General features: G+C 60.8%; 32 protein-coding genes and 1 pseudogene. 11 read left to right on the forward strand and 22 right to left on the reverse strand.

Annotated features, from left to right (window positions below):
• Positions 1-344: PAS domain-containing protein (locus D0N36_RS16565; protein ID WP_116942972.1), on the reverse strand; the 344-nt coding region annotated here is incomplete at its 3' end.
• Between the two features lie 120 nt (positions 345-464).
• Between D0N36_RS16565 and D0N36_RS16570 the strand changes: the two genes are divergently transcribed.
• Both D0N36_RS16570 and miaA read left to right on the forward strand, forming a co-directional pair.
• Complete coding sequence (locus D0N36_RS16570) at positions 465-1,613, forward strand: glycosyltransferase (RefSeq protein ID WP_116942945.1); 1,149 nt, start codon at positions 465-467, stop codon at positions 1,611-1,613.
• A 41-nt stretch (positions 1,614-1,654) separates the two neighbouring features.
• The gene (gene miaA / locus D0N36_RS16575; protein WP_116942946.1) at positions 1,655-2,566 is read left to right on the forward strand and encodes a tRNA (adenosine(37)-N6)-dimethylallyltransferase MiaA; all 912 of its coding nucleotides are present in this window, start codon (positions 1,655-1,657) and stop codon (positions 2,564-2,566) included.
• Between the two features lie 29 nt (positions 2,567-2,595).
• Here the strand turns inward: miaA and D0N36_RS16580 are convergent, their stop codons facing one another.
• Together D0N36_RS16580 and pfkA are read right to left on the reverse strand one after the other, a co-directional pair.
• A complete protein-coding gene (locus D0N36_RS16580) occupies positions 2,596-3,954 on the reverse strand; it encodes a vanadium-dependent haloperoxidase (RefSeq protein ID WP_242478970.1) in 1,359 nt (452 codons plus the stop codon).
• Between the two features lie 270 nt (positions 3,955-4,224).
• The gene (gene pfkA / locus D0N36_RS16585; protein ID WP_116942974.1) at positions 4,225-5,196 is read right to left on the reverse strand and encodes a 6-phosphofructokinase; all 972 of its coding nucleotides are present in this window, start codon (positions 5,194-5,196) and stop codon (positions 4,225-4,227) included.
• A gap of 273 nt (positions 5,197-5,469) precedes the next feature.
• Between pfkA and D0N36_RS16590 the strand changes: the two genes are divergently transcribed.
• Positions 5,470-5,898 (forward strand): tellurite resistance TerB family protein, encoded by a 429-nt coding sequence (locus D0N36_RS16590; RefSeq protein ID WP_116942947.1) that lies wholly within the window; start codon positions 5,470-5,472, stop codon positions 5,896-5,898.
• Between the two features lie 79 nt (positions 5,899-5,977).
• Here D0N36_RS16590 and D0N36_RS16595 read toward each other — a convergent pair whose 3' ends face one another.
• From D0N36_RS16595 to D0N36_RS16615, 5 genes are all read right to left on the reverse strand, one after another.
• Positions 5,978-7,162, reverse strand: a complete 1,185-nt coding sequence (locus D0N36_RS16595) for an aspartate aminotransferase family protein (RefSeq protein ID WP_116942948.1) — start codon at positions 7,160-7,162, stop codon at positions 5,978-5,980.
• A gap of 105 nt (positions 7,163-7,267) precedes the next feature.
• Positions 7,268-7,756 carry a hypothetical protein gene (locus tag D0N36_RS16600; RefSeq protein ID WP_116942949.1) on the reverse strand — a complete coding sequence of 163 codons (489 nt, stop codon included), beginning with the start codon at positions 7,754-7,756 and terminating at the stop codon, positions 7,268-7,270.
• A gap of 38 nt (positions 7,757-7,794) precedes the next feature.
• On the reverse strand, positions 7,795-8,256 hold the full coding sequence (locus tag D0N36_RS16605; RefSeq protein ID WP_116942950.1) for a hypothetical protein: 462 nt from the start codon (positions 8,254-8,256) through the stop codon (positions 7,795-7,797).
• 209 nt (positions 8,257-8,465) lie between these two features.
• Complete coding sequence (locus tag D0N36_RS16610; RefSeq protein WP_116942951.1) at positions 8,466-9,005, reverse strand: RNA polymerase sigma factor; 540 nt, start codon at positions 9,003-9,005, stop codon at positions 8,466-8,468.
• Positions 9,006-9,122: 117 nt separating this feature from the next.
• Positions 9,123-9,863 carry a DUF481 domain-containing protein gene (locus D0N36_RS16615; protein ID WP_116942952.1) on the reverse strand — a complete coding sequence of 247 codons (741 nt, stop codon included), beginning with the start codon at positions 9,861-9,863 and terminating at the stop codon, positions 9,123-9,125.
• A 241-nt stretch (positions 9,864-10,104) separates the two neighbouring features.
• Here D0N36_RS16615 and D0N36_RS16620 point away from each other — a divergent pair, with 241 nt between their 5' ends.
• From D0N36_RS16620 to D0N36_RS16630, 3 genes are all read left to right on the forward strand, one after another.
• The gene (locus D0N36_RS16620; RefSeq protein WP_242478971.1) at positions 10,105-12,039 is read left to right on the forward strand and encodes a mechanosensitive ion channel family protein; all 1,935 of its coding nucleotides are present in this window, start codon (positions 10,105-10,107) and stop codon (positions 12,037-12,039) included.
• Between the two features lie 56 nt (positions 12,040-12,095).
• Positions 12,096-12,770 (forward strand): hypothetical protein, encoded by a 675-nt coding sequence (locus tag D0N36_RS16625; RefSeq protein WP_116942954.1) that lies wholly within the window; start codon positions 12,096-12,098, stop codon positions 12,768-12,770.
• A 344-nt stretch (positions 12,771-13,114) separates the two neighbouring features.
• The gene (locus D0N36_RS16630) at positions 13,115-13,702 is read left to right on the forward strand and encodes a hypothetical protein (protein ID WP_116942955.1); all 588 of its coding nucleotides are present in this window, start codon (positions 13,115-13,117) and stop codon (positions 13,700-13,702) included.
• Positions 13,703-13,771: 69 nt separating this feature from the next.
• On the opposite strand, the gene D0N36_RS16635 is transcribed toward D0N36_RS16630, so the two are convergent.
• From D0N36_RS16635 to D0N36_RS16665, 7 genes are all read right to left on the reverse strand, one after another.
• Entirely contained in the window at positions 13,772-14,728 is a 957-nt protein-coding gene (locus tag D0N36_RS16635) for a transketolase family protein (protein ID WP_116942956.1), read from the reverse strand.
• A gap of 159 nt (positions 14,729-14,887) precedes the next feature.
• Positions 14,888-16,285 (reverse strand): vWA domain-containing protein, encoded by a 1,398-nt coding sequence (locus D0N36_RS16640; protein WP_116942957.1) that lies wholly within the window; start codon positions 16,283-16,285, stop codon positions 14,888-14,890.
• Positions 16,286-16,450: 165 nt separating this feature from the next.
• The gene (locus tag D0N36_RS16645; RefSeq protein ID WP_116942958.1) at positions 16,451-17,341 is read right to left on the reverse strand and encodes a transketolase; all 891 of its coding nucleotides are present in this window, start codon (positions 17,339-17,341) and stop codon (positions 16,451-16,453) included.
• Between the two features lie 143 nt (positions 17,342-17,484).
• On the reverse strand, positions 17,485-17,934 hold the full coding sequence (bcp, locus tag D0N36_RS16650) for a thioredoxin-dependent thiol peroxidase (protein WP_116942959.1): 450 nt from the start codon (positions 17,932-17,934) through the stop codon (positions 17,485-17,487).
• Positions 17,935-17,998: 64 nt separating this feature from the next.
• Entirely contained in the window at positions 17,999-18,577 is a 579-nt protein-coding gene (locus tag D0N36_RS16655) for a lipocalin family protein (protein ID WP_116942960.1), read from the reverse strand.
• A 151-nt stretch (positions 18,578-18,728) separates the two neighbouring features.
• Entirely contained in the window at positions 18,729-20,777 is a 2,049-nt protein-coding gene (locus D0N36_RS16660; RefSeq protein ID WP_116942961.1) for a M23 family metallopeptidase, read from the reverse strand.
• A 174-nt stretch (positions 20,778-20,951) separates the two neighbouring features.
• Complete coding sequence (locus tag D0N36_RS16665; protein WP_116942962.1) at positions 20,952-21,566, reverse strand: fumarylacetoacetate hydrolase family protein; 615 nt, start codon at positions 21,564-21,566, stop codon at positions 20,952-20,954.
• Between the two features lie 281 nt (positions 21,567-21,847).
• Between D0N36_RS16665 and D0N36_RS16670 the strand changes: the two genes are divergently transcribed.
• From D0N36_RS16670 to ppk1, 4 genes are all read left to right on the forward strand, one after another.
• Entirely contained in the window at positions 21,848-22,642 is a 795-nt protein-coding gene (locus tag D0N36_RS16670; protein WP_116942963.1) for a M48 family metallopeptidase, read from the forward strand.
• A gap of 100 nt (positions 22,643-22,742) precedes the next feature.
• Complete coding sequence (locus tag D0N36_RS16675; protein ID WP_116942964.1) at positions 22,743-23,312, forward strand: hypothetical protein; 570 nt, start codon at positions 22,743-22,745, stop codon at positions 23,310-23,312.
• 2 nt (positions 23,313-23,314) lie between these two features.
• Positions 23,315-23,455 (forward strand): hypothetical protein, encoded by a 141-nt coding sequence (locus D0N36_RS16680; RefSeq protein ID WP_190242728.1) that lies wholly within the window; start codon positions 23,315-23,317, stop codon positions 23,453-23,455.
• 272 nt (positions 23,456-23,727) lie between these two features.
• Positions 23,728-26,046, forward strand: coding sequence for a polyphosphate kinase 1 (gene ppk1 / locus D0N36_RS16685; protein ID WP_116942965.1), 2,319 nt, complete (start codon positions 23,728-23,730; stop codon positions 26,044-26,046).
• A 162-nt stretch (positions 26,047-26,208) separates the two neighbouring features.
• On the opposite strand, the pseudogene D0N36_RS16690 reads toward ppk1, so the two are convergent.
• The 7 genes and pseudogenes from D0N36_RS16690 to topA form a co-directional block, all read right to left on the reverse strand.
• Positions 26,209-27,206: pseudogene (locus D0N36_RS16690) on the reverse strand (Ppx/GppA phosphatase family protein).
• A gap of 186 nt (positions 27,207-27,392) precedes the next feature.
• Positions 27,393-31,169: a BamA/TamA family outer membrane protein gene (locus D0N36_RS16695; protein WP_116942966.1), complete on the reverse strand. Its 3,777-nt coding sequence runs from the start codon at positions 31,167-31,169 to the stop codon at positions 27,393-27,395.
• 85 nt (positions 31,170-31,254) lie between these two features.
• Positions 31,255-31,794 (reverse strand): metal-dependent hydrolase, encoded by a 540-nt coding sequence (locus tag D0N36_RS16700; protein WP_116942967.1) that lies wholly within the window; start codon positions 31,792-31,794, stop codon positions 31,255-31,257.
• Positions 31,795-31,845: 51 nt separating this feature from the next.
• Positions 31,846-33,240 carry a peptidoglycan DD-metalloendopeptidase family protein gene (locus tag D0N36_RS16705; protein ID WP_116942968.1) on the reverse strand — a complete coding sequence of 465 codons (1,395 nt, stop codon included), beginning with the start codon at positions 33,238-33,240 and terminating at the stop codon, positions 31,846-31,848.
• Positions 33,241-33,343: 103 nt separating this feature from the next.
• Complete coding sequence (locus D0N36_RS16710) at positions 33,344-34,063, reverse strand: SIR2 family NAD-dependent protein deacylase (RefSeq protein ID WP_116942969.1); 720 nt, start codon at positions 34,061-34,063, stop codon at positions 33,344-33,346.
• Between the two features lie 145 nt (positions 34,064-34,208).
• Positions 34,209-35,105 carry a DUF4846 domain-containing protein gene (locus D0N36_RS16715; protein WP_199798363.1) on the reverse strand — a complete coding sequence of 299 codons (897 nt, stop codon included), beginning with the start codon at positions 35,103-35,105 and terminating at the stop codon, positions 34,209-34,211.
• Between the two features lie 188 nt (positions 35,106-35,293).
• The gene (gene topA, locus D0N36_RS16720; RefSeq protein WP_116942971.1) at positions 35,294-37,795 is read right to left on the reverse strand and encodes a type I DNA topoisomerase; all 2,502 of its coding nucleotides are present in this window, start codon (positions 37,793-37,795) and stop codon (positions 35,294-35,296) included.
• A gap of 378 nt (positions 37,796-38,173) precedes the next feature.
• On the opposite strand from topA, the gene D0N36_RS16725 reads away from it, so the two are divergent.
• Positions 38,174-41,498, forward strand: a 3,325-nt coding sequence (locus D0N36_RS16725; RefSeq protein WP_242478972.1) for a HAMP domain-containing protein, incomplete at its 3' end; no start/stop codon positions are given.

Raw genomic sequence — 41,498 nt, forward strand, 5'->3', positions numbered from 1 at the left:
AGCCGGTCGCCCCCGCCGGCCTGCTGCCCGTGCCAGCGCCACGAGCGCGCCTCGCCCGACTGAGCACAGGCCACCAGCAGCTCGTGCATTTCGGCTTCGGTCGTAGGCTCGGCTGCTGCTGCTGCGGGCGCGTCAGCTTCCACAAAAGCCATCAGGCCGCTGGCCAGCAGCACGGCGCGGGTCGTATTCAGGTAGTCTACGGCGCGCTGGTTGCAGTCGAGCAGGGCGCCGCGGGTGTTGTAAAGCAGCAGTCCATCGGCCGATTGCTCGAACAGTGCCCGGTAAATATCGGGCGAAAGTGCGGCGGATTTGTTGGCGGCCGAGTTGCTCGGAGAAGGAGGCATGAGGGAGGCAGAGAATGGCAAAATGGCTTCCCCAACAAGCGGGTCCCCGAACGAAGTTCTTAAATTGGGAACAATTCCCGAATAATCCACCTTTTTGCGCCGCTAACCCTTCTGCCTGTTTTGCCGCCCCGTCTGGTTTTCACCGTCACCACCGACCTAAATTACGACCAGCGAATGCAGCGCATCTGCGCTACACTGGCCCGCGCCGGCTATGCTGTGCTGCTGGTAGGCCGGCAGGGGCCGGCTTCGCAGCCATTGGGCCCGCAGCCGTACGCCCAGCACCGGCTGCGCTGTTTTTTTCAGCACGGAAAAATATTCTACGTAGAATACAACCTGCGCCTGCTGCTGTTTCTGACGGGCCAGCGGGCGGCGGCCTGGTGCGCCATCGACCTCGATACGGCCCTGCCCGTGTGGCTGCGGGCCCGGCTGAGCCGCCAGCCCTTCGTGTACGATGCCCATGAGCTGTTTACCGAGGTGCCCGAAGTAGTGGCCCGGCCCCGGGTGCAGCGGCTGTGGCGCTGGATCGAAAACTTTATTGTGCCCCGTGTGGCGCTGGCCTACACCGTGGGTCCGGCGCTGGCCCGGCTGTTCGAGCAGCGCCACGGCCGGGCTTTTGCGGTGGTGCGCAACATCAGCCGCCTCGGCGCCGAAACCCTGCCACCAGCCCCTACCGCTGCGCCGGCCGGCGGGTTTATTCTGTACCAGGGCGCGCTAAATGCCGGCCGGGGCCTGGAGGAGCTGCTCGCCGCTGTGCCGCATATAAATGGCCGGCTGGTGCTCTGTGGCGAGGGCGACCTCTCGCACAGCCTGCGCCGGCAGGCCGGGGAGTTAGGGTTGCTGCAGTCGGGACAGGTGGAGTTCCGGGGCTTTGTGCGGCCCGACGACCTGCGCGAGCTGACGCGCCACGCCACGGTGGGCGTAAACCTGCTGCGCAACGTGGGCCTGAGCTATTATTACTCGCTGGCCAACAAGTTCTTCGACTACCTGCACGCCGGTGTGCCGCAGGTGGGCGTCGATTTTCCGGAGTACCGCGCCCTCAACGAGCAGTACGACGTGGCCGATCTGGTGCCCGACCTGGAACCGGCCACGCTGGCCGCCGCCCTCAACCGGCTGCTGCCCGGCGGCAACGCGGCCCGGTACCACCAGCTGGCCGAAAATGCCCGCCGCGCCCGCCCGTTGCTTAGCTGGCAGCACGAGGAGCAGGAACTGCTGCGGCTGTACGCGACGCTGCTGCCCAATGCCGATTTGGGCGGGGTTGCCGGGGCGTAAGCCCGAATCGGCCGTAGCTTTGCGGCTTCTTACGCGCTCTTATGAACCCGCCCGCCAACCTGACTATTGCTGCTGAACCAACGCTGCTTGTAATTACCGGCCCAACGGCCGTGGGCAAAACGGCACTGTGCGTGGAGCTGGCCCGGCGCCTAAACACCGATATTGTGTCGGCCGATTCGCGGCAGTTCTTCCGGGAGCTGAGCATCGGTACGGCTAAGCCTACGCCGGCCGAAATGGGCGGCGTGCGGCATCATTTCATCGACTCGCACAGCATTGCCGACGAGTACAACGCCGGCCGCTTCGAGCAGGACGCGCTGACGCGGTTGGCCGAGCTTTTTGAGCACCACAAAACCGTTATCCTGACCGGGGGCTCGGGTTTGTACCTGCAGGCCGTAACCGAAGGCCTTGACGATTTGCCACCCGCGCCGCCCGAAATCCGGGCCGGGCTGCACGTTGAACTGGCCGCCCACGGGCTAGAGCCACTGGTAGCCGAACTGGCCCGCCTCGATCCGGTAGCCCACAGCCGCATCGACCTGCAAAACCACCAGCGCGTGTTGCGGGCGCTGGAAATCTGCCGGGCCACGGGGCAGCCGTTCAGCTCGTTCCATGGCCGCAAAACGACTGAGCGACCCTTCCGCATCATCAAAATTGCCCTTACCCGCGAGCGGAACGAGCTGTACCAGCGCATTGATGAACGGATGGACCTGATGCTGGCCGCCGGGCTGGAGGCCGAAGCCCGCGCGCTGTATCCGTATCGCCACCACAATGCCCTGCAAACAGTGGGCTACCAGGAGATGTTCGGCTACTTCGAAGGCCATTACGATTACGCTGAGGCCGTGCGCCTGCTCAAGCGCAACTCGCGCCGCTACGCCAAGCGCCAGTTGGCCTGGCTCCGCCGCGACCCGCAGTACCAGTGGCTACACCCCCACGAGGCGCTGAATATGTTGGGGTGAGCAGGTGAAATAGTGACCGAACGTCCGGCTCACTTCCATTGCAGGCTGTTGATATGCTGGCCGATTTTGCGGCCTTCCCGTAAGCCCACTTCATTGTCCTGGCGAGAGTGGATGCCGCCCAGAAAGCGCGAGAGGGCCGATTCTTCGGCCGTTTCCCAGAACGAGTGATAGGTGCGGGCCTTGAAGTCGGTGGCCCGGGCCACATCGCGCCTACGGCCCACGTGCGAATCGTCGGTGAAGGTGAGGTTGCCGTAGAGCCCCTCCAGCACCACCGCCGTGGCCGCCGACTGCGTGGCGTGCCCCGAGGAGTAGCCCGGAAACGGCGGCGCGGGCCAGAACGGTACCCAGCTGGGGTCGATAAAGCGGCGCACAAAGGTGTAGGGTCGCTCGTTGTTGAAGGTGTATTTGCACTTCCAGCAGATGATGAAGGCATCGGCTACGGCAATGCCCGTGCGGGCGAAGGTCTCAGCCGCCTTCCCCAAGTCGGCGTGCGTGGTGGTTATCACGATGCGGGCCAGATTGTAGGAGTGGCCGGGGGGCGTGAAGGTGTCGCTTGGGTCGTCGGCCCACCACACGGCTATTTCCTTTTCCTCCTGCGTGAGGCTGATGTTTTTAGCGTACACCTCCAGATACTGCGCGTAGTACTGCGAGGTAGGAGAGGGGGAGTACGGGAGCGGCAAAGGCATAGGCATGGCCGCATCAAGGGCCAGAAAGGTGCGGTTGCTGCCCCAGTAGGGCTGCATCGGCCGGAGGCCATTCTCGGTGGGCTGCCAGTCGCCGGGGGCGGTGGTGGGCACGTAGCTGGTAGGGAAGTTGCGCAGGTAGCCTTCGTGGCCGCCATCGGTTTTCGACCACGCAAAAATGGCCTCAGCCACGGCCCGGCCATAGGTTGCCGAACGGTCAGCAGTGGCCGCGTCGGGGCCGGCATACTCGTGGGCCAAGGCACCCTCCAGCGAGTCGATTCGGGCGCGGCTGGCAGCAGGGGCGTTGGCAAACAGGTTTTTCAGAATGAGGGCCTGGGCTGCGTTTGCGCAGAGCGGCCAGCGGTAAGCCCGCCCGGTTTCGGGTTGGGGCAGGCGGCCGAGCTGCTGGAGCTGGCCGGCCAGCGAGCGGCGCCCCGGCATACCAGCCACCACCGACTCGTAAAACGTGAGACCGGCGTAGCCAAGCGCCCGGGCCGCAACGGGCGGCGTGAAGCCGGGGCTCTGGCGCACGAGCTGCAGCGTGAGGGCGCTCCATTTGATAGCCACTGCTGCATCATAGCTGCTGGCCGGCGCTATGGCAGGAGCAACCTCTGGTTCTGGCTGGCAGCTACTCAGCAATACCAGCATTGGCAGCCCCAGGCAGGCAAGTGGCCGCAACAGGAGGGGTAAGTAGATTTTTAGCATATAGTTAGCAAATCAAGCATTCATCAGGATGACTTAATCAGCTAAATATAACTTTTTAAATTGTTATATTTATAAAAATTATTTAATTAATCATTTTTGAAGCTTGCGCGAAAGGGTTGACCAAGTATGTAGCGCTACAGTCTCTTTACATAACTCAATAGCAAACGGAGGTGCGGGGCTTACGATGGCAGGCGGGAACGGCAGGCAAAAAAAACCTGCCAAAACCCGAAGGTGATGGCAGGAAGCTAAACAAAGTGGCTACAGCAGACGCTAAGCGTTCAGGATTTCCACCATTCGCATAAAGCTCTGGTTGATAAGCTTGCGTTTGTGAATGGTGTCGGCAAAAGGCGTGTATACGAGCTTGCGGTCCACGATGCCGGCCATAACATTGTGCATGCCGTTCATCAGGCCTTCCACGGCCGCAATGCCGATTTGCGAGGCCAGCATCCGGTCGGCGGCCGAAGGCGCACCGCCGCGCTGAATGTGCCCGATAACGGTAACGCGGGTATCGAGCTGCGGTATAGCGGCCTTCACCTGCCGCGCTACTTCGTGGGCGTTGCCCTCCTCGTCGCCCTCGGCAATAACTACCAAAAACGAGGTTTTGGAGCGGTTTCGGCCGTTTCTGAGCGTTGCAATTACCGCCTCAGTCGAGAGTTGGGTTTCGGGAATCATCACGATTTCGGCCCCGCCCCCGATAGCGCAGGGAATGGCAATGTAGCCCGAGTCGCGGCCCATTACTTCCACAAAAAAGCACCGGTCGTGCGAGTCAGCCGTGTCGCGGATTTTGTCAATAGCTTCCAAAGCCGTATTCACGGCCGTATCGTAGCCAATGGTGTAGTCGGTGCCATACAGGTCGTTGTCGATGGTACCGGGCGCGCCCACTATCGGAATGCCGAACTCCTGCTCGAAAAGCGTGGCCCCGGTGAAGGTGCCGTTGCCGCCAATGGCCACCAGCCCGTCGATGCCATGGTTGACGAGTTGGTCGAAGGCCATTTGCCGGCCCTCGCGGGTCTGGAACGTTTGGCTGCGGGCCGATTTGAGGATGGTGCCGCCTTTCTGAATCGTATTGGAAACTGAGGCTGAGTCCAGCTTCACAAATTCGCCCTTCACCATGCCGCTGTAGCCCCGCATGATGCCGTACACTTCGATGCCGTGATAAACGGCCGTGCGGACCACGGCCCGGATGCAGGCGTTCATACCGGGCGCGTCGCCTCCGCTGGTGAAAACTGCAATGCGCTTCATCATACTCATCTGGCTCTTATTGTAGGCAAACCGGCCCACCGGACCGCAACCGGTAAAGGTGCGGAATTTGCGCCGAAAGTACGTTGCCTGCCCGGTTAAATGCAAACCGGCCACTAGTGGGGTTAACCGTTTTTCCGGCGCCTGCGTATCGACCTTATTGCGTATTGGTTGCTAAAGCCCTAACTTAACTTTCGTTGCGGCCGTATGGCCCCGCTCCGGGGGCGCCCTGGTACCCTCGCGCATCTCCGTTCTCCCCTGCCAAATACCCGCCCCATGTTCGGTTTTTTTGAAAATGAGCAGACCAGAAAAGTTAAAAGCCACCTAGTAAACCTGGCCGCGCTGGCCAAGGCCGACGGGCATATCGACGAGCGGGAAATGAACTTCATTGTGGCTGTGGGCCGCAAAAGTGGCATGCGTGCCGGCGAAGTGCGCGCTCTGGTAGGCAATGCCAGCGCCCATGATATGCTGCTGCCCGACAACGACTCGGAGCGCTTCGACCAGATTTTCGACCTCGTGGATATGATGCTGGCTGACGGCGTGGTAGACGACACCGAAATGCGCTTCTGCATCGATATGGCCCAGCGCCTGGGCTTTGCCCCCAATATTGTAGCCGGCCTGGTGCGTAGCATCTCGCAGGGCGTGCGCGACGGCCTGCCCCGCGAACGAGTCAAATCCGAAGCCATGGCACTGTTGAGCAATTAAAAATCAAAAGCGAAGAGTAAGAAATGCCGTTGAACGTCCCGTTATGGGCTCGTCCAACGGCATTTTTAATTATTTACTTTCAATTTTTAATTGCCCTAAGTAGCCCCGCGCAGGCCTCGTCAATCTGCTCCAGCGTGATGGTCAGGGGCGGGGCAATGCGCATGGAGTTGTCGCAGAACAGGAACCAGTCGGTGAGCAGGTGCTGCTCCCAGAGGGCGCGGTCGATGAGCGGCTTGAGCACGTCGAACGAGTCAAACTCGACGGCCATCAGCAGCCCGCAGTTGCGCACCTCACGAATTAACGGATGCCGCAACTGCTCGCGAAAACGCGTCGCTTTGGCGGCCACGCCGGCCAGCAGGTTTTCTTCCTGAATAACCTGTAGCGTGGCCAGCGAGGCCGCGCACGATACCGGATGGCCCCCAAACGTGGTGCAGTGGCCCAGAATAGGGTCGGTCTTGAAGCCGGCCATGATATGCTGGGGCGCAATAAAGGCCCCAATAGGCATACCGCCGCCCATGCCCTTAGCCGTGAGCAGAATATCGGGCTCGATGCCGAACTGCTCGAAGGCCCAGAACGTGCCCGTGCGCCCGAAACCGCACTGAATCTCGTCCAGAATGAGCAATGCACCCACTTCGGTGCAGCGTTGGCGCAGGGCCGGCAGGTAGCCGGGGGCCGGCACGCGCACGCCTGCCTCGCCCTGTACGGTTTCAATCACCACGGCCGCCGTGTGCCCGGTTATGAGCTGCAGGTCGTCGAAGTTGTTGTGGCGGATGTGGCGCACGTCGGGCAGCAGGGGCCGGAAGGCGTTCTTGAAGCCCTCGGAGCCGGTGATGCTGAGGGCGCCGTGGGTTGAGCCGTGGTAAGCGTTGTGGCAGCTTACCAAGCCGGTGCGGCCGGTATGGCGCTTGGCCAGCTTCAAAGCTCCCTCCACGGCCTCGGTGCCCGAGTTGGTGAAGTACACGTTGTCGAGATGGGCGGGTAGCGTGGCGGTGAGGGCCTGAGCCAGCCGGGCCGGTGGGGCCTGCACCACTTCGCCGTACACCATCAGGTGCAGGTACTTATCGAGCTGCTCGTGGATGGCGGCCAGCACCCGTGGGTGGCGGTGGCCCACGTTGCTGACGCCGATACCGGCAATCAGGTCGAGGTAGCGCGTGCCGTCGGGGGCGTACATGTACACGCCTTCGGCCCGCTCAATTTCCAGCAGCAGCGGAAAGTCGGAGGTCTGGGCTTGATGGCGCAGGAAAAGCTGGCGAGGAGTAAGCATGGCGCAAAGGTACGCCTAGGCGCCCACGCAAAAGCCAGCCGCTGCGCATGGTGGCGCGAAACGGCTGGCTTTTGCGTGGGCGCCCGAGTGGTTAGGCGTGGGTGGTTAGTCGTCGGTGCCGCCGGCCGGGCCCCGGGGGTTGGTGCGGTCGGCTACGCGCTTGAGCACTTCGCGGGTGAACTGGCGCTCGGCCAGAAACAAGGCCGCCACCTGCCGCACGCTGATAACGCGCTGGAATTTATCGAAGTAGTCTTTTTCGAGTTCGATATCCTGCTGGCGGAGCTTGAACGACTGGTTGAAATTGTCACGTAGCTGCTGGTCGCTTAAGGCGTCGGTCTGGCTGGGGCGTAGTTGGCGCAGGCGCTGGTTGAGGTCGCGGCGCTTGCCCGTGAACTCGTTGTAGACGGGCCAGAACTTCTGGGCTTGATCGGGGGTGAGCGCGACTCTTTGGGTGATATAGGCCACGCGGGCATTTTCGAGCTGGCTCAGCCGCTCCGGCCGCTGGCCCCCGCCGCCGCGTTGGGCAACGGCCTCGGGCAGCAGGCCGGCCATTAGCAGGCTCAGCAGCAACAGGGTGCGAAACAGGTAGTTCATAGGAATAAAGGGAAGGCGAAAAAAAGAAAAAGCGGCGTTTACAAATAGCTCTCGTCGGCGGATTGCTGGTCGAGCAGCTCGCGCAACTCGGTGGGCGAAGCCTGCCAGTAGGTGCTGGCGGGCGTGGCGCTGGCGGTGCCGGGCACCTCGGCTAAATCGAGTAGGGTGATGCGCTGGTCGGTGGTGAGCAGGTAATTGAGCAGCTGCTCCTGCGGCACGCGGGCCAGCGCATCGGGGCTGGTGGCAGTTAGCGGCGCGGCCGGGGTTAGCCAGAACGCGGCCGCAAAACCGCCCAGCACCACCGTAGAGGCCAAAGCGGTGCGTACCGGAGCCGTGAGAGACGCCAGCCAGCGCCAAGCAGGCGCGGTGGCGGCCGGTGCCGGCTGCACCCGCTGCATCACCCGCATCGGCAGCTGCTCGAAGTAACGCTCGGGCGGCGGGGCCAACGTGGGCCGGGGGCGGCTGCGGCGGTGTTCATCCAGATTAAAAGGCGTGTTCATAGTGCTTAGAGGAGGTCGCGGGCAATAGGTTTAAATCACAGATGTTACAGATGGTGCAGATGAAAAGGATTCGTTCTCAATCACAGATGGTGCAGATGAAAAGGATTCGTTCTTAATCACATATGGTGCAGATGTAAAGATTCGTGCTTGAGCTTTTATCCGCCGCCAGAAAGAATCTTTTTCATCTGCACCATCTGTAACATCTGTGATTAAGTCTGCAACATCTGTGCTTCTACTTTTTTTACGGCGTGGTGGTAAGAGGCTTTCAGGGCCCCGACGCTGGTGCCGGTTACTTCGGCCATCTGCTCGTAAGGCATCTCGTCGTAGTAACGCAGGTTGAAGACCAGCCGCTGCTTGTCGGGTAGCGTGAGGATGGCTTTTTGCAGCTTCAGCTCAATTTCGTCGCCGGCCAGGCTCTCATCGGCTTCGAGCTGGGCGCTGAGCTCGGCCGTGACGTCGTTGAGAGGCAGCAGAAACTTGTGGCGCTTGCTTTTGAGCCAGGTCAGGCACTCGTTGGTGGCGATGCGGTAAATCCAGGTGTAGAGCGAAGCATCCTGCCGGAAGCCGTCGAGGTGGTTCCACACCTTGATGAATACGTCCTGGGTCAGGTCGTCGGCATCGTCGTGATTGATGACCATTTTGCGCACGTGCCAATATACCTGGCGCTGGTATTTGCGCACAAGCTGGTTGAAGGCCACATTGCGGGCGGCCGGGTCGCGGAACTTGGCAAGTATCTCCTGGTCTTCCAAAGGGCGCAGAGGAGCGGGTGGGATAAGGGCGAATTCGGCGGGTTAGAGGCCACGACGGCCACAGGGTTTAATATGGTGGCGTAGAAAATGGTAGAACGTAGCCCGCCTCGGCCCCATCTACCGTTTCGTCGAGTAGGAAAAGCCCACCGTAATGCTGGTGTTTTCGGGCACTTTACCCTCGCTGAACTGCGAGTCGTAGGTGTAGTTGTAGGCGAAGGTGACGGCCAGGTTGTTGATGAGCTTGAGGGCGGCCGACGATACGTTGCTGAAGCGGAAGTTGCTGAATTTCTCCAGGGAAGGCTGGTAGAGCGTGGTGGAGTTGAACGTAAGGTTTTTGTAGGAGTACACTATTTTCAGGCGGGTCGAGTTGCGGGCCGTTACCACGCTGCGGCCGTCGAGGAAGTTGGTTTGCTCGCGGATGAGGAGGTTGCTTACGGCCAGTTCGCGGCCCAGCGAATCGGAGTAGAAGGCCCAGCCCGGGCCGGCGCCCAGCTGCACCCGCCGCGTAATGCCGCGCAGGTTGCTGCGCTCGAAACCGCCCAGCGCGTACGCCCGGAAACGGCCCCGCCAGTAGTAGGGCGTGGTGTTGATCAGTAACTCACGCTCCTGCAGCAGCCCGTTTTGCTTGCCGTAGGCGAAGCGGCCGTTGAGCGGCAGGCCGAAATGCTGGCCCCGGCTGATGGTAATATCCTGGGTGGTGGAGAGCAGCGTCCGGTTTACGCCGCCGCTGCTGTAGGCGCCCGTCAACTGGCCTGCGTACACAATGAGCACCGTGTCGGCCGGTGGCTGGCTTTGGGCGCGGCCGGGCAAAATCAGCCCCAGCAGCAAGGCAATTGATAGGAGGTAGGGTTTGAGCATAGGCTTAGAATAGCAGCAGGAGGGCCGTCAGCGCCGGCTTCAGGGCGCATAGCCGGTTTAAGGGCGGCCACGGAACCTCCGGGGGGCAAAGGTAGGGGCCGCTAAGCGGAACGATTGGTCGATGAAAACAATGGGGCGGTTTAAACCGGGCCGCTGGCCGGGCCAAAGCAATGGGCTTTTCCCTATCATTACTTTCCAAACTCAACCTTCCGGCGGCTGGCAGCCGCAAGCTGTTCTTTTTATGACCATTCGCTTCGCGCTTTGTGCGCTGCTTATGTGGGCAAGCGCGCTGCTGCCGGCCAGCGCCCAGGTGATTCCGCTACCCATGAAACAGGCCCCGACGGGCCCGAAGGCCGATATCAGCGCCCCCGCCCCAACCAGGGCCCAGGATTCGACCCGTTCCGAAGACCTGGTGACCGATACCAAGGTACTACGCCGCATCGACTCGATGCGGCGGGCCAACACCAGCCGCCTGGAGGAAATCCAGACGGAGCTGCTGACGCTTAACAGCACCTCGGCCGACAAGCGCCGCGAGCGGGAGCTGGTAGCCGAGCTGGGCACCCTGCGCCAGGTCGATTCGCTGCGCAAGGCCCGCTCGCGCCGCTACATCGACTCGCTGAAGGTGAATGCCAAAGGCTTCCCGGTGGCCCCGCACAACGACACGCTGTTTTACGTGTACACCCGGCTCGGACCGTTCTCGCCCCAGGAGCGGGCCCAGCTCACGGAGGAAAAAATCAAGCGCCTCGAAAAGGCCGTCTTTTTCAGTCCCGACTCGTTGCGCATCTACCCTTCGGAGCAGAGCACCGACCTGATGTACGGCGAGCAGGTGTTGCAGAGCATCAGCGAAAACGACGCGCTCTGGCACAACGTGAGCCGCGATTCGCTGGCCCGCCTGCACCGGCAGCGCATCATCACGGCCGTGCAGGAGTACAAGGAGCAGAACAGCCTGCTCAACATCGCCAAGGAAATTGGCCTGACGCTGCTCGTGCTCATCGTGCTGTACTTCACGGTGCGCTACATCATCAAGTTTTTTAGCTGGGTGCGACTCAAGCTGGTAGCCAAGGAAGGCACCTGGTTTAAGGGAATCAAGTTTGGTAACTACGAGTTTTTCAACGAGCAGCGCCAGCTGAGCGCCGTGCTGCTGCTGGTTACGGTGCTGAAGTGGGTGGTGGTGCTGCTGGCCATCTACCTGGTGCTGCCGGTGGTGTTCAGTATCTTCCCCGGCACCCAGGATATTGCCGATACGCTGCTGGGCTACGTTTTCAACCCGCTCCGGCGCATTGCGCTGGCCTTCTGGAACTACCTGCCCAACCTGTTCACCATCGTCGTGATTGTGACGGTGTTCCGCTACGTGCTCAAGGCAGTTTATTCGATCAAGGAGGAAATCCGGGCCGGCAACCTGACCATCGACGGCTTCTACCCCGACTGGGCCAACCCCACCTACCAGATTGTGCGGGTGCTGGTGTGGGCTTTCGCCCTGATTGTGATTTTCCCCTACCTGCCGGGTTCCGATTCACCGGTGTTTCAGGGCGTGTCGGTGTTTCTGGGCTTCCTGTTCACGTTCGGCTCGGCTGGCTCGCTCTCCAACATCGTGGCCGGATTGGTGCTCACCTACATGCGGGCCTACAAGCTGGGCGACCGGGTGAGAATCGGCGACGTAACGGGCGACATCGTGGAGAAAACCCTGCTCGTTACCCGCATCCGCACCATCAAAAACGAGGAAATCACGATTCCCAATTCCTCGGTGATGAGCTCCTACACCACCAATTACTCCACCGTAGCGCCCACGCTGGGCCTGATTATGCACACCGGCGTCACCATCGGCTACGATGTGCCCTGGCCGCAGGTGCACCAGCTGCTGCTGGCCGCCGTCGTAGATGCCGACGTGCTGACCGACCCCGCCCCGTTCATACTCCAGACCAGCCTCGACAACTGGTATGTGGCCTACGAGCTCAACTTCTGTACCCACGCCGCCAACCGGCAGGCCGGCATCTACTCACGCATCCACCAAAACATCCAAGACCGCTTCAATGAGGCCGGCGTCGAAATCATGTCGCCCCACTACCGCGCCATGCGCGACGGCAGCCAGACCACCATCCCCACCAGCTACCTGCCCAAAGACTACGAGGCCCCCAAGTTTCGGGTCGACAACTCGGACGGGCAGTCGCAGCAATAGCGCCAGCCGCCGGAGTGGCTTACAGCGCCACCAAAACGTCTCACAACTTTACTAACATGGAAACAATCGGCCGAATATTCTTTAAAGACAACCCATATCCGTTGGGCCACAAAGTCAAAGAGTTTGTCTGGAGCGGACACCTCGACCCGGAGAAGGGCCTGCTCTTCGATTTTCACCTGGAAACCGAATATTACGATGCTGAGGACGATTCGGACGACGTTGGAGAACCGGAGTCAGATTGGCAGGCTAAGGGTGTGTGGAACAACTATCACAGGTGCACGCTCTCTTCTACCGAGTGGCATTCCGGCGGCATTGTAGTCGGAACTCCGGATGAGCCATTCTCCTTCGCCGCGCTAACCGAACGGGTGCTGGTAGGCGATGCGCTACCGCTTGACGAAGACTTTGACCGGGAAGAGGCGGCCTGCTACATCTACCTACTGGGGCACGACAGCTGTGCCGACCACCGGATAGCTTTTACCAAAGGACAAGCGGCCGGTACTTACGATATCTATTGGACCGGCAAGACTGTCATGGATTTGGATGACTTGGACTACGAGGAGTACGGCCACGATTTTGAAGCCCGCCTGACCAACGTCCGGTTCGCGGGCTTCAGCTTGGCGAGCAAGTTGGATGAGAGGGAGAACAAGGAGCTATTTGAGGACTGCGTGCTCGAACCCGCTTTATTCCGGCTGGTAGAAGACAAGTTTATTTCAGTCGATCAATACACATAAAATTAGATGCGCCAGCTGCATAGCGTAGTTTTAGGACTTGTAATAGCAGGTCTTCCGGACATAGTTTAGGCCCAGAAGCAACTGAACGTCGACAGCATCCGGACTGTGGAAACGCGGTGGGTTAATGAAGATACTGAAGCAGAAGTAGATTGAGGCCTTGGTAAAAGGCTTCGTATTTACCGTGCAGCCGCGTGTGCGCTTCAGGTGGGTTGAGTAGCACTCTAGCAACTCTACAAATAGGCTTGAGAGGGTGGGGGCCTGTATGGTTCATTTTCTGTTTCAGGAAGCCACGAAGCACTGCAAGAGTTGCTCGGTGGTTGCCCATCCTATGTAAACCGTTTGGTATGAATTACTCAGAAGAATTTCTGACGCAACTGGCTCAAGAGGAGGTGAGCGGTGATTTCCCACCATTTAGTAGCGGTTCTATTTCCCAAGTCAAAAAGTACATAAAGACTATAATCGGGCGAATTAAGGACGATTATCAGTTGGTAGTAGAGCCAGACTTTAGTTATCATGGCAGCGGGTATGGCTCCTATATTTCGGTGCTAGTCGCTAAAAAAGAAGCTGGTAAGCCAGCAAAATTACTTAGCGGCACCCCAGTAAATGACACTACCAATGGCCTGCTACTTTATATTTCCAACTTGGTGCCGTATTGGTATTATGGCGACTCCGGGCAGTGGGAAATATTGAGTGATGGAAAAGTAACGAGCAGCTTGTCGGGTTTCCTTCGGCCAGAAAGCATCCACGAAGTCGACGATACGCTCTGGCGTAGAGAGCTGGCTGGTATCAAAGCTATATTCGAGCAGTACCGCTACAGCCTGCTAACTGAGCAGGAACTGCAGCCACTAATCGATTTCGACATTCCCCTCAAAGCAGCGCTGGTCAGCAAACCCTATCAGGTGTTCGACTACTTCTTCCACTGGACGGATTGAACGCTAAACTGCCCCGGCCGCAACGTGTGCGACCGGGGCAGTTGGGTGTTTTTTAGGTTAGGGCGAAACCTACTTCCGGCGGGCCATCACCTTCTCCACGGCGGCCACAATGGCGGCTTCGTTGAGCTTATACTTTTCCATTAGCTGGTCGGGCGTGCCCGATTCGCCGAACGAGTCGTTGACGGCCACCATTTCCAGGGGCAGGGGCTCCTCGCGGGCCAGCAGTTGGGCGATGGAGTCGCCGAGGCCGCCGTTCATCTGGTGCTCCTCGGCCGTTACCACGCAACGCGTTTTGCGGGCCGATTCCAGAATCATCCGGGCATCGAGCGGCTTGATGGTGTGGATGTTGATGATTTCGGCGTTGATGCCCTTGTCGGCCAGCAGCTTGCCGGCCAGGATGGCCTTCCAAACCAGGTGGCCGGTGGCGAAGATGCTCACGTCGGCACCTTCATTGAGCATAACGCCCTTGCCGATTTCAAACTGCTGGTCGGCGGGGGTGAAGTTGGGAACCACCGGCCGGCCGAAGCGCAGGTACACGGGCCCCTCGTAGTCGGCAATGGCCAGCGTGGCGGCCTTGGTCTGGTTGTAGTCGCAGGGGTTGATGACGGTCATGTGGGGCAGCATTTTCATCAGCCCGATGTCCTCCAGAATCTGGTGGGTGGCGCCGTCTTCGCCCAGCGTGAGGCCGGCGTGGGAAGCACAGATTTTCACGTTTTTGCCCGAGTAGGCAATGCTCTGCCGAATCTGGTCGTACACGCGGCCGGTGCTGAAGTTGGCAAACGTGCCGGTGAAGGGGATCTTGCCGCCAATAGTGAGGCCGGCCGCCAGACCCATCATGTTGGCCTCAGCAATGCCCACTTGGAAGAACCGCTCGGGGAAGTCCTTCACGAAGGCATCCATTTTAAGCGAGCCAATGAGGTCGGCGCACAGGGCCACCACGTTGGGGTTGGTTCTGCCCAGCTCGTGCAGGCCGGCGCCAAAGCCGCTGCGGGTATCCTTCGATTCGGTGTAAGGAAAGTCTTTCATTTTATGGGATGTTGGGGACTTAAAGTCTGGAATTCGTTGGTTGAAGGAACGTCATGCTGAGCTTGCCGAAGCATCTCTACCTCTGACTAATCAATGTAGAGCAATGAAGCGGTAGAGATGCTTCGACAACCTCAGCATGACGTTCTGTTATAATGTTCTTCATCGTCCGAACAGGCTAACCGAGCTGGTTTGGCCCGAGCGGATGGTGAAGTTGCGTACGTCGGTGAAGCGGCTGCCGGTGGCGGTGGCGGTGCGGAAGACGAGGCGGTAAGCGCCCGGCTGCATCGGCAGGTTGAGTTTGCTGCTGCCGCCGCTGGGCAGGTCGTACACCCACGTTTGTTCCCCGTCGGAGCCGAGCTGGTAGATGCTGCCGTAGCCTTTGTAGTCGGAGATGATGTTGAGGATGCCGGGCGCGTCGTAGGTAACGGCCGTTTCCTGGCCCTGCTTCACGCTGATGCGGCGTAGCTGCCGCGGCAGGGTCAGCAGCTCCACTTCATAGTCGCCGGCCAGTAGCTTCTGGCGGTTGCCGAAGGGCAGGGCCAGTACGGTTTCGGGGTTGCCGCGGGCCCGTACTACGGCCTGCACCCGGCCGTAGGGGTTGGGCGAAAGATTGGGATTCTGCAGCCGCAGCGTGCCCTGGGGTGTTTTGTAGGTGAGCACGTTGGCCCGGCCCGGCTTGATGGCCAGGTTGGCCGCCACTACCGGCGGCACCGTGTTTATGGTCAAGTCGTAGCTCTGCAGCGCATCAATGTCGAGGGCGTCAGGCTGGCCCTGGGCGTCGCGGTAGTGCACGTAGTTGTACTCGGGCTGGCCCGTGACGTTATTGGTAAACGTCAGGTTCACATCCGTTTCTACCGGCCGGCCCCGCTCGTCGGTCAGGTTCACGGCCACGGTGGTTTTGGCCAGCGTCTGGGCTACTACGTCGTTGAGGATGGTGCGGAAGGTGCTCACATCGGCCGCGTTGTAGTAGGTGCCCAGGCACTCCAACTGCTTGCCAAACTCCCGCTCGGCCCCAATCCCAATCACGAAGGGCTTCAGAAAAACCCGTTTGCGCTGCAACGCCAGCGAAGTCGCGCACGGGTCGCCTTTACACGATTCAAGGCCGTCGGTAATCAGAATCAGCACGTTGCGGCTTTGCTTGTCGGCCGGAAAATCATTGGCCGACTGCAAGAGTGAGTAGGTGATGGGCGTGTTGCCACGGGGCTGAATGGTTTTGAGCCGGGACTTGATGGCGGCCGCATTTTTAGGCGCAAATGGCACTTCGAGCCGCGAGTCCTCGCAGTTGTTCTCCTTGTTGTCGTACTGATGGCCGTAGGCGCGCAACGCCAGTTCCAGGTTTGGGTAGGTGTTGAGCGAATCCACCATTTTCGACAGCAGCCGCTTGGCCACGTCCCAGCGCTGCGCACCCTCCCAGGGTGCCCGCATTGAGCCCGAGGCATCGAGCAGAAACAGGATGCGGGTGGTGCGCGGCGGGGTAGGGGCAGCGTTCTGGGCACGGGCGTTACCGGGCAGCAGCACTGCCAGCAACAACCCCAGAAACGCCAGCCACTGCCGCATGTTTGGATGAGTGATGTGAAGCAAGTTATAGCACGACGTAGGGGCGGGGCTTGTCCCCGCCCGCCTTATGCAACGTTTCCACGATTCCGCTCAACGCTAGTCGTTTAACGGCGAGCGGGGACAAGCCCCGCCCCTACGTCGTGCTGCATGTAATCTTGAGCCGTTCTAATAATCCGAGGCCTTTTCCACCTCCAGCTGCAGCAGGGCCGTGGCCAGCTGATCGTCGTTGGGCGCTACGCCGTGCCACTTGTGCGAGCCCATCATGAAGTCGATGCCGAAGCCCATTTCGGTATCCATGAGCACCATCACTGGCACACCCTGGCCGAGTAGACTCTGGGCTTCTTCGATGGTAGGGAGCAGGGTTTCGAACTGGTTGCCGTCGGTTTCGAGCACGCGCCAGCCGAAAGCTTCGAACTTGGCGCGCAGGTCGCCGAGGCCGCCGATTTTGTCGGTCGGGCCGTCAATCTGCTGGCCGTTGCGGTCGACGAAGGCAATCAGGTTATCCACTTTGTGGTGGGGCGCATAGAGGGCAGCCTCCCAAATCTGGCCTTCCTGCAGCTCGCCGTCGCCCATGAGCACGAATACCGTGCTGTTGTCGCCGTTGAGCTTTTTGGCCTGGGCCGCGCCGGTAGCCACGCTCAGGCCCTGGCCCAGCGAGCCGGAGGCAATGCGGATGCCGGGCAGGTGCTCATGCGTGGCGGGGTGGCCCTGCAAACGCGAGTTCAGCTTGCGGAAAGTAGCCAGTTCGCTCACCGGGAAATAGCCCGACCGGGCCAGCACCGAGTAGAACACCGGCGAAATATGGCCGTTCGACAGAAAGAATAAATCCTGGCCGATACCGTCCATGTCGAAGGGCTCGGGCGTGTGCTTCATCACCTTGAAATACAGCGACACCAGCAGCTCGGTGCAGCCCAGCGAGCCGCCGGGGTGGCCCGAATTCACGGCGTGCACCATGCGCACAATGTCGCGCCGGACCTGGGCGGCAATCTGCTTCAGCTCGGCTACCGACTTGGTGGCTTCGGGGGCGTGGGTTTTGGAAGTGGTGGACTGGGCCATGCGAATTGTAGGGGTTGATAGGAAAGCAAAGGTACGCCTCCTAGGCCGGGCAGCCAGCGGGCCGCAGACCGAAACGGCGCCGTAAAAGGGAGGCAAAAGGGATGTAAAAAAGCCCCGCCGAAGTGGCGGGGCTCCTGTGGAAGCTACAGCAGCTGCGCCGCGTGGTTCTTGGTTTCGACTTTGGTGATGACCCGCTCAACTTTTCCTTCTTCGTCGATCAGGAAAGTGTAGCGCATGGTGCCCATGTACTTGCGGCCGTACATCGATTTCTCCTGCCACACGCCATAGTCCTGCACCAGCTTCTTGTCCTCGTCCACCAGCAGCGGGAAAGGCAGTTCGTGCTTGGCAATAAATTTTTGGTGCGACTTAGCCGAATCGATACTTACGCCGAGTACCTGCACGCCGGCCGCCAGCAGCTGCTGGTAGTTGTCGCGCAGGTTGCAGGCCTGGGTGGTGCAGCCGCTGGTGTCGTCTTTGGGATAGAAGTAGAGGGCGACTTTGCGGCCCCGGTAATCGGCAAGGCGGTGCATATTGCCATTCTGGTCGGGCGCTTCGAAGGCCGGAGCCGTTTCGCCTGCTTGAGGTACTGCCATGCCGCGAAGATAGAAGGTTGACGGGAGATAGGAAAATTGGCGGCGGCAGTAATGGAACGCGACGCTACGGCTTGCTGGCAACCGGCTGCGGAGTGAAAAGCATGTTTTTTACCGGAAAGCCCAGCTCCCGGCCCTTGGCCAGCAGCTGCTCGCGGATGGTCAGTGGCAGATGCGGCATGCGGCTGAGAATCCAGAGCGTTTCGCGGTCGGGCGAGCCTACCAGCGCGTATTGGTAGCTGGCTTCGTCGAGGGCCAGAATCCAATAATCACCTGTGAAGGGCCAGAAGAACTGCACTTTGAGCTTGGAGTTGGTGGGGTCGGTGGCCCAGGCGGTGGCCGTAGCCGTGGTTACGGGGCCGCCGATGCTGCCCTGGTGGCAGGTGTTGCGCACGCCCACTTTACCATCAAGACGTACGTTGTACTCGGCCGTTACGTGCTGGCAGCCCTTCTCGAAGCGCACGGGCAGCCGGGCAATTTCGTACCACAGCCCGGCGTACCGCTTCAGGTCGACGTGGGTCACGGTGGGCAGGTTCGGGTGCGCTTTGCGGCGTGAGTAGGCGTAAGCGGCCACGCCGGCCGTTACCACGGCCGCGGCGGCTCCAAGCAGTACCGGCTGGCGGCGTTTGAGCAGGTTGTTTGGCATCTTATAGAAGGATTGGATGAGCTTACCTGTACGCGCCCTGGCCGGTAAGGGTGTAGCGACTGTAGCGCGAAGCTCAGCTTTGCGCTACATTGAACATAATCGTTTAGAAGTCAGCAACGACACGCGAAGCTGGAGCTTCGCGCTACAGGCGCTACAGCACCACGTTGATAACCGTTTCGTTGCCAGCTTGGTCGGTGAGGCGCAACGTGGCGGGGCCGCGCAGGGGTGGGCCCAGCGTGTCGGCGCGTTCGGTGAAGAGCGTGGCGTTCTTGTGCTCGTAGCGCAGCATCCGGAACTGCCCGTTCACTTCCAGCCGGTAGCTGGCCAGGCCCGAAAGGTCGTCGCCCACCTTGAACACTACCCCGCCGGCGCCCTTGCTCAGCAGCCGGCCCGAAGGGGCAATGGTATCGGTAAGGACGCGGAACTGCCCGAAGCTCCGGATAGAGGCCGTGATGCTGGTGCTGTCGGGGCTCCACTTGCCGCCCACGTAGCCTTTGCCGCCCTTGGCCGTGATGCTGTAAATAGCCGAGCGGCGTCGGTCGGCCGGGGGCGTATCGGGCCGCAGCGTGAGGGCCAGGTTTTCGTAGAGTGGCGTGCGGGGCAGATGCACCGTCCAGAGGCCCTGCTTGTAGCTGGTTTGCAGGTACAGAGTGTCAAAGAGCGTTTTCGGCCCGAAGCCCAGCCCCATGTTGGCCGTGGCAAAGCTAAACTCGCGGCCCGCCGGAATCAGCGCCTCGCGGCTGAAGCGTTGAGTGAGGCGGCCGAAACGGATGGAATCGGGCCGTCCGGCGCGTAGGTCGTAGAGGTAGGTGCTCTGGCTCTGGTCAGTGTAGCTGGGGCGCAGCGTGAGGCGGCGGCCGCCGCGCAGCAGCGTTACGTCGCCGGCCACGGCGGCCGTGTCGGCCGAGCGGGTGGTGACCACCAACAGGTTGCGGCTCACGTCGTAGCTCAGAGCGGGGGTTTTCACGGCCGCCGAGCGGGTGTGGAAGTATCCTGGCGCTTCGCCCCGCAACACCAGCCGCAGCGGCGTGGTGTTGCCATACGAGTCGGCGAGGCGGATTTCCACGTTGTACACCTTGCCCGGCTCAACGGTCAGGCGGCCCTTGCCGGGGCCGGTGGTGTACATGCTCAGGTCGTTGCCGTCGTCCACGAACAGCTTCTCGAACTGCCGGCCTTGGGTGGCCCGCCACTCATAATCGACGTGGCGGTTTATCTGGCGCGAGCCATCGGGAAACGGCACGTCATCAATCGCATGCTGGTACACCTGCTGCCCGTTCACGAGCACGGTGGCCTTCTGAATTCCGTTCTTGTTCCACACCTTATCAAACCGGTCGAAGCCCTGCACGAGCAAACCCACTGAGCCGCTGGCGGCAATGGTGTCGGGCCAGGCGTAGCTGCCGTCGGCCAGGGGGGCCTTGGGCACGAACACGCGCTTGCCGAAGCGGCCTTCCACCCGCGCCGCAATGCCCAGCGCCTCCACCGCAAACGCCTGCACTATCGGGGCCACATGGTCCTGAATTTCGGTGAAGCCGCCCCACTGCAGCGGGTTCAATTGGTTGCCGGCTGCGGTGCGCACCTCCCAGTGCAGGTGCGGCCCCGCCGAGCCGCCCGTGTTGCCCGACAGGGCCACCACCTCGCCGCGCTGCACCGCAAACTGGCCGGGCTCAAAAAATAGCTCCAGGTCGTAGGTCTGCTTGGCGTACTGCTGGCGGCGCAGCTCCTCAGCCACAGGGCCTTTAAAGCTGTTGAGGTGGCCATACACCGTTGTCAGGCCGTTGGGGTGGGTGATGTAGAGCACGTTGCCGTAGCCGTAGCTGCTCTGCTTCATCCGCGACACGTACCCATCGGCCGCGGCGTACACCGGCAAATCCACCCGGCCGTCGGTTTTGATGTCGAGGCCGCCGTGGAAGTGGTTGGGCCGCAGCTCGCCCATGCTGCCCGACAGGAAGTTTTCCTGGCCGGGCTTGATGGGCAGCAGAAAGTAGCCCTTGGCCACCGCCGGAATGCCCGCCCGGCGGCCCGGCATCGCGGCCGTTTCGGCGGGCGTTTCGCTGGTAGCGGGGCCTGCGGCCTGCTCCGGGTTGGGGGCCGACTGCGGGCTCTGGCAGGCCGAGGGCTGCACGCCCATCAGCAGTAAAAACGGCAGCGCGAAGCTGAAATGAGCTTTTAGCTTAAAGCTGCTAGCTGTTAGCTTTTTCAAAACAGAACTTACTTGACAACGGAAGGGTAGGAGTTGCGCCGAACGATGTAGGGGTGGGGCTTGTGCCCGCCCGCCGTTGAACCGTGCAATTGAGCAGTAGATACATCCTGGCAACGCATCGTTTCGGCGGCGGGCGGGGACAAGCCCTGCCCCTACATCGTTTGGATTAGCGGGTTACTTAATGGCCAGGTCCAGCATTTTATCGTCGCCGATGAAGCCCGCGAGCTGGTCGCCGATTTGCACGGGGCCCACGCCGCTGGGCGTGCCGGTGAAAATCAGGTCGCCCATTTTCAGGGTGATGAAGCGCGAGATGTAGCTGATGATTTTGCTGAAGTCGTGCAGCATGAGGCCCGAGTTGCCCTGCTGGCGCACTTGCCCGTTCACTTCGAGTCGGAAGTCGATGTTGCCCAGGTCGGCGAAGTCGGCTACCAGCTTAAACGTCTGGGAGATGGGGGCCGAGCCGTCGAAGCCCTTGGCCAGCTCCCAGGGCAGGCCCTTGCTCTTGAGCTGGCTCTGCAGGTCGCGGGCCGTGAAGTCGATGCCCAGCCCGATGGCGTCGAAGTAGGTGGGCGCAAACTGCTCCTCGATATTCTTGCCGTTTTTGCACACCCGCAGCACCAGCTCAATCTCGTGGTGAATGTCCTGCGAGAAATCGGGCATGAAAAACGGCTGGTTACGCTGCAGCAGGGCCGTATCGGGCTTGGCAAAAATGACGGGCGCGCTGGGCGTTTCGTTCTGCAGTTCGGCAATATGCTCCGCGTAGTTGCGGCCGATGCACAGGATTTTCATAGGGAGAGGCTTGGAGGTTGTGGGGCGCGGGGCCGGCAGAATGTTCGGACAAAACCAGCTTTCATCCAACCACCTGCCAGGCCCAGGCCCCATCAGTCTCAAAAGTAACGGTAATTAACGGGGCTCTGGTACCAAAACGAGGAGGTTTTTAGTCGCGTGGGGCTAAATGCAAACATTTTGGCGGGTTGCTGACGTATAGCACCTCAGTTCAGGCTGCGTCTGGCCCGGGCTTCGGGGAAAGCGCAAGCGGCCGGTTTCTTCCCTCTCAACTGCATCAGCACATGTTTAAGAATATCGCCCTGGCTAGCTGCCTCTTCGTGGCAACGGCCTGCTCCACGGTTCCCATTACGGGCCGCCGCCAACTCAGCCTGGTGTCCGATACCGAAATGAACCAGATGGCCGCGCAGGAGTACCAGAAAGTATTGGCCAGTAGCCAGGTAGTGAGCAACGGCGCACAGGCAGCCATGGTGAAGCGCGTTGGCCAGCGTATCGAGCAGGCCGTTCAACAGTATTTCAGCCAGCAAAACCAGTCGCAACAGCTCGACGGCTATGCCTGGCAGTTCACCCTGATTGACGACAAGCAGGAAAACGCCTGGGCCATGCCCGGCGGCAAAACGGCGGTGTACACCGGCATCCTGCCCATCACGCAGGACGAAAACGGCTTGGCCGTAGTAATGGCGCACGAAATTGCCCACGCCGTAGCTAAGCACGGCTCCGAGCGCATGAGCCAGCAAATGGCCGCGCAGGGGCTGGGTGGGGTCCTATCGACGGCCGTTGGCCAGAACCCGACGGGAGTTCAGAACGCGTTTCTGTATGCCGTTGGGGCGGGCTCGCAATTGGGTATGCTGAGCTACGGCCGCAACCAGGAGTCAGAGGCCGACCGCCTGGGCCTCGTATTTATGGCCATGGCGGGCTACAACCCCGAGGGGGCCGTGGCGTTCTGGCAGCGCATGGAGGCGCGCGCCGGCCAGTCGGCCCAGCCCGAGTTCCTGTCTACGCACCCGTCCAATGGCACGCGCATTGCCGATATTCAGCAGCAATTGCCCGAGGCCCGCAAGTATTACAAACCCCGCTAACCCCACTGCTGACTATGCACACCGCAGTAGGGGCGTTGCCCATAGGCTCGCCGGTTACCTCGCCATATTGCCAACAAAATCGCTATTTCCCGTATCTTAAATGATGAATTCTTTCCTGCGTAACAGCGTTGCCGCCTGCCTGAGCGCCGCCCTATTGCTGGGTGGGCTGAGCGCCTGCGAAACCAGCAAACGCGGCTTCCCGGAGGTTAGCTCGCCTACCAACGACCCCGACGCGCTGAGCCGGCGGCAGATGGAAGCTACCAGCAAGCAGATTGCCCAGGTAGTAAACGACAAGGTAGATTACATGACGCCCAAGCAGGAGCTGGCCACCCGATTCACCCGGCAGTTCGGCGACGGTACATCCATCAATAAAACCATTATCCGCAAGGTCCAGGAAACGCCCAAAGACAAAGCCATCTACTACCTCGTGGGCCTGGGCCTGCGCGACGGCATGTTCCGGGCCATGGCCATTCCGCTGCTGACTTCGTCTAATAACAGCCTGTACCTGAGTTCCAACGCACCGCGTTACATTCTCACCAGCGTGGGCTGCACGTTCTGCTACTTCAACTTCGAGAGCAACGAAATCGTGGGTACCTCGTGCGAGGAAAACACCGGCGGCAGCCGCTGCGACCTGACGGTAGAGAACAACAATGCCTTCTTCGCCCGCTAAATATGCTTAGCCGCAAATGGCTCCTGCGCCTCTCGCTCACGGCCCTGGCCTTGCTCGTTACCACCGACCGGCGGCGGCCCCGACCCACTCCGCCGGCAAAGCCCGCCCCGGAGCCGGAAATCGAGCCCGATAAGCTTACCTGACCGTAATAAGCCCAGGCTTACCGTTGATTATTCGCCATGCAGCGCCGGCCGGTTGGTCGGCGCTGTTCTGTTTGTAGGCTCGTGAGTGACGAAGCAGGCCAAGAATGGAATTGGACCGACAGGTAGTCCATCAGGGCGAATCATTTTCTATGCCGGCGCCATTGTATTTCACTGCCGGCCACAACGGCGGGCCATGCGCGCAGCATTTCCCGCCCCAAAAACATGTAACGGCACGGTTTTCCCGTATTTTGCCACTTAAAGCCTGCTATCCTATGAAAATCTTCAAATCTGCCGACCTGATTCGTAAGAGCAAGTACATCAGCCGCGACCTGAGCTGGCTGCGCTTCAACTACCGGGTGCTCGACCAGGCCCGCGACACCAGTCGCTCGCTTTTCGACCGGCTGCGCTTTATGGCCATTACCAGCAGCAACCTCGACGAGTTCTTCATGATTCGGGTGGGCTCACTTTACAACTATATCGACTACGGCAAGGAGCGGGTGGACTACTCGGGGCTGCGCGAAATGCCCTTCCGGCGCAAGCTGCTCGATTTTGCCCATCGGTTCGTCAACGACCAGTCGATGACGTATGTGAACGATTTGAAGCCGCAGTTCGAAAAGCACGGCTTCAACGTGCTGGCTCTGAGCGACCTGACGGAGGTGGAGCTGAAAAAGGCCGACGGCTACTTCAAAAACACCGTGTTCCCGCTGCTCACGCCCATGGTGTACGACTCCTACCACGGCTTCCCGCTGATGATGAACCAGATGCTCATCTTCGGGGTAGTGACGCGCACGGGTTCGGGTGATATTGAGATGGAGAAGGGGCAGGAGCGGCTCACATTCGTGCAGATTCCGCAGAACCTGTCGCGCTTCTTCGAGCTGACGCGGCGCGACAAGGTGCTGTTCGTGCCCATTGAGGAAATCGTGCGGGCCAACCTGCCCAAGTTATTCCGCAACGTCGAGATTCTGTCGGCCGATATGTTCCGGATTACCCGCAACGGCGACTTCACGCTGGAAGAGTCGGACGACATTGACGCTAACTTCATCAAGGAGATTCAATCGGGCCTCAAAACCCGTAAAAAAGGCCGCGTGGTGCGCCTGGAAGTGGAGCCCAATGCCGCCGCGTTCCTGATGCAGGTACTGCGCGAACGGTGGAATATCGACAACGGTAACGTGTTCGTTATCAACTCGATGATTGATATGCGCGGCCTGCTGCAGATTCTGAAGCACCCCAATTTCCGGGGCAAGGGCTTTAAGCAGCCGGCCCCGGTGCCGCCCATCACGCTGCCCGAAACGGTGGAGGAAAACCTGTTTGACTACCTCAAGCACCAGGATGTGCTGCTGCACCATCCCTACAACAGCATCGACCCGGTGGTGCGGCTGCTGGAACAGGCGGCAGAGGACCCGCACGTACTGGGCATCAAGCAGACCATTTACCGCCTCGCCGACGACTCGCGGGTAACGGCCGCGCTGCTCAAGGCGGCCGAAAATGGCAAACACGTATCGGTGCTGTTCGAGGTGAAGGCGCGGTTTGATGAGGAGCGCAACATCCGGGAGGGCGCGCGGCTCGAAAAGGCCGGCTGCTTCGTGATTTACGGGGTCAGCAAGTTCAAGACCCACACCAAGATGCTCATGATTATCCGCCGCGAAGGCGAGAAAGTGACGCGCTACGTGCACCTGGGCACCGGCAACTACAACGAGCAGACCTCGCGCATCTACACCGATGTGAGCCTGCTCACGACCGACGAAGTGTATGGCCACGACGTGTCGGAATTCTTCAACGTGATAACCGGCCACAGCCAGCCCGACGAATACGAATACCTGATTACGGCCCCCAAAGACATGCGCCAGCAGTTGGTGTGCCTGATTCGGGAAGAGGTAAAGAACGCCAAGAAAGGCCTGCCCAGCGGCATCGTGATGAAGATGAACTCGCTGGAAGACAAGGAGATGATTGACGAGTTCTACAAGGCCAGCAAGGCCGGCGTGCCCATCCGGTTTATCGTGCGTGGCATCTGCTGCCTGCGCCCGGGCCGGGCGGGCCTGAGCGAGAACATCGAGGTGCGCAGCATTGTAGGCGACTATCTGGAGCACGCCCGGCTGTTCTATTTCCACCAGGCTGGCAACCCCAAAGTGTACGCCGGCTCGGCCGATATGATGGTACGCTCCTTCGAGCGGCGGCTGGAGGCGTTGTTTCTGCTGGCCAACCCCCAGATCAAGCGCGAGGCCATCAACATCCTCTACTACAACCTGCTCGACAACCAGAACACCTACGTGATGCGCGAAGACGGCGCCTACGTGCGCCGCACGCCGCAGGAAGACGAGCCCGTTTCCAACCTGCACAAGGAGTTCTACAGCCGCAGCTTCACGGTTATGCCCGAAGAGGCACTCTACGATGACTGGCTTTCGGTGGCCAATATCCGGGCCTCTTCCGAGGATGCCAATGCCCAGCCCAAGGAGGCGGTAGTAGTCATTACCTCCGAAATGCTGCCTCCCGCGTCCGGCAAAACTGCGCCCGAAACTGTGCCTCGCCAGAAGGAGGTTCCGATGAGCGCCAACGTCGACTACGACGCCCAGGAAGAGGCCGACCTGGCGTAAATTTTATTGCGCAGATAAGAGAAGTAAGATAGAACGTCATTCAGAGCGAAGCGAAGAATCTCGCTCGGGGCTCGTTGAACAACAGCTTTGCAACGTCAGCACGCGAGATTCTTCGCTTCGCTCTGAATGACGTTCTATCTCATCTTTGGCTATCAACTGTCGCTACTCCGTTTCGGTAGGCCGGCTCTGGATGGTGGTAGTAGGGCCGCCGGGGCGGTGGTCGTCGCGGGCGCGGAACTCCTCGAAGTGCTCCTCAAACAGGGTCTGCAGCATACCGTCCTTGAGGCCAATATCGGGCACGAACATGTGCTGCACATCGGCCCATTCCATGGCCGAGAGGTAAATGTGGCCGGCCGGCACAATAACGTCGGCGCGGTCGGGGTTGAGCAGGGCCACGTTCACGCGCTCATCCATGCTCATATTAGTGATGCGCTCCAGCAGGTCGGCAATACGCTGGCGGGTTACGGGCTTGTCCAGGGGGGTGCCGGCCTGGGCCATGCTGTAGATTTTGTTGATGTTGCCGCCCGTGCCGATGGCCCGCGTGACGTGGTAGCGCCGGGCGTTTTCGCGCACCCAGTCTTCCATACGCTGCCAGGTTTCACGCATGGCCTCGGTGCTCAGGCCGGCTTCTTCCTGTTGCATGCGCCTGATGCTGCCCACTTCGAACGACTGCGAAGCCACTTTGCGGCGGTTGTGGTAAATGTTGAACTCGGTGCTGCCGCCGCGACGTCGATGTGCAGGTAGTGCTTGTTGTCTTCGAGCAGGTGCTCGATTACGCGATTGATGTAGAGGGCCTCGGCCTGGCCGTCAATCACGTTCACCAGCATGCCCAGCTTCTGCTGGATGAGGGCCACCACTTCGGGGCCGTTCTGGGCAGTACGCATGGCCGAGGTAGCGCAGATGAGGTAGTGGTTGGGCGCCACATCGTGCACTTCCATCAGCAGGCGCAGCGCGTGCAGGAACTTGATAAACTTCGCCTGCTTGGCCTCTGAAATACGGCCGGTGGCAAACACGTCTTCGCCCAGCCGCAACGGATAGCGAATATACTCGACCCGCTTCAGCCGGTATCGGTCTTCGTGGTGCAGCACGGCCGAAATCTGGCAGCGCACGGCGTTCGACCCAATATCAATAGCGGCTAACTTGAGGAGAGGAAAGTGCATGGGCAAATATAAGAGGGCATTCAGCTAACCCAAGTTACGGAGGACGGAGTAAGGGCGGGGCCTGCCCCCGCCCGCCTTTAACACGTGCTTTGCGGCACCTTAGAACAGCTGTTCAATACATTGTTCTGACGGCGGTATAGGGGCAAGTCCCGCCCCTATACCGCCCTCTGCAACAGCTATCAGGCGCTACTTATCAATGCGAAAACCCAAACCGAACTGGAGCAGGTTGTTTTCCACCGATTTCTGATAGGAAACTGAGAAGGCAAACTGGTCGGATACGGGGGCCAGATACACGCCCGCGCCGTAGCCCTGGTGCCAGCCGCCGGGCGAGGTGCCGTTCAGGTACACCCGGCCCCGGTCGTAGAACCCGAAAGCGCCGTAGGAGAAGGGCAGGAAACCGTTTTTGCTGCGGCCCAGCGCCAGGCGCAGCTCTGTGTTGAGGTAGAGGCTGGCGTCGCCGCTGAAACGGTTACGGTAATAGCCGCGCAATCCTTCGCGCAGGCCCAGGCTGGTGAATTTGTAGAACGGGATGTCGTCGTTGTTGCCGTAGTTTCTGGCGCCGCCGCCCTTCACCACCAGCGTCATCGGAATGAGCAGCCGGGCTGTGCCGTAGTACTGGGCAAAGCCCTGGGTGAGCCCGAAGTTGCCCTTGCTGCCGTTGAGCTGGTGGTAGGAATCGTGCTGAACCAGCAGGCGCACCCCGCGCTGGGCAAAGTTGGGCCGGTCGCGCAAATCGAGGTCGAACAGCGCGTTCAGGCCTACCAGGCGCTGGAAGCCGGTGTTGATGACCGGGTCGGAAGCGGGCACGTCGGGGCGGAGCGGGTACGTGCCCAGGTAGCTGTCGGCGGCAAAATCGTTGTTGTAGTACTCGTAGCTGGGGCCCACGCGCAGTACGCTCCGCTGGAAAAAGGTGCGCTCCAGGAAGGCGTTGAGGATTATGCCCTTGTAGCGGGCCCGGTAAAAATTGTCGTCGTAGCGGTCCTGGTCGAGAGGCGTGTTGTTGCCCAGGCCGAAGAAGTTATAGAACGGGAAGTAGCTGCCGTAGCTGAACGAAGCCCCGGCATCGACCTTCCCGATGGCGTAGCGGTGGCGGGTGCTGGCCGTGAACTGGCGCTGGCCGCCGGTGCTGCCTTCAAGCAGGAAATCGTAGCGGTTTTTATAGCCAGGCTTGCGAAAGCCCTGGCGCAGAAGCGAGACGCCCGCGCTGGCCGCAAAGCCGTCGTTGCGGTTGTAGCCCAGCCCAATGGTAGGCCGGTACGAGTCGAACTCGAACTGCTCCCGGTCGTAGGCATTCACGCCGGGTTTGGTTGAGGTGCGGTTGTCGGCCTCGGAACTCAGCTGCATGTCGGTGCCGGGTACGTCGTACACTTTAGTGAGCGTACGCAGGCCGCGCACCTGCGAGTTATCGGCAATCTGGTCTTTGCCCGATCCGCCGATAATGCGCACCAGAACGCTGTTTTTGGCCTCGCCGGTTACTGTAAATACGTCGCGGCCATCGAGCCCGTACAGGCTGATTTCCTCGGTTTCCTTGGGCTGAAACGTCCGGTCGAACAGGGCAGGGCCGTTGGGCTCGTCGCCCTCACTGGCGCGGTCGAATAGCTGCACCCGCACCGTGCCGTCGGCCAGGCGGTTCACCTGGAATACCTCGCCCTTGTTGGAGCCCACCACATCAACGCGCTGGGCTAGCAGCAGGTAGTAGCGGTCCAGGGCCACAGGCAGTTGCTGGATGCGGGATTTAAGCTTGCGGTTGAGCTCGTCGGTTGAGAGGGTCCTGAGTTCAGAGGGTAGTGAAGCCGTGGCCTCATCAATAGCGGCCGGGGTAATGGTGTTCTGCAGATACTTCGCGATTTCCTGCCACTGCTGGCGGTTCAGGCTTTGCAGCAGGAACCGGTCGAGATGGCGGGCGGGCCAGTTCAGGCTCTTCATGTCGTTGAACTCGCCCTGGAAATCCTCGATGCTGGGCAACGCCCACTCACGGTTGGCCAGGTAAGTCAACTTGCCATTCCAGAGGGTAAACGCCTGGTCCCGGTCGCGCGGAATGGGTTTGTAGAGGGCTTTTTTGCCGTCTTCGTAAGCCGCCCACTTCCAGTTGTCCTCATGCTTGCCGAAGTCGGCCACCAGCATATCGAAGGCCCGGGCCCGGCCCAGCGCCACGGCATCCACACGGTTGTCGTTGTCTTTGTAGAGCTGGCGGAAGAAGCTGAACGAGCGGCGGATATTGTCGGCGCCCGCGAAGCCCGGCAGGTTGGGCTTGGGGTCCTGTGGGCGGTTTTCGAGCGTGCCCAGCAGGCCGGTATAGTCGGTGCGATAGGGGCCGAGCTGCTGGTTATCGGGCAGCACGAACAGCCGGGGCCGGGCGTGCAGAATGTCGGTTTTATCGAGCAGCGAGCTGATAACCAGCGCCGAGTAGGGGTGGGCCGTAGGCGTGATGTCGCGCAGCACATCGGCGGCAAACGAGCGGCGTAGCTCGGGCGGCAGAATCTTGGTTACGTCCTTGTCAACCGACCGGAACACGTACTCCGACGAGTCGGCAGCAATCAGCTTGAGCGAAGTCGTCTGGCGTCCGCCGCCCCGCCCAAAGGGCCGCAGCCCCCCCAGTTCGGTGCCCAGGTTAAGCGTGCGCACCTGCACGGGCTGAGTCCAGGACGTGCGGTACCCCGGCCCGAGCCAGAAACGCGACGATTTGGTACCGCCATACTGGGCACCAGCCGGCAGCGTCTGTAAGGCTGCAAAAGGAGCGTCGGGCTTAAGCTCAGCCACACCCCTAGGGGCCGAGAGACACTCAGGAATAAAGCTGTTGACCGGCACATTAGGCAAACGTGGCTCCTGGCAGGCGCTCTGAAACAGCGTCTCTGAGTAAGCCGACTGTAAGGGGCTTTCGGCCACTTTGTCGTAGTAGACCAAGCGGGTCCGGCCGGAGGCAGCCGGGGCCGCGCTATCATCAAACGTGAAAAAAGTGGTTTTCACGGTGCCATCGTTGTAGTAATCAAGCTCCGAAAATCCCTGCTTGGCCTCGTTGAACTGCGAGTCGGAGTTACCGGCCACGTGGCGGGCTTCGGCAAACGAGCCCGCTACAAGGTGGTAGCTGCCCTGCTGGGAGGTGAGTTGGAGGCTGTAATCGTGGGCGGCGGCGTACACTGTGCCGGGGTGGTCGCGCAGGGTGTTGAGTACTTCGCGCTGGAACTGCTGGTAGCCCGGGTTGGCCAGGTCGCGGGGCGTGCCCACGTTTTGGTGGTAGGCGGCGCCGAAGGCGCCAACAACTGGAGGCCACAGGTAGCGGCCCAGCGGCAGGTGCCCGCCGTACTCGCCGTTGCTGACGACGGGCTGGTGGCCTACGAGCAGCACGTTGCGGCCCTTGGTATCGTCGAGCACATCCTGGAGCTGCTCGCGGAACTCTTCCTGGGTCAGCGTCGAGCAGTCGGTATCGGGGGCCTCGGGTTTGCTGTAGGGGTGGGTGAACCAGGGCGAGTTGAGAGCCACCAGCCGTACCAGCGGCGCTATGTCTACGATATAGGGGCCGGGGCAGCCGTTTTCGGGAATGAACGTGTGCTCGCCGTTGTGCTCCTCGATATACTTTTCGAGCCGCCGCACCCGCTTCAGGCCGTCTGGCCCCGAGTCAGCCCAGTCCTTATCGCCGGGCACAAAGTAAAGCTTGCCGTTGGGCAGCCCCTGCACCAAGGAAATGAGGGCGTCAATGCGTGCCGTTTGGCCGGTGCGGCTGGAATCCTGCTTGCCGCCCAGGCCCTCGGGGCTCACTACATCTCCCAAATGCACGACGGTAAACGGGCCGGTTTGCTGCTCCAGCACGCGGCGCAGGGCGTTGAGGTGGCGGACCGGCAGGTTGAGGCCGGCCGTGTTACCCAGCAGAAACACCTTGTGGGCCGGGGGCGTTTGGGCGAAAACCGACAGGGAAGCTGTCAGGCTCAGGCCCGTTAACAGCGTACGGGCGTAGCTAATTACCATAGAAGGGAGGATGTAGGGTTTTCTTCTACGGGCCGGGCCATATTCCGATTTAATCCGGCTTTAATTTCTGTGCCTGCTATGCGCTTCAGGCCACTCGCTGCCTGCGTAGTACGGCTGCCTGCACCAGCAGCACCAGCGCGCACGGCAGCAGTACCCATTTTACTTCGCTCCGCAACACCCGGGCGCCCCATTCGCCCAGGAAGTTTTTTATACCAATGGGCGAAACCGCAATCGGCCGGAACCCGAAAAAGTGCCGCTCCGCATCAAAAGGACTGAAAAAGGCCACGCCCAGCCCCCCGGTGGTCATGGCATCGAGCACGCCATGCGAGGCGGTAGCCAAAAACAGCAAAGCCCACAGCCGCCCACGCGGCGGCGCGCCGGCCCGGCCACCTACCAACAGCACCACCACAGTAGCCACTACCACGGCCGCCACCAGCGAATGGCTCAGGCCGCGGTGGCCCCACAGGCTGTCGTAGGCAATATGCAGCTTGAAACCGACCACGTCGGCATCGGGCAGAAAGGCGCAGGCGGCGGCCAGCAGCCAGTAGGGCCAATAGCGGCGTTCGGGTAGCAGCAGCTTAGCCAGCGTGGCACCCAGCACGCAGTGCCCGACAATAGAGGCCATAGAAGAAAGGGAGGGGAGAAGTAGTGAGACTTGCCGGGAGGCAGCCCGAAATTACTCAATCAGCAGCTTTTGGGTAGCAGGCCCCTCGGTGGTAGGCAGCGTAACCAGGTATAGGCCAGGAGAAGCCGGTAAAGCCAGCTCGGTGAGGCGGGTTGCCAGCGGCTGCCGGCTCACCACTTGTCCCAGCATGGTACGAATAACCGCTTCGGCCCCGGCGGCAGGCGGCCCGGCCAGCGTGAGCGTGGCCCGCTGGCGAGCCGGGTTGGGGGCCAGCGTAAAGGCCGCTGCCTGGCGTGCGCTGGCAAGAGCCGTAACGGTTTTGCCCACCGTGAATTCGTGCTTAACTACAGTGCCTTCATAGGCTACTTCGAACCGCCAGCTACCGGGTACAGCCGTTGTGGGCATTTTGAGCGGCCAGTACCAGTAAGAGGCGGCGTAATGAGCTGCCGGTGAGCTGTGGGTCCAGGTGGAAAAGACAGTATTATTGGGCCGGTAAACAGTATAGATGCTTGCTTGCCCCTGGCGCTGGTCGTGGTAATAGGCGGCGAAATAGGCAGTTTCGCCGGCCGTCAGGTTGTCGCTTAGGTTGGTTTGGTCGGGTTTAGGGCAGGCTTCGAATACCGGCGCCTGCTGATGGGTGAGTATGGTATTGATAGTGGGTTCGTAGTAGGGCTTTTGCGCCGTCCAGGAGCTGGTCGCCGCGCCGCAGGGGCCAGCATACGGGTCTATTATCTTGCCCTGTGCATCATGCAGCTCGAAGTGCAGGTGGGGGCCGGTGGAGCTACCCGAACTGCCCACCGTGCCCAGTACTTCGCCCGCAGCAACTGTTGCGCCGAGTTGCTTGCTGGTCACCGATCCGGTTTTCATGTGCCCGTACCAGGTTACCGACCCATCGGTATGGCGCAGATACACCGCGTTCCAGTTGGCATTGGACAGAACGCAGTTGAGGTCGAAGTTACCGTCGTAGCGGCCGATAATAACGCCGGGAGCCGCCGCTGTAATCTGCGCCTGTCCGCTCTCCATCATGTTCTGGTCGAAGGGCCAGAGGAAAATATCGGTGCCGGCGTGGTTGTAGTTGCCCGTGTCGTAGGTGCGGGTATTGCAGTTCCAGTCCTGGAGTTTCCCAATTGTCGGGTTATGGTCGACAAAGTTAGAAACCCCGTAAATGCTGTTGTACTTGAAGCCCGCTGCCTGGCGTAGCGGCCAGTCGAGCAGAACGGCCGCCTCCGGCCGGGCTGGCTCAGCAGGCAGAAGGCCCTGGCTGATGAGTTGGCGCACGTTGCGGGCCAGCATAGTATCGATTTCAACCCGTTGCTCGCCCGTGAGGCAGATGCCAACTGGCGGCGAGTAGCCACCTCCGCCCGCCGGAGTGCTGTTTTGGCCTAGGGCCGAGCCAAGGCCCACGCCTATAATAGCTACTAACGAGAGGGATAAACGTTTTTGCATGGCCCAGGCGATAAGATGAAATATAATGTTTTCAAGATGCTAAATTATATATATCTTATAAAAATATTCATTTTGCGGCTGCTTATATATCGACCAACGCGAATCAGGTTTGGCCTAATGGCCACTCATCCGCCAGCTCCTGCCGCAGCTGCTGCGCCACGCGGGGTAGGCCGGTGGTGGCGGGCTCGGTAAAGAAGTGCAGGCGCGGGCGGTTGGATACCGGCGGCCGGCTGGGGTCGATGATGTAAATGGGCGCGTTGCGGGGCACATAATCAACCAGGCCTGCCGCCGGATACACCTGCAGCGAAGTGCCCACGACCAGCAGCACGTCGGCGGTTTCTACTTCTTCCATGGACACTTCCATCATGGGCACAGCCTCGCCAAACCACACGATATTGGGCCGCAGCTGGTGGCCCTTCGCACAGGTCTCGCCCAGCTCAATCCGGTCGCCGCTCATCGGGTACACCAGCTCCTCGTGGCGTGAGCTGCGGCTCTCGAACAGCTTGCCGTGTAGGTGCAGCACCCTGGTCGAGCCGGCCCGCTCGTGCAAATCGTCCACGTTCTGGGTTATTACTACCACCTCAAACTGGTCTTCCAGCGCGGCCAGGGCCAAGTGGCCGGCGTTGGGCCGGGCGGCCCGGGCGGCGGCGCGGCGCTGGTTGTAGAAATCCAGCACCAGAGCCGGGTTTCTGGCCCAGCCTTCGGGCGTGGCCACGTCCTCGATGCGGTGGCCCTCCCAGAGCCCATCGGAGCCTCGGAACGTTGCCAGTCCACTTTCTGCCGAAATGCCGGCGCCGGTTAAGGCTACAATCTTCTTCTTCATAGTCTAGTGCGTGATGGTGGGTTGAGGCAGTCATTCCGATGCAGATGGAATCTCGCGCGCTGACGTTGCACAAGGAACTGAGTTTACTGCTGCACGCGATATTCGTTCTGCATCAGAATGACCGTTACAACAGCTGTTTTCTGCTCTACTCAAACCGGCCCAGCTCAGTTCTTATGAATGTCCATTCCGGCGTGCCCACGCGCTCCTGCTGCGGGTCGAGGTAGAACCAGGCACCCAGACCGGTTTCGTCCCAAAGGTTGGTAAGCACGTGCATCTGTTGGGCGGGCATGTAGCTCTGGGCCAGCAGCACCAGGCGGCGGCCAGTGGTGGGCTGCACCGCCACATCGAGCACCAGTACAGCGTGGCCCGGCGAGCCGCCCCGGATGAGCACGTCGCCGGCCTGCACCTGCGCCAGGGGCGTGGGCTGCAGCTCCCTGCTCAGTGAACGGGTGCCAGCGTAGGTGAAAATCTGGTCGAGGTAGCGGCGGAAATTAGCGTGGCTGGGTGCTTCGGCAGGCCGGGCGGCGGGCAGCACGTCGTCGCCCTGCACCGTAAAGCCCCGGCCCGAGTACCAGTCTCTGAAGTCAATGTCGTCGCCGCTGGTCAGGTGGAAATGCACTTGGTCGGGGTTCTGGCCGAACAGGTATTCGGCGCGCAGCCGGATAACGGCGTCGGCACACTGCTGCAGGTCGCGGCTGCCCACATCTATATCAAGCACGGCCGCGTGCACATCCTGGCGGTCTTTGGGCTGACCGTTGTAGAGCTTCACGGGCACGCCGGCCGGCAGCAGCGGCAGGTACCGCAGCCACTGCCCAAACGAGCCGGCCGCCACCGCCATCCGCTGATAGCCGGCCGGCGGCGCAAACCGGGCGGCCACCGTCTGGCTGGGCCGGTAGCGGCCCGGCGGCAGCCAGGAGTACAAGGCAGGTGCCGGCGGGGCGGGTAGCGGCGGCTTGGGGGCTTCCGCCGTGGCATCAGCGCCAATGGTGGTAAGCGGGCCGGCCGTCGATTCAGCGTTGGGCCCGGTGCAGTTCAGCAGCAAGGGCAGCAGGAGTAAACAGCTTTTTCGCATCTAGGATGGATTCAAGAGTAGAAAGCCTGAACGCGCCCGCAGATTAGTTATTTGCTGCTTCAACCACAAAAAAGCTCCGGCCAGTTACGGCCGGAGCTTTGCGAAAGTACGGCCCGGCACGAAGCACGATACCGGGAAAGGTGGTTCAGCTTTTTGGGCTATTCAGCCTTTTTCGTTGGCTTCTTCGCCGCTGGTTTCTTGGCCGTTGCGCTGGCTGCTTTCTTGGCCGGTGCCTTCTTCTTGGCGGCTGGTTTTTTAGCGGCGGCCTTCTTGGCCGGTGTATCGGTTTTTCCCTCGGCTGCGGGGGCAGCCTTCTTAGCGAAACGGCTGCCGCGGGCGGGCTTGTCGGGGGTGGCTTCGGCCAACTCCAGGCAGCGTTCCAGCGTCAGTTCCGTGGGCTCCTCGCCTTTCGGAATCTTTACATTCTTCTTGCCCGCCACGATGTATGGCCCAAAACGACCGTTAAGCACCTGGATGTCGAGGTTTTCGGGGAAAGCCTTGATCAGCCGCTCGGCATCGGCCTTGCGCTTGGCCTCAATCAACTCCACACCCTCGTCGCCCGTGATGGTGTGCGGGTCCTGGTCTTTGCGCAGCGAGTAGAACTTGCTGTCGTGGCGGATATAGGGGCCGAAGCGGCCGAGGGCGGCCGTCATGCTCTTCTCCTCAAACTCGCCCACCACCCGCGGCAGCTTGAACAGGTCGAGGGCCTCTTCGATGGTCAGGCTCTCGATAAACTGGCCTTTGCGCAGGCTGGCGTACACCGGCTTTTCATCCTCGGGGGCGCCTTCCAGCGGCTCAATCTGCACGTAGGGGCCGTAGCGGCCGAGGCGGGCAGTCAGCTTCTGGCCCGTTTCGGGGTGCAGGCCGATTTCGCGGGTGCTGCCCAGCGTGCTGCGCTCAATCTCCTCGCCCAGCTCCACGGTTTTGTGGAAAGGCGTGTAGAAGCCGCTCAGCATATCGGTCCAGTTGTCGAGGCCGTCGGCAATGCGGTCGAACTCGTCCTCTACCTTTGCCGTGAACTGGAAATCCACGATGGCAGGGAAGTGCTCAACCAAAAAGTCGGTTACCACCATGGCCACATCGGTCGGGAAAAGCTTGGCCTTATCGGCGCCGTAGGTTTCGGTTTTGACTTCCGTTTTTACCTGCTGCCCATCCAGCGTCAGCACATGGAACTTGCGCTCCTTGCCATCGCGCGAGTCCTTCTCCACGTAGCCGCGCTTCTGAATGGTGCTGATGGTGGGCGCGTAAGTGGAAGGCCGGCCGATACCCATTTCCTCCAGCTTCTTCACCAGCGAAGCTTCCGTGAAGCGGGCGGCCGGCGAGGCAAACCGCTCGGTGGCGGTAAACTGCTGCAGCGGCAGCTGCTGGCCCACGCTAAGCGGCGGCAATCCGCGCGAGAACGACGATTCGGCGGGCTCGTCGCTGTCCTGCTCGTCGTCATCTTTGCTTTCAGTGTATGCTTTGAGAAAACCTTCGAACGTGATAACCTCGCCGCTGGCCGTGAGCGTAACGCCCGGCTGGGTGCTGATGCCAATGGTGGCCACCGTACGCTCAATCACGGCGTCGGCCATTTGCGAAGCCATGGCCCGCTTGCGGATGAGGTCGTAAAGGCGCTGCTCCTGCGAGTCCGAGCCAGCTTTGAGCAGCGTGAAGTCGGTGGGGCGGATGGCTTCGTGAGCCTCCTGGGCCGAGGCCGACTTGGTTTTGAAGTGGCGCGTATGGGCGTACTCAGCGCCGTACGCGTCGGTAATTGCGGCTTTGGCGGCCGCAATGGCGTCTTCCGACAGGTTCAGCGAGTCGGTCCGCATGTAGCTGATACGGCCGGCTTCGTAGAGCTTCTGGGCCACGCTCATGGTTTGGGCTACCGAGAAGCCGAGCTTGCGCGAGGCTTCCTGCTGCAGCGTGGAGGTTGTAAAGGGTGGGGCGGGGGTGCGCTTGCCGGGCTTCTGCTCCAGGTTCTGGATGGCGTAATCGGCACCCACGCAACGGGCCAGGAAGGACTCCGCTTCGGCGCGGGTTTTGTAGCGGGTGGGCAGCTCTGCTTCGAGCACTGCCCCCCGGCCGGCATCGAAACGGGCCACTATCCGGTAGGCCGAAGTCACCGTGAAGCCGCTGATTTCCCGCTCACGGTCCACCACCAGCCGCACGGCCACGCTCTGCACCCGGCCCGCCGATAGGCCGGCTTTCACTTTTTTCCACAGCACCGGGCTCAGCTCGAAGCCTACCAGCCGGTCGAGCACCCGCCGGGCCTGCTGGGCATTCACCAGGTTCAGGTCGATTTCGCGCGGGTTCTCAATGGCTTTGAGAATGGCGGTCTTGGTGATTTCGCGGAACACGATGCGCCGCGTTTTCTCGCTGTTCAGGTTCAGCGTTTCAGCCAGGTGCCAGCTGATAGCTTCACCCTCGCGGTCGTCGTCACTGGCCAGCCATACAATTTCGGCCTCCTTGGCCAGCTTCTTCAACTGGCTGATAATGTCGCGCTTATCGGCTGAAACGACGTAGGTAGGTTTGAAGCCGTTGGCAATATCAATAGCATTGTTATCCTTGGGCAAGTCGCGGACGTGCCCGAATGACGAGCGCACAACGAAGTCTTTGCCGAGGTATCCCTCGATGGTTTTAGCTTTGGCAGGCGACTCGACGATAACTAAATTTTTGACCATAGGGTGGGGGGGACGCGGAACGGGTGTGAACTAGGAAACGGGTTGGCCCGCGCAAAAGTTGAATTTTGCCGCAAAGATGCTGCAATAATCCGCCCCCTTCCTAACGGCCTCCCAATAAGCGGGTAGGCTGCCCTCCTTATATATAGGAGTAACCGGGGACGCATGCGGCCAGAGTGCCAGGCTAGCAGGTTGGTGGCTAGCTGCTAAGCCCCACCCGGCAGCGGTCAAGCAGAAACATGCGGACTTTTTATGACGGATACCGGAATGGGGTATGGCCGAATCGGCAGTTCTGCTACCTTTGTTGGCTAAGAAATCCCATCCTGGCAGTTTTGTTTGCGCTCAGCCCATGCTGCGCGGATTTGGTTACTCTTCCTCCCTATGGCTTCAGCAAAGACGTCCCAATCCACCCGTCCGGCCACCACGACCCCGGACACTGTTACTGCAAAGGCTCCCGGCGCGGCTTCGCTACCGGTCCGCAGCGACCACACGCGTAAAAAAGGAGCAGAGGATTCCCGTCAATTATCGACTAAGAGTTCCGATTCGGACTATATCAACGACCAGCTCAACCGGGTGCTTTATGCGCTCGATGCCTTTAAGAAGGGCGACGTGAGTGTGCGGCTGACCAAGCAGAACGACGACATCTTCGCCGAAATAGCCGAGGCCTACAACTCGATGGTGGACATGATTGCCGGCGTGGGCGGCGAGGTGTCGCGTATTTCGAAGGTGGCCGGCGTGGAGGGCAATCTGAAGGCCCGGGCCTCGGTTGAAAGCGCCGCCGGCTTCTGGCGCGACATGATCAACAACATCAACGGCTTGGTGGATAGCATTGCCGTGCCGGTACTCGAAGTAGGCAAGGTGCTCAAGAACATCAGCCGCGGCAACCTCGACGAGACGTTCCAGATTCCGGTTTCGGGCGACTTCAAGGTGATGGCTGAAACCATCAACAAGACCATCGACAACCTCAACCTGTTTGCCGGCGAAGTAACCCGCGTGGCCCAGGAAGTAGGCACCGAAGGCAAGCTCGGCGGCCAGGCTTCCGTGCCCAACGTGGGCGGGGTATGGAAAGACCTGACGGATAACGTAAACACGATGGCCAGCAACCTGACTTCTCAGGTGCGCGACATTGCCAACGTGGCCACGGCCGTAGCCAAAGGCGACCTGAGCCAGAAAATCACCGTCGATGTGAAAGGCGAGCTGCTCGATCTGAAGCAGAACCTGAACCAGATGGTGGACTCGCTCAACCTGTTTGCCGGCGAAGTAACCCGCGTGGCTCAGGAAGTAGGCACCGAGGGCAAGCTCGGCGGCCAGGCCTCCGTGCCCAACGTGGCCGGCACTTGGAAAGAGCTGACGGATAACGTGAACACGATGGCCAGCAACCTGACTTCTCAGGTGCGCGACATTGCCAACGTGGCCACGGCCGTAGCCAAAGGCGACCTGACGCAGAAGATGACCGTGGACGTGAAGGGCGAAATCCTGGAGCTCAAGGACATCCTCAACCAGATGGTGGACTCGCTCAACGTGTTTGCCGGCGAAGTAACCCGCGTGGCCCGCGAAGTAGGCACCGAGGGTATTCTGGGCGGCCAGGCTAATGTGCCAAGCGTTTCGGGTACCTGGAAAGACCTGACGGACAACGTGAACACGATGGCCAGCAACCTGACTTCTCAGGTGCGCGACATTGCCAACGTGGCCACGGCCGTAGCCAAAGGCGACCTGAGCCAGAAAGTATCGGTTGATGTAAAAGGCGAGCTGTTTCAGCTCAAAGAAAACCTCAACCAGATGGTGGATTCGCTCAACACCTTCGGTGACGAGGTGACCCGCGTGGCCCGCGAAGTAGGCACCGAGGGCCGCCTCGGCGGCCAGGCCAACGTGCCCAACGTGCGCGGTACCTGGAAAGACCTGACCGATAACGTGAACTTCATGGCCGCCTCGCTCACGAGCCAGGTGCGCGACATTGCCAACGTAACCTCGGCCGTAGCCCGGGGTGATTTGAGCCAGAAGGTGTCGGTTGACGTGAAAGGCGAGCTGCTCGACCTCAAGGACAACATCAACCAGATGGTGGACTCGCTGAACGTGTTTGCCGGCGAAGTAACCCGCGTGGCCCAGGAGGTGGGCACCGAGGGCCGCTTGGGTGGACAGGCCAACGTGCCCAACGTGGATGGCGTGTGGAAGCAGCTGACCGACAACGTAAATACTATGGCCGCCAACCTCACCACCCAGGTGCGGGGCCTCGTGAAAGTAGTAACCGCCGTAAGCCAGGGCGACTTGACCCAGAAGCTGACGCTGGGCGCCCAGGGCGAAGTGGCCGATCTGGCCGACACCATCAACCGCATGGTGGATGACCTGAATCGTTTGGCCGTGGAAGTAAGCCGGGTAGCCAAAGTAGCCGGAGTGGAGGGCAAGCTCACCGAGCGGGCCACCGTAACCGACGTGTCGGGCTCGTGGAAAGAGCTCGTGGACACGCTCAACGCCCTCATAGAATCCATTGCCTCGCCGGTACTCGAAGTAAGCCGCGTGGTGCGGGCCATTTCGGAAGGCGACTTGCAGCAGCGGGCCGAGATTGAAACCACCGGCGACATTCGGGCCATGGCCGACGCCCTGAACCTGGCCGTTGACAACCTCAACGAGTTGCTGGGCGAAATCAACGAGTCGTCGCAGATTGTGGGCGAGTCGTCGGAGGAGATGGTGGAGAAGGGGCAGGCCATGAGCCAGGTAACGGCCGATGTGGCCCGCGCCATGCAGCAAATGGCCGAAGGTGCCCAGAACCAAGCTCTCAAGACCGACCAGGCCTTCAAGCTGATTGAGGAAATCATGCAGGCCACCAAGGAAACCGCCGGTAAAGCCGATGTCGGTATTAAGGCGGCCATCCTCGGTGAGCAGACCTCGCAGCTGGGCCTGAAAACGGTGGCCGAAGTGGTGAAGAACATGGAGGAAATCAGCTCGGCCGCCGCCCAGACCTCGAAAACCATCGAAGTACTGAGCACGCGTTCGGGCGAAATCAGCAAGTCGCTGGGCGTTATTACCGACATTGCCTCCCAAACCAACCTGCTGGCCCTGAACGCGGCTATTGAGGCCGCCCGGGCCGGGGAGGCCGGCCGTGGCTTTGCCGTAGTAGCCGAAGAAATCCGGAAGCTGGCCGAAGGCTCCCGCAAATCGGCCAGCGAAATTGCCACGCTGGTAGAGGATGTACGCAAGGACACCACTTCGGCCGCTACCGCTATCAGCACCATGGAAGGCCGGGTACTCAAGGGTAAAAACGCCACCTTCGAGGCCAGCTCGGCCTTTAAAAACATTGCTACCAGCAGCGGCGAAACCCTGCGTACCAGCCGCGACATTCTTACGGCCACCGAAATTCAGAAAACGAGTATCGGCGACGTGGTGAAGTACGTGGAAGAAGTAGTAGCCATTGCCGAGCAGACGGCCTCGGGCACCCAGCAGGTGGCCGGCACCGCCAAGCAGCTTTCCACTAGCATGCAGGAGCTGACCACCAGCAGCCAGAACCTGACCGATATTGCCGACGACCTGCAGCTGGGTCTTTCGGCCTTCCAGCTGATGGAATACCTCGAACCCGAGCCGGAACCCGAGCCCATCCGCCGACGTCTGATGCGCCGGCCAGCTCCGGCAGCCGCCCCGGTTGCGGCTGCTCCGGCCGCCGCCGAGCCGCGCCGGCCCCGCCGGGCCTGGCTCCGCCGGCACCCGCCGCCGA

This window comes from Hymenobacter lapidiphilus (assembly GCF_003417065.2).
In the GTDB taxonomy this organism is placed as follows: Bacteria; Bacteroidota; Bacteroidia; order Cytophagales; family Hymenobacteraceae; genus Hymenobacter.

Bases quoted from the DNA above. Each gene is read 5' to 3' on its own strand.
- miaA (WP_116942946.1), top strand. From the start codon at position 1,655: ATGAACCCGCCCGCCAACCTGACTATTGCTGCTGAACCAACGCTGCTT.
- D0N36_RS16580 (WP_242478970.1), bottom strand. From the start codon at position 3,954: ATGCTAAAAATCTACTTACCCCTCCTGTTGCGGCCACTTGCCTGCCTG.
- pfkA (WP_116942974.1), bottom strand. From the start codon at position 5,196: ATGAAGCGCATTGCAGTTTTCACCAGCGGAGGCGACGCGCCCGGTATG.
- D0N36_RS16590 (WP_116942947.1), top strand. From the start codon at position 5,470: ATGTTCGGTTTTTTTGAAAATGAGCAGACCAGAAAAGTTAAAAGCCAC.
- D0N36_RS16595 (WP_116942948.1), bottom strand. From the start codon at position 7,162: ATGCTTACTCCTCGCCAGCTTTTCCTGCGCCATCAAGCCCAGACCTCC.
- D0N36_RS16600 (WP_116942949.1), bottom strand. From the start codon at position 7,756: ATGAACTACCTGTTTCGCACCCTGTTGCTGCTGAGCCTGCTAATGGCC.
- D0N36_RS16605 (WP_116942950.1), bottom strand. From the start codon at position 8,256: ATGAACACGCCTTTTAATCTGGATGAACACCGCCGCAGCCGCCCCCGG.
- D0N36_RS16615 (WP_116942952.1), bottom strand. From the start codon at position 9,863: ATGCTCAAACCCTACCTCCTATCAATTGCCTTGCTGCTGGGGCTGATT.
- D0N36_RS16620 (WP_242478971.1), top strand. From the start codon at position 10,105: ATGACCATTCGCTTCGCGCTTTGTGCGCTGCTTATGTGGGCAAGCGCG.
- D0N36_RS16625 (WP_116942954.1), top strand. From the start codon at position 12,096: ATGGAAACAATCGGCCGAATATTCTTTAAAGACAACCCATATCCGTTG.
- D0N36_RS16630 (WP_116942955.1), top strand. From the start codon at position 13,115: ATGAATTACTCAGAAGAATTTCTGACGCAACTGGCTCAAGAGGAGGTG.
- D0N36_RS16635 (WP_116942956.1), bottom strand. From the start codon at position 14,728: ATGAAAGACTTTCCTTACACCGAATCGAAGGATACCCGCAGCGGCTTT.
- D0N36_RS16640 (WP_116942957.1), bottom strand. From the start codon at position 16,285: ATGCGGCAGTGGCTGGCGTTTCTGGGGTTGTTGCTGGCAGTGCTGCTG.
- D0N36_RS16645 (WP_116942958.1), bottom strand. From the start codon at position 17,341: ATGGCCCAGTCCACCACTTCCAAAACCCACGCCCCCGAAGCCACCAAG.
- bcp (WP_116942959.1), bottom strand. From the start codon at position 17,934: ATGGCAGTACCTCAAGCAGGCGAAACGGCTCCGGCCTTCGAAGCGCCC.
- D0N36_RS16655 (WP_116942960.1), bottom strand. From the start codon at position 18,577: ATGCCAAACAACCTGCTCAAACGCCGCCAGCCGGTACTGCTTGGAGCC.
- D0N36_RS16665 (WP_116942962.1), bottom strand. From the start codon at position 21,566: ATGAAAATCCTGTGCATCGGCCGCAACTACGCGGAGCATATTGCCGAA.
- D0N36_RS16670 (WP_116942963.1), top strand. From the start codon at position 21,848: ATGTTTAAGAATATCGCCCTGGCTAGCTGCCTCTTCGTGGCAACGGCC.
- D0N36_RS16675 (WP_116942964.1), top strand. From the start codon at position 22,743: ATGATGAATTCTTTCCTGCGTAACAGCGTTGCCGCCTGCCTGAGCGCC.
- D0N36_RS16680 (WP_190242728.1), top strand. From the start codon at position 23,315: ATGCTTAGCCGCAAATGGCTCCTGCGCCTCTCGCTCACGGCCCTGGCC.
- ppk1 (WP_116942965.1), top strand. From the start codon at position 23,728: ATGAAAATCTTCAAATCTGCCGACCTGATTCGTAAGAGCAAGTACATC.
- D0N36_RS16695 (WP_116942966.1), bottom strand. From the start codon at position 31,169: ATGGTAATTAGCTACGCCCGTACGCTGTTAACGGGCCTGAGCCTGACA.
- D0N36_RS16700 (WP_116942967.1), bottom strand. From the start codon at position 31,794: ATGGCCTCTATTGTCGGGCACTGCGTGCTGGGTGCCACGCTGGCTAAG.
- D0N36_RS16705 (WP_116942968.1), bottom strand. From the start codon at position 33,240: ATGCAAAAACGTTTATCCCTCTCGTTAGTAGCTATTATAGGCGTGGGC.
- D0N36_RS16710 (WP_116942969.1), bottom strand. From the start codon at position 34,063: ATGAAGAAGAAGATTGTAGCCTTAACCGGCGCCGGCATTTCGGCAGAA.
- topA (WP_116942971.1), bottom strand. From the start codon at position 37,795: ATGGTCAAAAATTTAGTTATCGTCGAGTCGCCTGCCAAAGCTAAAACC.